This is a genomic window from Afipia sp. GW821-FHT04G03, from assembly GCF_059419985.1.
Genome location: NZ_JBWKSV010000002.1, coordinates 509,220 through 565,768, shown reverse-complemented (window position 1 = coordinate 565,768; position 56,549 = coordinate 509,220). Strand labels below are relative to the sequence as shown.

The following is a 56,549-nucleotide window of genomic DNA, read 5'->3' as shown; positions in this document are numbered from 1 at the left end:
CTGCGGGACCTCTAACATAGGGGGGCCAAGGGTCAAAGCGGCCGTAACACCCCGATTCGACGCCGTTTTTAACCTAAATCGCTTTGCGCCAGTTGCGAAAAACTTGCATGTAACTGCATCCTTTCCTATAGTGCCGCCTACAAGCCTTTGCGATGGCTGCGTGTGCGTCATATGTGTTTTATGGTGCTGTCACACGATCTGCCCCACGAGTATGAGTGATCTGATGACTGATGTTGTGACCAACGAGACCAAGCGCGATGAGCCGCACGGCCACCACAGCCATGCGCCCACGCTAACGGGATGTCCGTGGCACGACGTCAATGAAATGCTGCAATCCGTCGGCCTACGCCCGACCCGTCAGCGCATGGCGCTGGGCTGGCTGCTGTTCGGCAAGGGCGGCCGCCATCTGACCGCGGAAATGCTCTACGAGGAAGCGACCCACGCCAAGGTGCCGGTGTCGCTCGCCACCGTTTACAACACGCTCAACCAGCTCACCGAAGCGGGCCTGCTGCGTCAGGTCAGCGTCGACGGCACCAAGACCTATTTCGACACCAACACCAGCGCGCATCATCACTTCTACATGGAAGGCAACCACGAGCTGGTCGACATTCCAGATCCCAATCTCGTGCTGCAAAAGATGCCGGAGGTGCCGGAAGGCTACGAAATCAGCCGCATCGACATGGTCGTGCGCCTGCGCAAGAAGCGCTGAAGACCACAGGTTCTATGAGTTCTGGATTTTGACGGCCGGGCTTGTCCCGGCCGTTTGTATTTTGCACCGCAGGCCGCGCGAACGCAGCCACCGGTGTCAGTTCACCTTCTCGTCGGCATAAACGCCCCAGAGCCGCTGCTGCTCGATCCAGCCGTCGAAGCCGTTGCCGCTGACGCGGCACCAGCCCTCGTTGCAGCGCCTGACGGTGGCGACGACGCCGGCCTGAAGCTTGGCCGCGACCGCGCTCTTGGGATCGGCGCTGTCGTAGATCGGCGCCAGCTCATCCTTCTTTTTCATGGTCACGACGGCAGTACGCCGCCCCGACAGCAGCGAGTGATAAACCCAGCCTTCCGCGCCTTCCGAATCGCGGACGCGCCGCCAGTTCTCGAACTCGGCGGTGATTTCCACCGGCAGGCCCGAGCGGGTGTAGACCCAAGCCACATCGTGGTCCTTGGTGGGGCCGGCCCGGACATTGACGTGATCGGACTTCAAGCTGACATAACGCGGCACCGGCAGGCCGCTCGTGGTCACCACCGTATCCTTCGCCGCGAGCCCGCCGGCACACGATGCGATCCAGATGGCGCAACCGGCCGCAAGCGAAGCAAAAACTCGTACAAACCCCATCACACTGTCCTTCGTGCGGCCCCCAACGCCGCCTCTGCCGTCCCGAATGTCCGCGGCATTCCGGATACCGCCGACCAGGTTTTCGGGAACCGGAGCCTTCGCAGACCCAGACCTTCAGAACCTTGGGGTTCTTGTCTTGGCGCGGCCTTCTGCTAGAGAGGGACCAAGGGCCAAGCGCCTGAGAAACTGCGGAAAGCTCACCCGACCGGCAACGAATTTCTACCTTCGAACAGGCCGGTTAATGTGGGCTGAACGGCAGAACAAAAGCGTCCGGAAACGGTCACCTGCTGACGTATATTTTGATGCGGTTTCAGCGCGCGAAAACGCTCTAAGAGGGCCTCGGCAAGAATGATTTTGGGCAAGAAAAAGCCTCTGGTGGTGGTCACGCGCAAGCTGCCCGACAGCACCGAGACGCGTATGCGCGAGCTTTTCGACACCCGGCTCAATCTCGACGATACGCCGATGACGCCGGACCAGCTCGCCGAAGCGGTCCGCTCCGCCGATATTCTGGTGCCGACGGTCTCCGACGAAATCACCGCCGATATTCTCAACCAGCCGGACACAAGGCTGAAGCTGATCGCCAACTTCGGCAACGGCGTCGACAACATCGACGTCGCTGCGGCGATTGCGCGCGGCATCACCGTCACCAACACGCCGAAAGTCCTGACCGAAGACACCGCCGACATGACCATGGCGCTGCTGCTCGCGGTGCCGCGCCGGCTGATCGAGGGCGCCGCCATTCTGACCGAAGGCCGCGACTGGCCCGGCTGGTCGCCGACCTGGATGCTGGGTCATCGCATCGGCGGCAAGCGCCTCGGCATCATCGGCATGGGCCGCATCGGTCAGGCGCTGGCGCGCCGCGCCCACGCTTTCGGCTTGCAGATCCACTACCACAACCGCCGTCCGGTCGCGCCGCAGATCGAGGAAGAATTGCGCGCAACCTACTGGGACAGCCTCGACCAGATGCTGGCGCGCATGGACTTCATCTCGGTGAACTGTCCGCACACGCCGGCGACGTTCCATCTGCTGTCGGCGCGGCGGCTGAAGCTGATCCGCAAGGACGCCTACATCATCAACACCGCACGCGGCGAGATCATCGACGAAACGACGCTGACGAAATTGCTTGAGGACGGCGAGATCGCGGGCGCTGCCCTCGACGTGTTCGAGAACGAGCCCGCCGTGAATCCGAAACTCGTGCGGCTGGCCAAGGCCGGCAAGGTCGTGCTGCTGCCGCATATGGGATCGGCCACCATCGAGGGCCGCGTCGAGATGGGCGAAAAGGTGATGATCAACATCCGCACCTTCCTCGACGGCCACCGGCCGCCGGACCGCGTGCTGCCGGGCGTGGCGTAGAGTTCAGCCAAATTATCTGAGACAATTATTTATGCGCCGACAGATCCGTAATCGTCGGCGCGTCGCCGTTGAGCGGATTTGACGGGTCGCGCGCGTAACGCAACGTCTCGAAGCGCATCGCGCGCGCGTCGATCATCACCAGCCGTCCCACCAGACTCTCGCCAAAGCCGACGATGTCGCGGATCGCCTCCAGCGCCATCATCGAACCGAGCACGCCGGCCAGCGCGCCGAGCACGCCCGCTTCCTCACAGGTCGGCGTGGTGCCTGGCGGCGGCGCTTCCGGAAACAGGCAGCGATAGGTCGGATTCCTGTTTCCGTTCGCATCAATGCCGTGGGCGCGGATCGTGGTCAGGGAGGCATCGAACACGCCGAGCGCACCGGCGATCAGCGTTTTCCTCGCGAGAAAACATGCGTCCGAGACCAGATAGCGCGTCACGAAATTATCCGAGCCGTCGACGACCACGTCGTAGCCGCCGATGATCTCCAGCGCGTTCGCCGCATTCAATCGCACCGCATGGGTGCGCATCGTGACATGCGGGTTGAGCGCGAGAATTTTGTCGGCGGCGCTGTCCACTTTCGGACGCCCGACATCCGGGGTGGCGTGGATGATCTGGCGCTGCAAATTCGACAGCGACACCGTGTCGTCATCGACCACGCCCAGCGTGCCGATGCCGGCCGCCGCCAGATACATCAGCGCCGGCGCGCCGAGGCCGCCTGCGCCGATGGCCAGCACGGACGCTGCTTTCAGCGCGGCCTGGCCGGGGCCGCCGACCTCGCGCAGCACGATATGGCGCGCATAGCGCTCCAGTTCTTCGGAGGTCAGCATCAGGCTCTCATCACTCACCGTTCACACGCTGTTTCGCGACAGCGCTCTCGTCGATTTTTCGCTGATTTTGTCCCCGCATATCGAACCAATGCGTCGCTGTCTCGGACAAATCTATGCTCTAATGGCATCATTACCAGCTACGAGACCAATCATGAAATTGCCGTTCGCAACAGCGCTGATGATGGCCGCGACGCTCGGCTGCGCCGGCGCGCAGACCCCGCCGGCCAAGCAGGCGCCGCAAGCAAAGCAAGCGCCACAGGCCAAGCAAGCGCCGCAGATCAAGCCGAAGCCGGTTGCGACCGTGCCGGTCCGCCCGGCCACCCAGACCCCGGTCGATACGGCCAAGGCGATGGAGCAGGCCGAGCGCCTCGCGATCCAGTCGGACCTCGCATGGGTCAGCCTCTACAACGGCGCGATCAACGGCGAGGTCAGCGACCGGATGGTGTCCGCCATCAAGGCCTTCCAGAAAGACCACGGGGCCAAGGAAACCGGCGTGCTCAATCCGCAGGAGCGTGGCACGCTCAGCGCCGCAGCGAAAAAACTTCAGGACAATGTCGGCTGGAAAGTCATCAGCGAAACCTTCAGCGGCGCACGCATCGGCCTGCCGTCGAAGCTGGTGCCGCAGGTGATCACCGACGTGTCCGGCACCAAATGGTCGTCCGCCACCGGCACCATCCAGATTGAATTCGCGCGCCGCAAGGAAGCCGGGGCCACCACGGCCAGCATCGCCGCCAGCGAAAAGAAACTGAACGCCCGCAAGACCGACTACACCGTGGTGAAGCCGGATTTCTTCGTGCTGTCGGGCGTGCAAGGCCTGAAGAAATTCTACATCCGCGGCCAGACACGGAACGACGAAGTCCGCATCCTCACCATCCTGTACGATCAGGCCACCGAAGGCACCATGATCCCGGTCACGGTGGCGATGTCGAGCGCCTTTAATCCCTTCCCCGGCAACGGCGTGGCACAGGCCGGTCCGCCGCCGCGCAAGAAGGTGGAATACTCCACGGGCATCATTGCCAGCGCCGACGGCGCCATCGTCGCGGATCGTCAGGCCACCGACGGCTGCATGACGATTGCGGTGCCGGGCTATGGCAACGCCACCCGCATCGCCGACGATGAAGCGCGCGAACTCGCGCTGCTGCGCATCTACGGCGCGAGCGGGCTGAAGCCGCTGGCCATGACGGGCAACGGCGCAACAAAATCCAGTGTCAGCCTCACCGGCGTCGCCGATCCGCAGAATCAGGGCGGGCGCAACACCGTGACCACTGTGGCCGCCGTTGCGGCGCTCGCGGGCACCGACATGACCTTGACGCCGGAGCCGCCGGTCGGCTTCTCCGGCGCGGCGGCGATCGATGGCGATGGAAAGTTCGCAGGCCTCGCCCGCCTGAAGCCGGCAGTCGTCGCAGGTCCTGCCGGGACGCCGCTGCCGTCGCAGGCGTTGCTGGTCCCTGCGGATTCGGTGCGCGAATTCCTGAAGGCGAAGGGCGTCACGGTTGCGTCCGGCGCATCCGACCCGAAGACATCGGTGCTGCGGCTGGTGTGCGTGCGGAAGTAATCGCGACCCGCTGATCATTGTCGGCAGGACGGGCGGTGATTGCACTGCCATCAATCGCATTTTCAGCGAAGGAAAGAGCGCGCACAGGTTCGTCACCGTCTCGCCTTATGCGCCGAAGCCCGTCACCATTTTGCCGTTTCGTTTGCGCGGCGATTTTTGGCCGGCGCGAGGAAGTGATCTACCTTCACCTCTCCCCGCGAGCAGGGCGAGGGAGAAGATTACTTCTGACAGGTCGGGCACCAGAACGTCGAACGCCCGTTCTGCGTGAACCGCTTCACCGTGCCGCCGCACTTCGGCGTCTTGCAGGGCTGCCCTTCGCGGTCATAGACCAGAAACGAATGCTGGAAATATCCTAGCTCGCCGTCGGTCTGGCGATGATCGCGCAGCGACGATCCGCCGGCCTTGATCGCGGCATTCAGGACGGTGTGGATCGAACCGACCAGATGTTTGGCGCGATCCGTCGGTCCACCTTTGCGGTCGGCCAGCGTCGAAGCCTGCCGCTTCGGCGACAGGTGCGAGCGGAACAGCGCCTCGCAGACATAGATATTGCCCAGCCCCGCCACCACGCGCTGATCGAGCAGCGCGGCTTTTAACGACGTCTTCTTGCCCACACATGCGCGCGCCAGCATCGCGGCATCGAATTCATTGCCGAGCGGTTCGGGGCCAAGTCCGCTCAACAGCGGCTCGGCATCCATCTCGGACCGGCGCACGATTTTCATGTATCCGAAACGCCGCGGGTCGTTGAACGAGATCATCGCGCCCGACGCCATGTGAAACACCACATGATCGTGGGTGCGGTTTTCGCTGCGCGGATAATGAAATTCGCCTGGCGTGGTTTCGCCTTCGGGAAGTTCGACACGAAACGAGCCCGACATGCCGAGATGCATCAGCAGCACATCGCCGGTCTCGAGATCGGCCATCAGATATTTCGCTCGCCGCCCGAGGCCGGTCACCACCTTGCCTTCAAGCCGCGACACGAAATCCTTCTGAAAAGGGAAACGCAGATCGCCGCGCCGCGCCTCGAGGCGCGCGATGCGCTGGCCTTCCATCACCGGCTGCAGGCCACGGCGCACGGTTTCGACCTCGGGCAGTTCAGGCATCGGTCACGCTCATGCCGATGCCTCGTCGGCTTCGCTGAAGATGATGTGATTGGAGAACGGATCGTACACCGTCATCGTGGTGACGCCCCAGGGCTGCTTCTCGAGACCCGGGCGCATGTAGTTGTAACCCTTGGCCGCCAGTTCGGCGTGGTACTCCGCAAGTCCCACCGTATCGACGGTGATGTGCACGCCCGGTGAGCCGTCGCCATGATGCTCACTCAGGTAAAGTTGTATTCCGCCGCGCGATATTCCCATAAACAGCGGCAGCGCCGGCTCGAAACGATGCTCGAAATCGACCTTGAAGCCGAGATATCCGATATAGAACTCCCGCGCCTTGCGGGTATCGAACATCCGCAGGGTGGGAATAACTCGGCTGAATTCGATCGGCATCGGCGATCCCGCAGGCTATATGCGCATTAACCTTGACGCGTGTTGCGACAGGGTATGTAGCGCGATGCCGCGCGGCAGGCTATGGTCCCGCCGCAAAAAGCCGCTTGGATTGACAGAGTATGGAACGGCCTGACGGAACGACACATTTCGGCTTCCGCGACGTGGAGCTTGGCGAGAAGCAGACGCTGGTGAACGACGTGTTTCACAGCGTGGCGAAGCGCTACGACCTGATGAATGACCTGATGTCGGTCGGGATGCACCGGCTCTGGAAAGACGCGATGATTACCGCGCTTAATCCGCCGCGCGGCGACGCGCCGTTCGCACTGCTCGACGTGGCCGGCGGCACCGGCGACATTTCCTTCCGCGCGGCAAAGGCGGCAGGCCACGGGTTTCAAGCTACCGTCTGCGACATCAACACCGAAATGCTGGCCGTCGGCCGCGAGCGCGCGGTGGCGCGGCATCTCGATCATCAGGTGTCGTTCGTCGAAGGCAATGCCGAGGCACTCGCGTTCGCCGACAAGAGTTTCGACGCCTACACCATCGCATTTGGAATTCGCAATGTGCCGCGAATTCCGCTGGCGCTCAGCGAAGCCTACCGCGTGTTGAAGCCCGGCTCGCGCTTCCTGTGCCTGGAATTCTCATCCGTCGATGTGCCGGGACTCGACAAAATCTACGACCTGTTCTCGTTCAACGTGATTCCTCAGCTTGGGAAAGCGGTGACCGGCGACGCCGAATCCTATCGCTATCTGGTCGAATCGATCCGGCAGTTTCCGAAACCCAACGCATTCTCCGACATGATCCGCGCTGCGGGCTTCAGCCGGGTCAAACACGACGTCATGTCCGGCGGCATTGTCGCGCTGCATTCAGGCTGGCGTTTGTGATCGCAGCATTCACTCATACCGCCAGACTGATGCGCGCCGCTTACGTGTTCGCGCGCGAAGGCGTGTTCGGCTTCGCCGATCCGTCCGCCCTGCCGCCGCAGGCGCTGCTGCCGGTCCGGATCGCGCGGCTGATCGAGCGGCGTGGCGCGGCATCGAGCGGCCGGCTGTCCCGCGCGCTGACGCGGCTTGGTCCCACCTATGTGAAGCTCGGCCAGTTTCTCGCAACGCGGCCCGACGTGGTCGGCGTGGCGATGGCGCGCGATCTGGAAAATCTGCAGGACCGGCTGCCGCCGTTCCCGCAGGCAGAGGCCGAAGCCGTTGTCGCGGTGGCGTTCGACAAGCCTCTGCCGCAAGTCTTTGCGAGCTTCGGCGAATCGGTCGCCGCAGCCTCGATCGCGCAGGTGCACCGCGCGGAAATCGACAAGGACGGCGTCCGCACCACCGTCGCTGTGAAAGTGCTGCGGCCCCACGTCGGCGGACGATTTCGCCGCGATCTCAGCGATTTCATGTTCGTCGCGCGCAAGATGGAGGGCGTATCCGCCGAGGCGCGGCGGCTGCGGCCGGTCGAGATCGTCGACACGCTCGCGCGTTCGGTGGCGATGGAAATGGATCTGCGGCTGGAAGCAGCCGCACTCTCCGAGATGGCGGAGAACACCAAGGACGACCACGAGTTCCGCATTCCGGCGGTGGACTGGGATCGCACCAGCCATCACGTCCTCACAATGGAATGGATCGAGGGCATCGCGCTGAACGACCGCGCGAAGTTGGAGGCCGCGCAGATCGACCTGCCGGATCTCGGCCGCAAGGTGATCCAGAATTTCCTGCGTCACGCCTTGAGGGACGGCTTCTTCCACGCCGACATGCATCCCGGCAATCTGTTCGTCGATGACACGGGGCGGCTGGTCGCGGTCGACTTCGGCATCATGGGCCGGCTCGGCCTCAAGGAACGGCGCTTTCTCGCGGAAATTCTGCTGGGCTTCATCACCCGCGACTATCGCCGCGTCGCCGAGGTGCACTTCGAGGCGGGCTATGTGCCCGCGCATCACTCGGTCGAGAATTTTGCGCAGGCGATCCGCGCCATCGGCGAGCCGATCCATAATCGCGCCGCCGACGAAATCTCGATGGCGAAATTGCTGTCTCTGCTGCTTGAGGTGACCGGCCTGTTCGACATGCGCACGCGTCCCGAACTCATCCTGCTGCAAAAGACCATGGTGGTGGTCGAAGGCGTCGCGCGCGGATTCGATCCCAAGCTCGATATCTGGACCACTGCCGATCCGGTCGTGCGCGAATGGATCGAACGCAACCTCGGGCCGCGCGGCAAGATCGAGGGCGCGATGGCGGGTGCAGGCGAACTTGGCCGGGTGCTGTCGGGCCTGCCGGCCATCGCCGCGCGTTCCGTCGCCGTGCTGAACCAGTTCGAGGAAATAACTCGTAATGGACTGGTGCTGGCCCCTGAAACGGTGGTCGCCATCGGGAAGGCGGAAGCCCGGCGCAGCCACTGGCAGACTGCAGCGCTGTGGGTGATCGCCCTGACCTTTTTGGGAATCCTCTGGAAAATCTCCTGATTTGATTGCATTGCCATCATGATTTGATTGCAATGTAATCATTTGCTATGAAGCGCCCACAAGGAGCGCCTCATGGCCAGCCTAACCGTCCGGAAACTCGACGAAACGCTGAAGACCAGCCTGCGGCTGCGCGCGGCCAAAAACGGCCGCTCGGTCGAGGACGAGGTGCGGGTGATCCTGCGCGAGGCCGCCGAGGCGCAGGCAGCGGTCAAAATGTCATCCAGCCCGGCGCGTCAGCCCTCCACCCGGCCGCACCGGACCGACGGTCATGCCGCGACCGGCCAGCCCCGGGTGACGCTCATCATCGGCGGCGGCATCGCGGCCTACAAAGCGCTCGACCTGATCCGCCGCCTCAAGGACCGCGGCATACATGTCCGTTGCGTGATGACACGCGCCGCGCAGCAATTCGTCACCCCGCTCACCGCCGGAGCCCTCGCTGACGAGCGTTGCTACACCGACCTGTTCGACCCCCAGAGCGAATTCGACGCCGGACACATCCGCCTTGCGCGCGACACCGACCTCATTGTCGTTGCGCCCGCCACCGCCGACCTGATGGCGAAGATGGCGCAGGGCCACGCCGACGATCTTGCCACCGCGATCCTGCTTGCCACCAACCGTCCCGTGCTGCTCGCACCCGCCATGAACCCCCTGATGTGGACGAACGTCGCGACAAGACGCAATGTCGCGCAGCTTGCACGCGACGGCGTCGCCTTCATCGGTCCGAATTCTGGCGAGATGGCCGAGGCCAACGAGGCCGGAGTCGGCCGCATGTCCGAGCCTCTGGAAATCGCCGCCGCCGCCGACGCCATGTTGCGCCCCCCGCAGGCGGGGCCGCTCGCGGGCAAAAAAATTCTCATTACCGCAGGCCCCACCCACGAGCCGATCGATCCGGTGCGCTACATCGCCAACCGCTCATCCGGCAAACAGGGCTTTGCCATCGCCGCGTCCGCGGCGGAGGCCGGCGCCGAGGTGACGCTGATTTCAGGGCCGGTGGACCTCGACGATCCGCATGGCGTCCGCGTCACCCGCGTCGAGTCTGCACGCGAAATGCTGGCGCATGTCGAACAGGCGCTGCCGGTGGACATTGCGATCTTCGCCGCTGCCGTCGCCGACTGGCGCGTCGCCAATGCGGGCGAGCAGAAGATCAAGAAGACCGCCTCGGGCATTCCCTCTCTCGCACTGGTGGAGAATCCGGACATTCTCGCCACCGTCGCGAAACGCAAGCAGGACAGGCCTAAACTGGTCATCGGCTTCGCTGCGGAAACCGAAAACTTGATCGTCAATGCCACGCTGAAGCTCGCGCGCAAGGGCTGCGACTGGATCGTCGCCAACGATGTGTCACCCGCCACCGGCGTGATGGGCGGCGACCGCAACACCGTTCATCTGATCACGCGCATCGACAAGCAGACGCATGTCGATTCCTGGCCGGTGATGACCAAAGAGCAAGTCGCCGACGCTCTTGTCGCGAAAATCGCCAGCACGATAGGACAACAGCCTGCATGACCTTGAACATCACCGTCGAGATTCAGCGCCTGCCCCACGCCAACGGCCTCGCGCTGCCGGCTTATCAGAGCGCTCACGCCGCAGGTCTCGATCTGCAGGCGGCGGTTCCCGAGGACAAGCCGCTGACCATGCAGCCGGGACAACGCGCGCTGGTGCCCACCGGGTTGATGATCGCGGTGCCACCGGGCCATGAAGCGCAGGTGCGGCCACGTTCCGGGCTGGCGCTCAAGCACGGCGTCACAGTCCTCAACTCGCCGGGCACGGTGGATGCTGACTATCGCGGCGAAGTTTCGGTGCTTTTGATCAATCACGGCGAGGAACCGTTCACGATCCGGCGCGGCGAGCGCATCGCCCAACTTGTCATCGCCGCCGTGACACAGGCAAATCTGGTGGCTGTCGCATCGCTGTCGTCCACGGATCGCGGCAGCGGCGGGTTTGGTTCCACCGGGCGGTAGATCGATCCCGACTCTGGATCGAATCGCACCGCACAATCGCGAACGCTGTCATTATTTTGCAGCACGATTCACGTTCACGGTCTGGACTCTTACCCGGCGACTCCTGTTGAGGATATTGTCGTTCGATTCGTGAGCGGCGGTCGGGATAGATCATGTCAGGCGTGATCGAGGGGATGCGGCGGACGTTGCTGTCGTGCACTTCGATTGTGCGCGGAGGCGCGATCGGCCTTGTGGCGGCCCTGTTCGGCAGCGCGCCCGCTTTTGCGCGCGATGATGTCCTCAACGGCGCATTGTCGTTTTTCGCCAGCATCGACCGGCAGGAAATTGCGGCGCTGAGCGTCGCTGCGGCCGTGCTCGGCTTCTCAGTGGTCGCGGCCATTCTCCTGATGCGAACACGGCTGCGTGCGGCCCGCATCGAATCGCGCCTTCTGTCGGACAATCAGGCGCTTCAGCTCGAGGCCGACCGGTTTCGCGCGCTGCTGTTCGCGGAACCTCAGGTTCTGATTGCATGGGCAGCTGGCGACGACCGTCCTGATATCAGCGGCGACGTCTCGCTGCTGATGCCGCACGGCTCGGACCAGTACAGTCCGCAGCGCGTACTGGCCTTCGGAAGCTGGCTGCTGCCCGAACAGGCGCTCGCCATGGATCACGCCGTCGATAAATTGCGCGAGGCGGGCGAAGGCTTCCTGCTCACTCTCTCGACAGCGACCGGGCGCTCCATCGAGGCGATGGGACGCGCCATCGGCGGACAGGCCATCGTCCGGATTCGCGAACTCTCCGGAATCCGGATGGAGTTCGCCGAACTCAGCATCCGGCACAATCAAATGCTGGAAGAAACCGGCGCGCTGCGCGCGTTCGCCGCCGCAGTCCCGCTGCCGGTCTGGGTCCGGCGCGGCAACGGCACGCTCAGTTTCGCCAACGCCGCCTATGCACAGGCCGTCGATGCCGGCTCGGTGGCCGACACCGTCGAACGCAATCTCGAACTGCTCGACCATGACGATCGCGGCAACATGGCGCGCGCGCTCGCGGAGGGGAATGCCTTTCAGGCGCGCGTCCCCGTCGTCGCCGGCGGCCAGCGCCGCATCTTCGACATTCACGCCCTCACGGTGGCAGGCGGCAGCGCCGGCATCGCTGTCGATGCAACCGAAGCCGCGAACCTGCGCGCCGCACTGGAGCGAATGGCCGAGGCGCACCGGCGTATGCTCGATCAACTCTCGTCGGGCGTGGCAGTGTTCGATGCTTCGCGCCGGTTGACCTTCTACAACGATTCCTATCGCAGGCTCTGGGACTTCGATCGCGCGTTCCTCGACGACAATCCCGACGATTCCAGCGTACTCGACAAGCTGCGCGTCGCGCGCAAGATTCCCGAACAGCCGGATTTTCGCGCCTGGAAGAACAAGCTGTTCGAGGCCTACCGCGCCATCGAACCCGCGAAAGACACCTGGTATCTGCCGGACGGGCGCGCGCTCAGCGTCGTCACCACGCCCAATCCTGAAGGCGGCGTCACTTACTTGTTCGACGATGTGACCGAGAGCCTGAAACTCGCGCGGCAAAACGACGGCCTGATTCGCGTCCAGCGCGAGACGCTGGACAATCTGGCTGAAGCCGTCGCCGTGTTCGGCAGCAACGGCCGCGCGCAATTGTTCAATCCGCCGTTCGCGCGGATGTGGAAATTGTCACCCGATGCGCTGGCGCAGCGACCGCACATCGAAGCTATCGAACAGTGGTGCAGACCGTTGTTCGACGACGACGCCACGTGGCAGACGCTGCGCGCCGCAATCACCGGCATCGACGACCGCATTTCCGTCCCGCTCAAGCTTGAGCGCAAGGACGGCAGCGTGCTGGACTGCACCACCATGCCGCTGCCCGACGGCGCGACCATGCTGACCTTCCAGGACGTCACCGACACCGTCAACGTCGAACGCGCGCTGCGCGAGCGCAACGAGGCGCTGGAAGCCGCCGACCAGATGAAGGTCGATTTCGTTCATCACGTTTCCTACGAACTGCGCTCTCCGCTGACGACCATCATCGGCTTCGCGCATTTCCTCAGCGATCCCTCGACCGGACCGATGACGCTGAAACAGAGCGAATATCTCAGCTACATCACGACATCGACCAACGCGCTGCTCGCCATCATCAACAACATCCTCGATCTCGCCACCATCGACGCCGGCGCCATGACGCTTAACCTCGGGCCAGTGGATGTGCAGAAGACTGTCGATGACGCCACCGCCGGCATTCAGGACCGCTTGGCACGCGAACAGATCCGGCTCGACATCGACATCGACCCTGCCATCGGCGATTTCGTGGCCGACGAGCGGCGCATCGTTCAGGTGCTGTACAATCTGCTCGCCAACGCTGTCGGCTTCTCGCCGCAGAACAGCACGGTGATGTTGCGCGCACGGCGCAACGACAGCAACGTGGTGTTCTCTGTGTCCGACAGCGGCCCTGGCATCCCGGAAGAAGTCAAGGACAAGGTGTTCGACTGGTTCGAGAGCCACGCCAACGGCTCGCGCCATCGCGGCGCGGGGCTCGGCCTGTCGCTGGTCAGATCCTTCGTCGAACTGCATGGCGGCAAGGTCCATGTGGACTCGGTGGTCGGAAACGGCACCACTGTGACCTGCGAATTTCCCGTCGATCAGTCCTATCGCAATGCCGCTGAATGAGCGATCTCTCGACATTCCAGGTCGCCCTGGCGAATGAGACCGCGACCGCGCATCTGATGGCCGATCTCGCGCTGCTCTTGAGTGCTGGTGATGTCATCACATTGACCGGCGATCTCGGTGCGGGAAAGACCGCCGCCGCCCGCGCGCTGATCCGCTATCTCGCGCAGGATGACGACCTTGAAGTGCCGAGCCCCACTTTCACGCTGGCGCAAACCTATGACCTGCCGCCATTCCCGGTGCTCCACGCCGATCTTTATCGCGTCAACGATCCGGACGAACTGGAAGAAATCGGTCTTGTCCCGCTGCCTGACGGCACAGTCGCACTGATCGAATGGCCGGAGCGCGCGCCGGGTCTGCTGCCCTCCGACCGCATCGACATCGCGTTCAGCCATCGGCCGTCACTGGGCAGCGGCGCGCGCGCCGCTGAAATCACCGGATACGGCAAGGCGGCCGCGAAAGTCGAGCGGCTCGCGGCCTTGCGCCGGTTCCTCGAACTCGCGGGCAGCGTCGACGCGAAGCGCCAGCGCATGCCGGGCGACGCCTCGACGCGATCCTACGCCCGGCTGATCAAGGGCGACCAATCCACCATCCTGATGAATTCGCCGCGCCGTCCCGACGGCCCGTCGCTGTACGACGGCAAGTCCTACAGCGAGGCGGTTCATCTCGCCGAGGACGTGAGGCCGTTCGTCGCCATCGCCAACGGGCTGCGCGAACGCGGCTATTCCGCGCCCGCGATCCATCACGCGGATCTGGAGGACGGCTTCCTCATCACCGAGGATTTCGGCCGGGATCTTTTCATCGAGGGCGATCCGCCCCGGCCGATCGTGGACCGCTACCAGATCGCGGTCGACATGCTGGCGGCGCTTCACAATGAGGAATTGCCGGATGTGCTGCCGCTCGCGCCGCACCTCGACTACACCGTGCCGCTGTTCGACAACGACGCGATGATGGTCGAGGTCGTGTTGATGCCGGAATGGTATCTGGCCGACAAGGGCGTGACGCTGACCAGCAACATGCAGGCGGACTTCGTGCTGATCTGGCAGGATCTGTTCGCCAAACTCGCCGCCGCACCACGCACCTGGATGCTGCGCGACTTCCATTCGCCCAACCTGATCTGGCTCGATCACCGCCGGGACACCGGCCGCGTCGGCCTGCTGGACTTTCAGGACGCGGTGATGGGCCCGGCCGCCTACGACCTGGTGTCGCTGTTGCAGGACGCCCGGATCGATGTACCGGAGAGCGTCGAGATATCGATGCTCACGCGGTACGCTAAAGAACGGCGGACCGCAGATCCGGCGTTCGATCCGGCCGCCTTCGTGCAGCAATACGCCATCATGTCGGCGCAGCGGAATACCCGTCTGCTGGGCACCTTTGCCCGCCTGAACCGCCGGGACGGCAAACCGCACTATCTGCGGCATCAGCCACGGGTGTGGACGTACCTCAACCGCGCCCTTGCCCATCCGTCCCTCGAGACGTTCCGCGAATGGTGCATAGCCCACGTTCCGCCGCCCGGACCCTGACCAAATCCGCCAGTTTGAGGGAGCCGCTTTACCGCTTGTTAGCCAGCCAGCGCCTAATTTGCATTTTTAACGACCGTGCGGAGCACAGCCCGGCGCTGTGACGCACACCGGACGCATAACGAGCGGAGTGATTCATGGCTGCGGAACGGCAACGGGGCGACCGCGTAGTGTTCGAACGCGGTTTTGCAGCCCACCTGATGGGCATCGACGGGACATGGCGGCGCAACTGCCTGGTCGAGGATATTTCCGAGACCGGCGCGAAACTGACTGTCGAAGGATCGGTTGAAGGCCTGAACCTCAAGGAATTCTTTCTGCTGCTCTCCTCCACCGGCCTTGCCTATCGCCGCTGCGAACTCGCCTGGGTCAACGGCGAGCAGATCGGGGCAGGCTTCCTGAAGCCATCCGACGTCAAGAAGAAGCCTGCTCGCCGCAACCCGGGCAACGCGCAGATCGTCGAGGTCTGACACCCCGGGACCCACCGGTCTTGAGTCGCACCGCTGTCACAAAGTCCCACTACAGCCTGAGCCACCGGCGCATTTCAGCGATTCGGATGCTATGCTCGGCGGCCTTTCACGTTCGCCGGATATGTCCGCGAACCAAGTGAGAACCACCCGACGATGCCGACCAAGCCCGTCACAGCCATGATTCTCGCCGCAGGCCTCGGCACGCGGATGCGACCGCTGACCGACATGATGCCCAAGCCGCTGGTTCCGGTCGCCGGAAAGCCTCTGCTCGACCATGTGCTCGACCGCCTTGCGGAAACGGATGTCACCACGGCGGTGGTCAATGTGCATTACCTGCCCGACCAGATCGTGCAGCACGTCAAAGGCCGGACGAAACCGCGCGTCATCATTTCTGATGAGCGCGATGTCGTGCTCGGCACCGGTGGCGGCGTGGTCAAGGCGCTGCCTCTGCTCGGCGATGCGCCATTCTATCATCTCAACGCCGACACGATGTGGATCGACGGCGTGCAGCCCAACCTGCTCCGTCTGGCGGAAGCGTTCGATCCGGCGCGAATGGACATTCTGCTGCTGATGGCGCCTACGGCCCACAGCATCGGCTACGCCGGCTCCGGCGACTACACGATGCTGACCGACGGCGCGCTGCTCAGGCGCAAGGAACATCAGGTGGTGCCGTTCGTCTATGCCGGCGCCGCCATCATGTCGCCCTCGATCTTCAAGAACGCTCCCGCCGGCGAATTCTCGCTAACGAAGATGTTCGACGTGGCCAATGAGCAGGAACGGCTGTTCGGACTGCGGCTCGATGGTCTGTGGATGCATGTCGGCACACCGGATGCGGTCCACGCCGCGGAAGAAGCGCTGCTGGCCAGCGTCGCGTAACCCCGCACAAGACTCCCCTCCGCCACCCTCCACATGCCATGATGACGCCGGTCGCGAATCGGAATTTTCATGCGCGTTTTCAACGTCCCCTCATCGGCACCATTTCTTCATACGGTGATCGAGGCCCTTGTCGACGGCCGGCTGGTCAAAGGGTTTGACGCACGCGCCAATCCCGAGCTTCTGGCCGACGTCACGCTTTATCTGCCCACGCGCCGTGCCGGCCGCATGGCGCGCGAGGTGTTTCTCGATGTGCTGAAGTCCGATGCGGTGGTGCTGCCGCGTATCGTCGCGCTCGGCAGCGTCGACGAGGACGAACTGGAATTCTCGGACGCGCAAATCAGTGGCGCTGAAGCGGCCATGCTGCCGCCGAAACTTGACGACCTCGAGCGGCGATTGACGCTGGCGAAACTCGTCGCCGCATGGGCGAAGAGCCAGCCCGATTCACTCGTGGTTGGCGGTCCGGCATCGACACTGGCGCTGGCCGGCGATCTGGCGCGGCTGATGGACGACATGGTGACACGCGGTGTCGGCTGGAATGCGCTCGACGGCATCGTACCGGACGAACTCGACGATTACTGGCAGCGCACGCTGAAATTCCTGAAGATCGCGAAAGAGACATGGCCGGATCATCTCAAGGAGATTGACCGCATCGAGCCTGCCGCACGGCGCGACAGGCTGATCGATGCAGAAGTCTCACGCCTCAAAGCCCATCCCAAAGGCCCGGTGATCGCGGCAGGCTCGACAGGATCGATGCCGACGACAGCGAAACTGCTGCGCGCCATTGCCATGCTGCCGCAAGGCGCGGTGGTGCTGCCCGGCCTCGACACCATTCTCGATGACGCGGCCTGGAATTCCATCGGCGACGTCGAGAACGATGTTGATCCATCGACCCCGCCGCCGACCTGGAGCCATCCGCAATTCGCGCTGCATCACCTGCTGTCGCGCGTGTTCAAAATCGAACGCCGCGATGTGACCGCACTCACCGGGCCCGCAACCCATGGCCGCGAAGTGCTCGCATCGGAAGCGATGCGCCCCGCTAACGTCAGTGCCGACTGGCATACGCGGCTTGAGGTACCGGACATCGCCGCAAAAATCGCCGGCGGCATGGCGAACCTGTCCGTGGTCGAAGCCGCCAATCCGGAGATGGAAGCGCTGGCCATCGCGGTGGCCATGCGCGAGGCGCGCGAAAAAAACATGAGCGCAGCGCTGGTAACCCCCGACCGTGCGCTGGCGCGCCGTGTGATGGCGTCGCTCGATCGATGGAATCTCGTGTTCGACGATTCCGGCGGCGACTCCCTGATGGACACTCCGGCGGGGATTTTTGCGCGGCTAGCCGCGCAAACCGTCGCGGATGACTTGGCGCCGCCAGCGTTGCTGGCGCTCCTGAAGCATCCCCTGTTCCGGCTCGGACGGACGCAAGGCTTCTGGTCGATCGCAATCTCCGATCTCGAACTGGCGTTGCTGCGCGGAACACGACCAGCGGCAGGCAGCGCCGGGCTGGCGCGCGATTTTTCCCGTTTCCGCGACGAACTCGGCAAGCTCCGACGGCAGGAGATCTCCGCCATCCACCACTCCGAGCCACGCGCGCAACTGAGCGATGCAGCGCTCGACGGCGTGCAGACGCTGATCGGCGAACTGACGCTTGCACTCAAGCCGCTAGAAGACATCAAGCGCAGCAAGCCGCACGATTTTTCCGAACTGGCGGCCCTGCATCGCAATGCTCTCATCGCGCTCGCGGCCGACGACAGACAAAGGACGCTCGCGTTCGAAGCGCCGGACGGCAACGCGCTGTCGAAGGCCTTCGATGACCTGTTTCAGGTCGGCGGTGCGGCAACGGATCCCGGCAAGCCGCCACCGCCAAGCGGGCTTATGCTCGACCTCGGCGATTATCCCGATGTGTTCCAGACCGCATTCGGCGATCGCATCGTTCGGCGGCCGCAAGCCGCAGGCGCGCACCTTCGCATCTACGGTCCGCTCGAAGCACGCCTCACCGAAAGCGACCGCGTCATTCTCGGCGGCCTGGTCGAGGGCGTGTGGCCGCCCGCGGCGCGCGTCGATCCGTGGCTGAGCCGTCCGATGCGGCACCAACTCGGCCTCGATCTGCCCGAGCGGCGCATCGGACTGTCGGCGCATGATTTCGCGCAACTGTTAGGGGCGAAAGACGTCATCCTGTCGCGCGCCGCGAAAGTCGGCGGCGCGCCCGCCGTCGCCTCACGCTTCCTGCACCGGCTTGAAGCCGTCGCCGGCGAGAAACTCTGGACTGACGCGAAGCGCCAGGGCGAGCGCTACACGCACTGGGCCGACGCGCTCGATCGACCCGCGATTGTCACGCCTGCGCCGCAGCCGATGCCGAAGCCTGCTGTCGCCCTGCGGCCGGCGCGAATGTCGGTCACCGAGATCGAGGACTGGCTGCGCGACCCCTACACCATCTACGCAAAGCGTATTCTCAGGCTGCTTCCGCTCGATCCGGTGGATATGCCGCTGACTGCGGCGGATCGCGGCTCGGCGATCCACGAAGCGCTCGGCGAATTCACCACCAGATTTGCAACCGCGTTGCCGGACGATCCGGCGGGCGCGCTGCGCGTCATCGGCGAAAAACATTTCGCGCCATTGATGGAACGGCCTGAAGCGCGCGCGCTGTGGTGGCCGCGCTTCCTGCGCATCGCGTCATGGTTCGCCGGGTGGGAACGCGACCGGCGGCTCAATGTCGCGCGCATCGCTGCGGAAATTTCCGGCAGCATTCCGATCCTTCTCGACAACGGGCAAAAATTCACGCTGACCGCGCGCGCCGATCGCATCGAGCATCGCACCGACCAGACTTTCGCATTGCTCGACTACAAGACTGGCCAGCCGCCCAGCGCCAAGCAGGTCACTCTCGGCCTGTCGCCGCAGCTCACGCTGGAAGCGGCGATCCTGCGCGGCGGCGGCTTCGGAGACATTCCGGCAGGCGCGTCGGTCAGCGAACTGGTCTATGTCCGGCTCAGCGGCAACAATCCTCCGGGCAAGGCGACCGTTCTGGAGTTGAGGCTCAACAAGAGCGATCCACCGCAACTGCCGGACGACGCGGCGGACGAGGCGCTGCGCGAACTGACCGCGTTGATCCATCGTTACGCCAATCAGGACGAGGCCTATCGCTCGGTGGTGCTGCCGATGTGGGAGAACCGCTACGGCACCTACGACGATCTAGCGCGCATCAAGGAGTGGTCGGTCATCGGCGACGGACGCGAGGAGATCGAATGAGCGCACCTCGCAAAGACATCCCTATCGACGTGACCGCGTTGCAGGCCCGCGCGTCGGACCCGGATGCGTCGGCCTTCGTCGCAGCCAATGCCGGGTCCGGCAAAACTCACGTGCTGGTCAGCCGCGTGATCCGGCTGCTGCTCAGCGGCGTGCAGCCGGAAAAAATTCTTTGCATCACCTTCACCAAGGCCGCGGCAGCCAACATGGCGCAGCGCGTATTCGCGACGCTCGGCAAGTGGGTCCGGATGCCGGACGACGAACTCGACGCGGCGATCCGCCTGATCGGCGCGCCGGAGCCGAACGCCGAAACCCGGAGGCGCGCCCGGAAACTGTTCGCCGGCGCGCTGGAAACGCCGGGCGGGCTCAAGGTGCAGACCATTCACGCGCTCTGCACGCGGCTGCTGCAACAATTCCCGTTCGAGGCCAACGTGCCCGCGCACTTCGCGGTGCTGGACGATCGCGACCAGACCGACATGATGGAGCGCGCCAACCTCAAGGTGCTGCTGGAGGCATCAGCCAATCCCGCAAGCCGCATGGGACGCGGACTTGACGTCGCGATGGCGACGGCCGCCGATGTGACCTTCAAGGATGTGGTGCGCGATGCCTGCCTGAGCCGCGATCGTTTCATGGCGTGGTCCGACAGCGCAGGTAACATCGACCGTGCCATGGCGCAGGTCGCACTCACGCTCGGCATCGGCGTCAGCGAGCGCATCGAGGATGTCGAACGCGAGATCGTCGATGGCCCCAACGTGCCGCGCAGCGAGTGGCAGGCCGTCGCTGCTGCGCTCGAAGGCGGGAACAAAACAGATACCGCTCAGGCAGCGCGATTCCGTGATGCGCTGAGCACTACCGGTAGCGCGCAAATCGACAAGTATCTTCAGGTGTTCCTGACCAAGGAGCTTGAACCGCGCAAGACGCTTGTCACCAAGAAGATCAACGATCTGTACCCCGAATTGGCGCAGCGTCTGTTACGTGAAAACGAACGTGTCCTCGCCTTGATCGAAAAGCGTCGCGCCGTCATGCAGCGTGACCGCACCGAGGCTCTTCTGGTCATCGCGAGCGCGGTGACCGAAAACTACAAGCGCGAGAAACGCGAGCGCGGCCTGCTCGACTACGATGACCTGATCGCGAAGACCCATAACCTGCTCCATAGCGTCTCGGCGGGCTGGGTGCATTACAAGCTCGACCGCGGTATCGATCATGTCCTGATCGACGAGGCGCAGGATACCAGTCCCCGGCAATGGGACATCATCGAAAAGCTGACATCGGAATTCACGTCCGGCGCGGGCGCGCGCGACGGCGTCAAACGCACGATCTTCGCGGTCGGCGACGAAAAGCAATCGATCTTCTCGTTTCAGGGAGCCGCTCCGCGCGAGTTCGACAGTCGCCGCCGCGAGATGGAAACGCGGTTCAAAAATGCAAGACTCCATTTCGAGTCCGTCGAGTTCAAGCATTCGTTTCGTTCGGGCTGGACGATCCTCAATTCGGTCGACCATGTTTTTCGCGACACCGAGATTTTCAGCAGCATTCATGCCGTCGCGAACGGCTATCCGGTTCACAACGCGCTGGGCGACGCTGCCCCCGCGCTGGTCGACCTGTGGGACCTTGAAACCCCGACCGCACGCGACGATGTGACGGGATGGCGCGCGGCACTCGACGCTGTGCCGGAGAAGAGCCCGGAAGCGCGGCTGGCGCGGCGCGTGCGAGACGAGATCGCGGCGCTGATCGACGCCGGGATCATGACAGGCTCCGTTGGCCGCAGGCGTCCGTTGCGCTACGGCGATGTTCTCATTCTGGTGCGGCGGCGCGGCAGGGCGTTCGACACCATTATTCAGGCCCTGAAACATGCCGGCATTCCCGTCGCCGGAGCGGACCGGCTGAAACTGACAGAACACATCGCGGTCATCGACCTGATGAATCTCGCCGACGCGCTGCTGCTGCCGCGCGACGATCTGGCGCTGGCGGTGGCGCTCAAGAGCCCGCTGTTCGGACTCGACGACGACGATCTTTTGGCAATAGCACCGGAGCGCAAAGGCACGCTGCGCGCGGCGCTGGCGCAACACGCAGCTGGCAATAACAGGCTGGAATCCGCGCTGGCACGCCTTGAAGAGTGCGAGGAAAAATTCGCCAGCGTCACGCCTTTCACATTCTACGCCTGGCTGCTCGGCGGCCAAAGTGACGGCCCAACGGGCCGCGCGCGCATCCTGTCGCGGCTCGGCCTCGAGGCCAATGACGCGATCGACGAGTTTCTCGAACTCGCGCTGACCTATGAGCGGAAAGCACCGGCGTCGTTGCAAGGCTTCATGGCGTGGCTGCGTGCCGCCGACACCGAAGTCAAACGCGACATGGAAATCGAGCGCGACGAAGTCCGCGTCATGACCGTGCACGGCGCGAAAGGCCTCGAAGCCTCCGTCGTATTTCTCGTCGACACCACGACATCGCCTGCGGATTCGCAGCGCGTGAACCTGATCCACATGCCACAGGGCAACGCCGCACCCAACGTGCCCGGCGTGGTGCTTTGGGCCGGCAAGAAGGCGGACGATCTGCCGAATGTGGCGGCCGCCCGCGCCGCCATGAAAGATGAGACCGAGGACGAATATCGCCGCCTGCTCTACGTGGCGATGACGCGCGCAGCGGATCGCCTGATCGTCGGCGGCGTGCTGCCGGGCAACGTCAAGGCGGTGCGCGACAAGTCCTGGTACGATCTGATCGGAAAGGGGCTCGTCGCGTCGGGGCTGCAACTGGAAGAACTTGAGACCGCGCAGGGCCCGGTGAAGCGCTATTCACGCGCCGGGGATGTCGAGCTGCCCGTGCCGGTTATTGCCGCGCAAGCATCGCCGGATATTGAATTGCCTGCGTGGCTGCGCGATCTCGCGCCGCGCGACGAGCCCGTGGATGTGGTGTTGCGTCCCTCCGACGCAGCCGAGGATGACAACAACGATCATCGCGTTCTGAGCGACGAATCGCGACACGCCCGCGAGCGCGCCTTGAAGCGCGGAACACTGATCCATCGTCTTCTGCAGTCGCTGCCGGATGTGGCGACCGAACGCCGCGACAGCGCCGCGCGCGACTATCTTCAGCGCAATGCGCAAGGCTGGCCCGCCGAAGAGCGCGAGGCGTTGGCGCAACAAGTCGTGGCGCTGATCGCCACACCAACGCTCGCGCCGCTGTTCGCGGACGGCAGCCGCGCCGAGGTCTCGATTGCCGGACGGGTCGCGCGGCGCGGCAAACCGCCTGCACTGGTGTCTGGCCAGATCGACCGGCTGGTGGTGACGCCGCATGAGGTCCTGATCGTCGACTACAAGACCAACCACGCCCCGCCGCACGCAGCGGCCGACGCGCCGCGGGCTTACGTGCATCAGCTGGCGCTCTATCGCGACGTGTTGCGGCGGCTTTACCCCGGCCGGCCGGTGCGCTGCATCCTGCTGTGGACCGAGACCGCGGCCATGATGGAAATTCCGGCCTCCGCGCTGGACGCAGAGCTGCAATCGATCATCTCCTGAGGCGCCCTCAACCAACTGGATCGACCGCGCAACCCTAACCCGTTGAATCGAGGCCGATTCCCGAAGCTGGCGCCGCCTGGCCGACGGAACACGTCGCGGTGACCAGCCTTGACCCCGCAGGGGCGCGTTCATAGGTTGGGCCTACGTTTCTTGCGCGCGATTCTCTCAAAAATTCCCGCGCCTTTCATCCAACGAGGCAGATCACATGAGTGTGGGTAAGGTTTCGGACACCGATTTCGAAGCGGAAGTTCTCAAGGCGGACGGCCCCGTGGTCGTCGATTTCTGGGCGGAATGGTGCGGTCCGTGCCGCATGATCGCCCCCGCGCTCGACGAGATCGCCGGCGCCATGGGCGACAAGGTCAAGATCGTGAAGCTCAATGTCGACGAAAGTCCGAAGACCGCCTCGAAGTACGGCGTGATGTCGATCCCGACGCTGATGATCTTCAAGGGGGGCGAGATGGCCTCGCGGCAGGTCGGCGCTGCGCCGAAGGCCAAGCTGCAGCAGTGGATCACCGCCGCTGTCTGATCGTTTTTAGATTTGAGATTTTGCAAACGGCCGGCGCAAGCTGGCCGTTTTCGTTTGCGACGTTGGTTATTGCGGTAGCGTGCCGTTTTCAGCCAGCACATGCCCCGCGAGATAGAGCGAGCCGGTGATGAGAATGCGCGGCGGCACTTCGTAGGCCAATTTTGCGATCGCGCGCAGTGCCGCTTCGACGCTCACCGCAGTCTCGACCCGCATCCCCAGCTGTCGCGCGGCATCGGCCAGTACGTCCGGCGACATCGCGTTGTCTTGATCTAGAATTTTCACCGCGACGATGTGGCGTGTCTGTCCCGCGAAGTTCGCGAGGAAGCCGCCGGCATCCTTGTTGCCCATCATGCCGACGATCACCACCAACGGGCGCGAAACGCGCTCTTCCAGATCGCCCAGCGCATCGGCGACAACGCGACCGCCGTCGGGATTGTGGCCGCCGTCGAGCCATATCTCCGAATCGTGAGGCGCAGCCTCAACCAGCTTGCCCGACGTCAGCCGCTGCATCCGTGCCGGCCACTCCGCGCGCGCGATGCCTTGCTCGAATGCGGCCGGATCGATCTTCAAGGTCTCGATGGCGCGCAGGGTCGCGATCGCCAATCCTGCATTGTCGAACTGGTGCCGCCCGAACAACCGCGGCGCGGACAGGTCCAGCAGGCCGCGCTCGTCCGAATAAACCAGCCGTCCGTGCTCCACATTGACATGCCAGCCTTCCGTCGCCGCGTGAAGCGTCGCATGGGCGCGCCTGGCCGCCTGCCCGATCACAGCAATCGCCTCCGCCGATTGTTCGGCGCAAACCACCGGAACGCCCTTCTTGATAATCCCGGCCTTTTCAGTGGCGATCTTAATTAGCGTATCGCCGAGAAATTCGATGTGATCCATGCCGATGGGCGTGATGACGCTGGCCAGCGGCGCATCGATGACGTTGGTCGCATCGAGCCTGCCGCCGAGGCCTACTTCAAGCAACACGACATCCGCCGGGTGCTCGGCGAACAACTGAAATGCCGCGGCGGTCTCAATCTCGAATATCGTGATCGGCTCGCCGTCATTGACCTGCTCGCAATGATCCAGCGCCGCGCGCAGCTGATCGTCGGTGACGAGCACACCGCCGCCGACCTGCCCCAAACGAAAGCGTTCGTTGAAGCGCACCAGATGCGGCGATGTGTAGACGTGCACACGCAGCCCCGCAGCCTCTAGAATGGCGCGCAGGAACGCCACCGTCGATCCCTTGCCGTTGGTGCCGGCGATATGGATGACGGGCGGAATTTTCTTTTCGGGATGACCAAGGCGCTCCAGGATGCGCCACATGCGATCGAGCGTGAGGTCGATGCGCTTGGGGTGCAGCGAGGCGAGGCGCGCGAGGATGTCGTCGTAGGACGCCGACGAATTCCTGGATGGATCTTTGGCCGCAGGCGACGTCACGCCGGCGACGCGACCGCAGGCAGATCAACCGGCAACGGCGCGACCGACGCGAAACTTTCGGAAGCTGCCGGCGCCTTGGTCAGCAGCCGGCAAAGCCGCGCCAATGTCCCGCGCAACTCATGGCGATGCACCACCATGTCCACCATGCCGTGTTCCCTGAGATACTCGGCGCGCTGGAAACCTTCCGGCAATTTCTCGCGAATGGTCTGCTCGATGACGCGCGCGCCGGCAAACCCAATGAGTGCGCCCGGCTCGGCGATCTGCACGTCACCCAGCATTGCGTAGGATGCGGTCACGCCGCCGGTGGTCGGATTGGTCAGAACCACGATGTAGGGCTGATGCACTTCACGCAGCATCTGGATCGCTACCGTGGTGCGCGGCATCTGCATCAGCGACAGAATGCCTTCCTGCATCCGCGCGCCGCCGGACGCCGCGAAAATGATGAAAGGTGATTTTTTCTCGATCGCAAGTTCGAGGCCTTTGACTACGGCTTCACCCGCCGCCATGCCGAGCGAGCCGCCCATGAAGTCGAAGTCCTGCACGGCGACAACGACGGCGTTGCCTTCCAGCTTGCCGTAGCCGACCTTTACAGCGTCATGGAGGCCCGTCTTGGAGCGCGCGTCCTTGATGCGGTCGACATATTTGCGCTCATCACGAAACTTCAGCGGATCGGCGGTCACTTCGGGAAGCGCCACGTCATACCAGGTCTCGTTGTCGAAGATCGACTTCAGCCGCGCCACCGCGCCCATGCGCATGTGATAGTTTGAACCGGGAATGACGAACTGGTTCTGTTCGACATCCTTGTAGAACACGAGCTGCCCGGAATCCGGGCACTTGATCCACAAATTCTCCGGCGTCTCGCGCTTGAGGATGCTGCGAATCTTCGGCCGGACAACGTTGGTCAACCAGTTCATGTCGGGCTCCGTCTTTGGGAGATGGATATATGGACGCCGGGGCGAGCCCGGGCAACCCTCCGGAATTGCAATAAAAAGCTTGCGTAAAGCTATTCTGCGGCCTGTTTGGCGCCATGCACGCCCTGCGCCAGTGCTGCCGCCAGATCGGCCACAGCGGGAACCGTTTTCGCGGTCGCGCGGCCTTCAGAATCGAGCGACGCGCGCAACGCATCGATCAGCGCCGAACCCACCACGGCACCGTTAGCGGCCTGTGCGATACCGGCGGCGGCTTCCGGCGTACGGATGCCGAAGCCGACACAGACCGGCAACTGGGTGTGACGCTTGATGCGGGCGACGGCGGCGGACACCTGAGTGGTATCGGCGCTGGCCGACCCGGTGATGCCGGTGATCGACACATAATAGACGAAGCCCGAGGTATTCGCGAGCACAGCCGGCAGACGCTTGTCGTCCGTGGTCGGCGTTGCGAGCCGGATGAAGTTCAATCCGGCCTTCATCGCCGGAATGCACAGTTCGGTATCTTCTTCCGGCGGCAGATCGACAATGATCAAACCATCGACGCCGGCGGATTTCGCATCGACCAGAAACGTGTCCACGCCGTAGATGTAGATCGGATTGTAATACCCCATCAGAACGATCGGCGTCGTCGCGTCGTCCTTGCGGAAGTCGCGCACCACCTGAAGCGTCTTCTTCAGCGTCGTGCCAGATTTCAACGCGCGCAGGCCCGCCGCCTGGATCGCGGGGCCGTCGGCCATCGGATCGGTGAACGGCATGCCGATTTCGATGATGTCCGCGCCCGCCTTCGGCAGCGCCTTAATAATCTCGAGCGAGGTCGCAAGATCCGGGTCGCCCGCCATCACGAAGGTGACGAACGCCGCGCGGCCTTCTGCCTTGAGTTCGGCGAAACGTGTGTCGATGCGCGTGGTCACTTCTTTTTACCCTTCAGAATGTCGCCGACCTGCGGCACGTCCTTGTCGCCGCGACCGGACAGATTGACCACCATCAGGTGATCCTTCGGCCGCTTCGGCGCGAGGTCCATCACTTTCGCAATGGCATGCGCGGGCTCCAGCGCTGGAATGATACCTTCAAGGCGCGATAGCAATTGGAATGCCGCCAGCGCCTCATCGTCGGTGGCCGACAGATACGTCACGCGGCCGGTTTCGTGCAGCCAGGAATGCTCGGGACCGATGCCGGGATAATCGAGGCCTGCTGAAATCGAATGTGCGTCCTGAATCTGGCCGTCGTCGTCCATCAGCAGATAGGTGCGATTGCCGTGCAGCACGCCGGGGCGGCCGCCTGCGATCGACGCCGCGTGCAGGTTGGTCAAGCCATGCCCCGCCGCCTCGACCCCGAAGATCTCGATGCCGGAATCGTCGAGAAACGGATGAAACAGACCCATCGCATTGGAGCCGCCGCCGATGCAGGCGATCAGCGAATCCGGCAGGCGGCCTTCCGTCTCCTGCATCTGCGCGCGAGTTTCGGTGCCGATGATCGACTGGAAGTCGCGCACCATCGCGGGATACGGATGCGGGCCTGCCACGGTGCCGATGCAATAGAACGTGTCGGCGACGTTGGTGACCCAGTCGCGCAGCGCATCGTTCATCGCGTCCTTCAGCGTGCGCGATCCGGACTGCACCGGCACCACCTTGGCGCCCAGCATTTCCATGCGGATCACGTTGGGCTGCTGCCGCTCCACGTCCACCGCGCCCATGTAGACGATGCATTCGAGGCCGAAGCGCGCGCACAGCGTCGCCGTGGCGACACCGTGCTGGCCAGCGCCGGTTTCAGCGATGATGCGCTTCTTGCCCATGCGGCGCGCGACCATGATCTGGCCGAGCACGTTGTTGACCTTGTGCGAGCCGGTGTGGTTCAGCTCCTCGCGCTTGAAATAGATTTTCGCGCCGCCGAGATGATCGGTGAGACGCTCGGCGAAATACAGCGGCGACGGGCGGCCGACATAGTCCTTGAGGTAGCCGTTCATTTCCTTCTGAAACGACGGATCGGCCTTGGCGTCGGCATAGGCCTTTTCCAGATCCAGGATCAACGGCATCAGCGTTTCGGCGACATAGCGCCCGCCGAAAATGCCGAAATGCCCGCGTTCGTCAGGACCGGAGCGGAAGGAATTGGGACGTTGGACGCTCATACGCTGCTCGCAATCTTCGAAGATGTTGTTGCGCGGTCGGCTTCGCGCGCGACGCGGATAAAGGCACGGATCATGTCGGCGTCTTTCACGCCCGGCGCGCTTTCAACGCCCGACGACACATCGACGCCGCCCGCGCGGGTAACCGTGATGGCTTCGGCGACGTTGGCTGCGTTCAGCCCACCGCCAACCATGAAGGGAATCGACAGATGGATGTACTCCAGCAGATGCCAGTCGAACGGCACGCCAAGCCCGCCGGGACGGGTGGCGTCCTTCGGAGCGCGGGCATCGAACAGGATGCGGTCGGCCACCGCCGCATAACCCGGAAGGCTTGCGAGATCGGCCGCGGTTGCGACCGACAGCACCTTCATCACCGGCAGTCCGAATTTCTGCTTGATGTCGCGGACGCGCGCCACGCTCTCATCGCCGTGAAGCTGGAGCAGTCCGGGCTTCAAGGCCTCGATGCAGTTCTCAAGGGAGGCATCGTCGGCGTCAACGGTCAGCGCCACCTTGAGCGCACGGCCGTTGACCTGCCGCCCGAGTTCGCGCGCAACACCGAGACCGATGTGGCGCGGCGACGCCTCGAAGAACACGAAGCCCACCATGTCGGCACCCGCATCCAGCGCGACCTCAAGGGTCTCGCGCGTGGACAGGCCGCAAATTTTGACTGCAAGTGACATGGTCTCAAGGCGTGGTTGGGCCGGGGGCCGATAACCGAAAACAGGCTGTGGAACAGAAGGGCGGGTTCTACAACGCCGCGCCGTGCTTGTCTCGCCCGATGGCCAGATAGGACGGGGTCAGGCCGGGGCCCGATCCCGAGGCCAGAACCTGATTTTCGCCAGTGCGCGACGCGATCTGCGCCTTCTCCCGAAAATCCGCCAGTTCCGCGCGGGCGTGCCGCGCGTCAGCCTCATGCTGCCGGGCAGCCCGCCGCCAGCGGCGCTGGCCGAACCAGGTGGCCACGCCACCGGCGACCACGCCAAAGATCGCCACCGCGATGATGACAACGAACAGCGGCAGCGAGACGCCGAGTGCGGGATCGCTGGAATTGAAGGGATCGAACGATAGCGTGACGATGTGGCGATTGGCGACCGCGAACACGACAAACAGGATCGCAAGCGGCAGGATCACCAAGGCGTTGAAAATCTTGCGGAGCATCGTGCGTTCCTGGAGCTGGCAATTCTGAAGGCGGTTCGCAAAAATGCGCGCGGCCGCACTTTGGAATTATTTTAGCCGGCCGGATCAGGTCGCCGCCGCTGGATCCGCCGCCTCGTCGCGGTTCAGCCGCTCACGCATTTCCTTGCCGGTCTTGAAGAACGGCACGCTCTTCTGCTCGACGGGCACATGCGCGCCGGTGCGTGGATTACGCCCTGCGCGAGCGGGGCGATGCTTGACCGAGAAAGCCCCAAAACCACGCAGTTCTACGCGATCGCCCCGGGCGAGCGCGGCAACGATTTCGTCGAGAATTGCGTTCACGATGTTCTCGACATCCCGCTGATAGAGATGCGGGTTATGCTCGGCGATGCGTTGAACGAGTTCGGATTTGATCATTGAGTGTTGGGCCCGTAGCGTGCGATGGACATTTCTGTGAAAAAGCCGTGGACTGTCAAGTCGCTAATTCAAAACGAGACGCGGCTAAATCGCGTGACAAACGCCGGGATTCGTTGTTGCCCCCGCGACCGCAATGCGGCGAGGAACGGTTGAAACCCGATTCAGGGCGACCATTCCAATCAATTCGACGATGCCGGCTGCCACAGCGCAAGCATCCCATCGAGACCGAAGCGGTCAACGGCCTGCACCACGCCGGACTGCTCAAGTTGACGTGAGATCGCGCCCAAACCGACCGCATCGAGGGCGACAGCCGCCGTCGCGCGCAGGAAAGTCATGTCGCCAAAGCGCGGAGCAAGCTTGAAGTCTTTCACGGGCAGGTCCGAACCGATCTTTTTTTGTGCAACCAGCCATGCGACGGCGGTTTTCTCGTCGCCGAGCTGATCGATCAGCTTAAGACCGACCGCCTGACGGCCGGTGAACACGCGGCCATCAGCTACGGTTTGCAGCGTCGCGTCATCCATGCCGCGACGATCCTTCACCAGGCCGCGGAACCATGCGTAGGAATCCTTCACCAGCGAATCGAGCGCGGCGCGCGCCTCGGGACTGGTCGGCTCATAGCCGTTGGGCGCGGCCTTCAGCGGCGATGACTTCACTTCCTCGACCTTGACGCCGACGGTCTTGAGCAGATCCGACACATTCGGAATCTGGAACAACACGCCGATCGATCCGACCAGCGATGTTTGCTGGGCGATGATCTGGTCCGACGCGAGCGCAGCGATGTATCCGCCCGACGCGGCGAGACCTTCCACCACCACGACCAGCGGCTTCTTCGCCTTCAGGCGCACCAGAGCATCGTAAAGCTGCTCGGAACCGGCGGTGGTGCCGCCCGGCGAATTGATGTGCACGATGACGGCTGCCGCAGACGACTTCTCAAGCCGCTCCAGCGCCTCGACGCGCGTCTGGTCACTGCGGATCAGGCCATCGATCTTGACCCTCGCGATCGCGTTCGATCCGGAGATCGCGCTGCGGCCTGCCGGCGAAACCAGTACGGCGACAGCGACGACGGCGGCGATGACGCCCAGCGCCGCCACCACGCGCCAGAACGTCAGCTTGCGGCGGATCCGGCGGCGATCAACGAGCACATCGGAATCGAGTGACATGGATTTTCTCCTCGGGACTCAGACAATTTGCAAAGACCACGAAGGCCGCCGCTCTGAAAGTTATCCCGCGCTTTTGCGGGTGCAGCCTTGATACATGGTAACTTCATTACATCAATTGCGACGCAAATTGAAGGCAACAAGACAGGCACGGCACATACGTGTCTTTATGTGAGCAATCGCTCACCGTCGTGGCCGGCGATCACAATGCTGCGGACCGTGTTCTGTTCGCCACCCGCAATCGCAACCGGAACGAAATGCTCGGTGCGTCCCTGCGTCGCGCTTTCGATCAGTACATGGCGCGTGGCGCCCACCTCCGACGCCAACCGGCGACGCAACGCCGCTTCACCGATCGCGCGCAATCGCCTGGCGCGCTCCTTGATGATGCGGCCGTCGACCTGCGGCATGCGCGCCGCCGGCGTGCCGGGACGCGGCGAATACGGAAACACATGGAGGAAGGTGAGATCGCACTCGTCCACGAGATCCTGCGAGCGCGCGAACATCTCTTCGGTTTCGGTCGGGAAGCCCGCGATGATGTCCGCGCCGAACGCCATGTCCGGCCGCAGCCGCCGCACCTGCTTGCAGAAATCAATCGCATCGGCGCGGGTGTGCCGCCGCTTCATGCGCTTGAGAACGAGATCGTCGCCGGCCTGCAGCGACAGATGCAAATGCGGCATCAGCCGTTCGTCAGTGGCGATAACATCGAGCAGATCGCGATCCGCCTCGATGGAATCGATCGAGGAGATGCGCAATCGCTTCAGGTCCGGCACATGCTTCAATATCTGCTTCGTCAGCGCGCCCAGCTTTGGCGCGCCCGGCAGGTCCGCGCCGTAACTCGTGAGATCGACGCCGGTCAGAACGATCTCGGCGTGCCCGGCCTCAACGAGTGCCCGCACCTGATCGACCACCGCGCCCATCGCCACCGAGCGCGAATTGCCTCGACCGTAGGGAATGATGCAGAAGGTGCAGCGATGATCGCAGCCGTTCTGCACCTGCACGAACACACGCGGCATCCCGCTCTGGAATCCCGCTGCCAGATGCGGGGCCATCTCGGTCACCGCCATGATGTCGGAGACGGCGATCTTTTCGCGCGACACGCCCGGGTCTATCTCGAACGCTCTGTGCGTTTCACGCCACGCGCCGCCGTGCATCTTGTCGTCATTGCCGAGCACGCGATCGACTTCGCTCATCTGCGCGAACATCTGCGTCTGGGTCTGCGCCGCGCAGCCGGTGACCACGATGCGCGCATCGGGCTTGTCACGCTTCAGCTTGCGGATGGTTTGCCGCGCCTGCGCGACGGCTTCGTTGGTGACGGCGCAGGTGTTGACGACGATGGTGTTGCGAATGCCGGCGCTTTCCGCCTCGCGCCGGATCACCTCCGATTCGAAGGTGTTCAGCCGGCATCCGAAGGTGACGACATCGACGGTCATCTCAGGCGACGTTGGTGAAGAGCGCCGGATCGAAGCGGCCTTCGAATTCGAACGCTGCGGGTCCCGTCATCAAAACATGATCGTCCTGCGCGCGCCACTCGATGGTGAGGTCGCCGCCCGGCAGCGTCATGTGGACCGTGCGCTCGGTGCGCCGCAGCCGCGCCGATGCCACTGCCGTGGCGCATGCCGCCGAGCCGCACGCTCTCGTCAGCCCCGCGCCGCGCTCCCATGTCCGCATGACGATGTGCTCGCGGTCCACGATATGCGCGAGCGTGATGTTGGCGCGATCCGGAAAAATCGGATGATTTTCCAGCAGCGGCCCGAAGCGGCCGAGATCGTAGGCCTCGATGTCATCGACCCAGAAGATCGCGTGCGGGTTGCCCATGCTCACGACCGACGGCGTATGCAGAACCGGCGCGTCGATCGGCCCGATCTGCAATTCGATCGAGCGCGTATCGCGAAATTCCTCGGCAAGCGGAATGTCCTGCCAGCCGAACTTCGGCGCGCCCATGTCCACCGTATAGAGATCGGGCGACGGTCCTTGCCAGCAGTTCAGAAGTCCCGCACGAGTCTCGAAGGTCAGCGCCGACTTGCCGGTTTCTTCAAACACCTGACGCGCCACGCAGCGCATCCCGTTGCCGCAGGCGGCGGCTTCGGAACCATCATTGTTGAAAATGCGGATGAAGGCGGCCGTACCCTGAACGCGCGGCGGTTGCAGCACCATCAACTGGTCATAAGGCACCCCGGCAGGAGCCGCGATCGCACGTGCCTCATCGGGGGTGACGGTCGCCGCCGAATCGCGCAGATCAACAACGACGATCTCGTTGCCGATACCGTTCATCTTGGCGAAGCTGTGGTTGGCGAGCGTGCTCATGATCCGGTCTATATGGCGAATGCAGGCCGACTTGACCAGTGCGCCTGACAGGCCAGTGGGGTGCCTCGCGATCGCCCAGTTTGCACCGCATGTCAGTCGGAAGCGGTTCGTGGTAAACTGAATTCGCTTCGCTGCCGGACAAATGACCCTGCTGACGCCTTCGGAGACCATCGAATGAGTAATGCCCGTGTTGCCGTCCTGGTCGTTCTGGCGCTGGTCGTCGCCGCGGCGGTCTGGACCAAAATCCCGATGGGGCCGGTGCAGCCCCCGGCCGTTCCCACGGCCACCGCGCCGCCGCCTGCCCCGGCACCCGCAGCTTCGAAGGACGCGCCGCCGGCCACGCCTCCCCCGGCAGCTTCGACGACGACGCCTGCGACCCCGGCAGCGCCAACGGCGGATGCGCCCGCAACCCCACCTGCGGCACCTCAAAGCCCCGCCGCCGAAGCCCCGTCGGCGGCGCCAGCCGCGCCCAGCATCCAGACCGGCGACGCATTCGGCGCGGAGCAGACCCTGACCGCGAAAAAAGTCGTGATCCTGAAGGGCTCCGCGTCCTGGGATGCCGCGTTCGAGACACTGGTGGGATCGCTGAAAACGCTGTCGGAATTTCTCGACAAGCAGGGCATCAAGCCTGCCGGCTCGTCACTGATCGTCTACACCTCGACCGACGATGCGGGCTTTACCTATCAGGCCGAAATTCCGGTCGATCAGGATCCGAAAAATCTCGCCAAAGGCATGAGCGTCGGCAATTCACCCGAAGGACCGACGTTGAAATTCATCCATCGCGGCTCATACGACAACATGGACAACACGTATGAGGCGATCACCAACCATCTCGATGAAAAGAAACTCGAAGCCAAGGACACGTTCATCGAAGAGTACATCACCGATCCATTGACGACGACCGAGGACAAGCTCGTCATCAACGTGTTCGTGCCGCTGAAATAGAACTGCCGTTTAACCAGAATAGCCGCTCACATAGAACTTGGAGTTATCAATGCGCGTCCGCACCCTCATTACTGCGATGGCCCTTGCCGCCACGGCATCGTCGGCGTTTGGACAGACAACGCCGCCAACCATTACAGTGAACGGCGAGGCGACGATTTCGGTGCCGCCGGATCTCGCGCAGATCGACAGCGGCGTGACCACCGAGGCAAAGACGGCGCGCGAGGCTTCCGAGGCCAACAACAAGGCCATGGGCATCGTGTTGCTCGCGCTGAAAAATGGCGGCATCGCGGAAAAGGATTTCCAGACCTCGCGGTTGTCGCTGTCGCCGCAGAGCGCGCCGGGGCGCAATCCCAACGCGCCGTTCCAGATCACGGGCTATCGCGCGAGCAACCGCGTCACCGTCACCATTCGCGACATCACCAAGGTCGCCGACACCATCGACGTGCTGGTCGGCGCCGGCGCCAACGAGATCAGCGGCATCAGCTTCTCGGTCTCAAAGGCATCGAAGCTGCTGGATGACGCGCGTTCCGAGGCGATCGCCGATGCGCGGCGCAAGGCGGAAATCTACGCAAAGGCCGCGAGCATCTCGCTCGGCGCGCCGCTAAGCATTTCGGAAGAAACCACGCCGGGTCCGGTGCCCTATCGCAAGATGGTGGCAGGAATGGCGGCCTCCGCGCCTGTTGCACAAGGCGAGGAAACGCTGCGGGTGACGGTGAGCGTGTCCTACGAGATAAAACCGAAAGCGCAGTAAAATCGGCTAGATCTCGAACACCTGCCCCGGCTTCAGCGCGACGAACTTTTCCCGCGCGACGCCGGCGGCATCGAGCGCGGTCGCCAGATCGTTGACCGGCGCGTCAATGGCCTCGTCGGTCAGTTGAAACGTGCCGTGATGATGCGCCAGCGCCATCTCGGCTCCGCAGTCGGCCAGCGCCTTCACCGCATCCTCGGGGTTCATGTGCTGATCGCGCATGAACCAGCGCGGCTCATACGCACCAATCGGGAGGATCGCCGCGCGCAACGGACCATGCGCGTCCTTCACGCGGCGGAAATGCGTGCCGGTGCCGTAGCCCGAATCGCAGACGATGTAGATCTTGCCTGCGGGTGTTTCCAGCACGAAGCTCGCCCATAAAGCCTTGTTGCGATCGAACAGGCCGCGCGCGGTCCAGTGGCGCGTCGCCACCAGTGTGACCGCGACGCCGTTGCCGATCTCGACGCGATCGTTCCAGTCGAACGCTTCGGCGCGGATCGCGGCATCGTTGGCAGCCATGGTGACATCGTTGCCGAGCGGCGTGATGACGCGCGGTGAAAATTTTGCAGCGAGTCGCGAGAGAGTCCGGGCATCGAGATGGTCGTAATGTCCGTGCGAGACCAGAACCACATCGATCGGCGGCAGGGCACCCAAGGCGATGCCGGGATCGTTGGCGCGCTTCGGTCCGGCGAAGGACACCGGCGACGCGCGCTCCGACCACACCGGATCGACCAGGATGTTGAGGCCCGCAGTCTGGATCAGCCAACTCACGTGTCCCACGAACGACAGCCGCACCTTGTCGCCGGTGACTTGCGCCGGCGGCGTATCGGCATAAGGGCTCGGCGCACGGTCCGGCCATTTGGCCGCCGTCTTGGTGGCCTGCCAGCGCAGGACCTCCCAGAGTTTCTTGGGCGGCGAGCCGTCGGGATCAAAAAAAGTGGTTCCGTCGAAATGATCGGACGGCGGACCAGCATAGGTTTTCATACGGAAAATCCAGAAGGACGGCAGGCCCACGGCGACCGCAGCGCCGGCGAGCAGACCAAAAACACGGCGGCGGGTGAGGTTCATGAGGTCCAGGAGGCCGGAAATGGCCTGTCGGAGCAACAGTTAGGTTCCGCGAAGGCCCACCGCAACCCGCCCCAAAATCAGCATTTTTCGGTCTTTTCTTGACTTTTCGGGCTATGGGCGGTTTAACCCCCGCACTTCTCGAAAAGACGTTCTTTTCGACCCGCCGCCCGGTCCAAGAGACCGGAGGTCAACGCCCGACAGCGCTGTGCGCCCTCGGGCGTAAAGGTGTTTGGAATTTCCTGTCCCTGCCGGGACATGAGCAACGGGATACAACGCGGCGATGTTCGACAATCTGTCGGAAAAGCTTGGAGGCATTCTCGATCGGCTGACGCGGCGCGGTGCGCTGTCGGAAGCCGATGTCGATGCCGCCATGCGCGAGGTGCGCCGTGCGCTGCTCGAGGCCGACGTCGCGCTCGACGTGGTTCGCTCCTTCACGGAGAAGGTCCGCGAGCAGGCTATCGGCGCCACTGTCGTCAAGTCGGTGACGCCCGGCCAGATGGTGGTGAAGATCGTCCACGACGAGCTTGTCGCCATGCTCGGTGCCGACGGCCAGCAGATTGATCTCAACTCGCCCGCGCCGGTCGCGATCATGATGGTCGGCCTTCAGGGCTCCGGCAAAACCACCACCACTGCGAAGCTGGCGCGCCGCCTGACCCAGCGCGACAAGAAAAAAGTTCTGATGGCGTCGCTCGACGTCTATCGCCCGGCCGCGCAGGAGCAACTTGCTGTGCTCGGCCGCGATCTCTCCATTGAGACTCTGCCCATCGTTGCGGGACAGAAGCCGGTACAGATCGCGCAGCGCGCGCTGCAGGCGGGCAAGCTTGGCGGCTACGACATCGTGCTGCTCGATACCGCGGGCCGCACCACCCTCGACGAAGAGATGATGACGGAAGCGGCGGAGGTGAAAACCGCCGCGCACCCTCATGAAGTGCTGCTGGTGGCGGATTCGCTGACCGGTCAGGACGCGGTCAATCTCGCGCGTGCGTTCGACGAACGCGTCGGCCTCACAGGCATCGTGCTGACGCGCGTGGACGGCGATGGCCGCGGCGGCGCTGCGCTCTCGATGCGAGCCGTCACCGGCAAGCCTATCAAGCTGATCGGTACCGGCGAAAAAGCCGACGCGCTGGAAGATTTTCATCCGTCGCGCATCGCGGGCCGCATTCTCGGCATGGGCGACGTGGTGTCGCTGGTCGAAAAGGCTGCCGCGCATATCGACGCCGAAAAAGCCGCGCGCGTCGCCGAGAAGATGCGCAAGGGCAAGTTCGATCTTGCCGATCTGCGCGATCAGCTGACGCAGATGCAGACCATGGGCGGCCTCGGCGGCCTGATGGGCATGATGCCCGGCATTGCGAAAATGAAGAACCAGATCAACGCGGCGAATCTCGACGACAAGGTCGTGAAGCGCCAGATGGCGGTGATCGATTCGATGACGCGCGAGGAGCGCAAGAATCCCGACATCCTCAAGGCCAGCCGCAAAAAGCGCATCGCCGCAGGCGCTGGTTTGAAGGTCGAGGAGGTCAACAAACTGCTCAAGATGCACCGGAACATGGCCGACATGATGAAGGCTATGGGTCAGGGCAAGCGCGGCCCGCTGGCGGGCATGGCGCAGGCGATGGGCTTCGGCGGAGGCGGAATGCCGTCAGCCGACGCCATGAAGGAATTGGCGGCGAAGATGCCCGGCGGAATTCCGCAAGGCGCGCCCTCGCTGCCGAAAGACTTTCCAGGCCTTCCGGGGCTGGGAAAACCGACATTGCAGGGCCTCGGCGGATTTCCGGGGATCGGCAAGAAGAAATAACACGAACAGTTTTCACACCATTCGAACACACCAACGGAGAAATAAATGTCAGTCGTTATCCGCCTCGCACGCGCAGGCACCAAGAAGCGCCCGGTTTATCACGTCGTCGTCGCCGATTCGCGCTTCCCGCGCGACGGCCGCTTCATCGAGCGTCTCGGCCACTTCAACCCGCTGCTGCCGAAGGACAACGAGACTCGCCTCAAGCTCGACATGGAGAAGGTCAAGGCCTGGCTCGCCAAGGGCGCGCAGCCGTCGGACCGCGTGATGCGCTTCCTTGATGCAGCCGGCGTGAAGAAGCGCGAGCCGCGCAAGAACCCGGAAAAGGCCGTGCCGCGCAAGGAGCGCAAGGCCAACGCTGAAGCCGCCGCCAAGGCGTAAGGAATCTCGTGACAAAAGCAGCGCAAATCTGCGTTGCACGAATCGGCGCCGCGCATGGTGTGCGCGGCGAGGTGAAGTTGTGGCCCTTCACCGAAGACCCCATGGCGGTCATCGACTACGGCCCGTTGTCGACCAAAGACGGCGCGCGTCAGTTTGAAGTGGTGCGCGCCCGGATCGCGAAAGATCATCTGGTCGCGGTGCTGAAGGGCATCGCCACGCGCGAAGACGCCGAGCGCGTCAACGGTATCGAACTCTATATCGCGCGCGACAGGCTGCCGCCGACCGAGACGGGCGAATACTATCATGCCGACCTGATCGGACTGCGCGCCGTCGATGTGGCGGGCGCGGCCATTGGCAAGGTTCTCGCGGTGCATAATTTCGGCGCCGGCGACATCATCGAAATCGCTCCGCCGCAGGGGCCGACACTGCTGCTGCCGTTCACAGATGCGGTGGTGCCTACCGTCGATCTCGCGGACGGTCATGTGGTGATCGTCATGCCAGGCGAGATCGAAGGCGACACACCGGACACCGCGGACATCTGAAATCAGGACCACCGACATGTGGCGCGCCACCGTGCTCACGCTGTTTCCGGAGATGTTTCCCGGCCCGCTCGGCATCAGCCTCGCGGGCAAGGCGCTCGCATCGGGATTGTGGGCGCTGGAGGCGCGCGACATTCGCGATGCCGCCACTGACAAGCACCGCAGCGTCGATGACACCCCGGCCGGCGGCGGACCCGGCATGGTGCTGCGCGCGGACGTGCTGGCGGCGGCCATCGATAGCGCAAATACCGATCCCGCCCGCCCGCGCCTGCTGATGAGCCCGCGCGGCGCACCGCTGACCCAGAACAGGGTCGCGGAACTCGCCGCCGGCCCGGGCCCCATGATCGTCTGCGGCCGGTTCGAGGGGGTCGATCAGCGGGTCATCGAGGCCCGTGGGCTCGAGGAAATCTCCGTGGGGGACTATGTCCTGTCGGGGGGCGAAATCGCCGCCCTGGCCCTGATAGACGCCTGCGTGCGGCTTCTGCCGGGGGTCATGGGTAAGCTAAGTTCCGGAACCGACGAGAGTTTCTCGGATGGATTGCTGGAATACCCCCAATACACCCGGCCCCAGATGTTCGAGGACCGTCCGATTCCGGATATTCTGGTGTCCGGCGACCACGCCCGGATCGAGGCCTGGCGGCGGGCCGAGGCCGAGGCCCTGACAAAAGCCCGGCGGCCGGACCTCTGGGCGGCCAAAAAAGCCCAAAACACCTTCCCGAAGCCGCCAAAAAACACGACGAAAGGGTGACAACCCGCCGGTGATGGCGTATACGACCGGCCAATCCGTGCACGTGCTGGATACGAATTTCCGCGCAGCCCCTTCCGGGCGCGCCGCCGATGGAGTTTTGCGATGGACCTCATTCAAGAAATCGACAAGGAGCAGCTCGAAAAGCTCTCCGCCGGGAAGACCATTCCCGATTTCGGACCGGGCGATACCGTGATCGTCAACGTGAAGGTTGTCGAAGGCGAGCGTTCGCGCGTGCAGGCCTATGAAGGCGTCTGCATCGGCCGTCACGGCGGCGGCATCCATGAGAGCTTCACCGTTCGCAAGATTTCATACGGCGAAGGTGTCGAGCGCGTGTTTCCGGTTTATTCGCCGATGATCGACTCGATCAAGCTCGTGCGCCGCGGCAAGGTACGTCGCGCCAAGCTGTATTATCTGCGCGGTCTGCGCGGCAAGTCGGCGCGTATCGTCGAGAAGCAGGACAACCGCGAAGCGCCGAAGGCGGCTTCCGGCGCATAATCAAGCAACGCTTGATGATTTGAAATCAAAGCGCGGCTCATGGCCGCGCTTTTTTCTTTGGCCAGCTTAGCATAGCCCGTAGCGCTATTTCTGCTTGAGCGGCCCGTTCATGATCCAGCGATGGCCGAACGGGTCGCGCACAATGGCGGTTCGCGTACCCCAGAACGAATGGGTCGGCGTCACCTCGCCTTTAGCACCAAGCTTCGTGGCGCGCGCGAACACGTCGTCCACCTGTTCCGCACTCGAGAATTCCAGACTGACCGACATGGTCACCGGCTCTCCCGGCAATGGCGTCCGCGCCGTGCCGAATTCTGGAAACGCATCCGACAGGAACAACGCACCGCCGTTGATCTCGAGTTCGCAATGCAGGATGCGCAGGCCGTCGAGTGCCGGCATCAGCGCCTTCTGCTTGGCGTCGAAAGCGGCGGTGTAGAAGGCGATCGCGCCCGCAGCAGGGGTAACGGTCAAATAGGGCGCAACCGGCGGGCGTGCGGTCATTGTGCGATCCTGCGTAAGCTATTATGTCGTCAGGATACTTTCCCCCCTCCCGTTAAGCGAGTAAAAAGGGGCGGAACTGAAAACCCGCGGCCCGGAGGCCGCAACACCCATCCGGACAGGTTAATCGGACACCCAATGGCCAAAGCGACCACACTCTACGACAAGATCTGGAACGACCATCTGGTCCACGAGGCCGAGGACGGCACCTGCCTGCTCTATATCGACCGGCATCTTGTCCATGAGGTGACCTCGCCGCAGGCCTTCGAAGGACTGCGCACGACCGGCCGCAAGGTCCGTGCGCCGAAGAAGACGCTCGCCGTGGTTGATCACAACGTCCCGACCACCGATCGTTCGAAACCGAATCCCGATCCGGAAAGCGCCGAACAGATCGCAGCGCTCGCGGAGAATGCGCGCGAGTTCGGCGTCGAGTACTTCAACGAGTTCGACAAGCGTCAGGGCATCGTGCATGTCATCGGCCCCGAGCAGGGCTTCACGCTGCCGGGCACGACGATCGTCTGCGGCGACAGCCACACCTCGACGCATGGCGCGTTCGGCGCGCTTGCGCACGGCATCGGCACGTCGGAAGTCGAACACGTGCTCGCCACGCAAACGTTGATCCAGAAGAAAGCAAAGAACATGCGCGCGACCGTCGATGGCGCATTGCCCGACGGTGTCACCGCGAAGGACATCATTCTGGCGATCATCGGCGAGATCGGCACCGCAGGCGGCACTGGCTTCGTGCTCGAGTACGCCGGTGAGGCTATTCGCGCGCTGTCGGTCGAAGGCCGCATGACTGTCTGCAACATGTCGATCGAAGGCGGCGCGCGCGCAGGCCTGATTGCCCCCGACGAGAAGGCCTACGAATTCCTGAAGGGCCGCCCGATGTCGCCGAAAGGCGCCGACTGGGATGCCGCCATGCGCTACTGGGAAACGCTGCGCACCGACGACGGCGCGCATTTCGATGCGGAGATTCGTCTCGATGCCGCGAAGCTGCCGCCGATCGTGACATGGGGCACGTCGCCGGAAGACGTGGTGTCGATTTCAGGCATGGTGCCGGACCCGGCGAAAATCGAGGATGAAGCCAAGCGCCTCTCCAAGCAGCGCGCGCTTGAGTATATGGGCCTCGTCGCCGGGACGAAGATCACCGACATCAAGCTCGATCGCGTCTTCATCGGCTCCTGCACCAATGGCCGCATCGAAGACTTGCGCGCCGCCGCGAAGGTTGTCGCCGGCCACACCGTCAACGGCAATCTCAATGCGATGATCGTGCCGGGTTCAGGTCTCGTGAAGGAGCAGGCCGAGGCCGAAGGGCTCGACAAGATTTTCATCAAGGCCGGCTTCGAGTGGCGCGAGCCGGGTTGCTCGATGTGCCTCGCGATGAATCCCGACAAGCTGTCGCCAGAAGAGCGTTGCGCGTCGACCTCGAACCGCAACTTTGAAGGCCGTCAGGGCTTCAAAGGCCGCACCCACCTGGTGTCGCCTGCCATGGCCGCAGCCGCAGCGATCGCCGGACACTTCGTCGATATCCGCGAGTGGCATACAACCTGAGCAGGCCAACCCCCGTCTCATCGCCGATGACATAAAAACAGGCGCTCTTTCGAGCGCCTGTTTTTGTTTGGTGGTTCGGGGCGAATTTAGAAGCCAAAGCCGAAACCGATCGCCGGTCCGAAGCCATAACCGTAACCATAAGGCCGATAGCCGTAGCCATATGGACGATAGCCGTAGCCATAAGGGCGGTAGTAGCCGTACGGCCGATAATAGTAAGGCCGCGGACGATAGTAGTAAGGCCGGTAGTAGGGACGATAATAGGGCCGGTAATAACGCGGGCCATAATAATATCCGTAACGCCGATAGTGGCGGCGGCGCGCACTGACATCCGTCGGCTTGGCATCGGCCAGACGCGCATCATGCGACACCGCAGGCGTCGGCTGTGCGGCGCTCGCAGGCGCAAGTGACATCCAGCCGGCAATTGAAAGAGCGGCAGCGACAGCCGCGGCTCCCACGAACTTTCTCATTGCAGTTCTCCTCAGATCGTTGCTCCACACGTTTAAGATAACGCGCACCACCGATTTCCGTTCACCACTCCGCCAACTAGCCAGCGTTGAATCTTGGGCCCGGGCGGGACCGCCTTCCGCTTCAAGCGGAATAAACAATCTGCCCCGTCCGGCATTAGGATGACTTCGGATTTGCAGCAAGATCATGACGCGGGCATTTCACCGTTTTGGTAAAGGCGCCGTTGTCGGCCGACGCGACATCAGTACCAGTGATGGCGGCGATGCCAGTGATGACGGTGGTGCCAATGGCGGCGGTGGTGCCAGCCATGGTGCCGATGCCAGCCGCGATGCCGGTGCCAGCGGTGATGGCCGCGCCAATGGACCTGCGTCGTGACATCCTCGGTTGCCAGCTTCGTAGAAGTCGAAGCGGCCGGGTTGAGAAGCGACACCGCCTGCGCACGGTCAACTGGCGCTGCGACCGCCAGCAGGCCGGCAACGGCCGCAAGCCCGAAAATTGTTCTGACGTTCATCTTCATGAATTCTCTCCCTTGGTCTGCGAGTTGAAACGAACCCCGGCGCATCGCGTTCCATCGATGCCGATGCATGTCCACGCCGGACGACGTGGCAGCAGGCTAAAAAGAGCGAGGTGAATGCGTCCTGAATGTCCGCGCCGTATTCATGAACGCACTTTCAGCGTTGCCGTTCGTGAACCTGAAACAAGACCGGCGCGTATCTCTGAAAGGAACCAGAGGAGAGTTGTGATGGCGCACGTCTCACGATTGATGCTCGCAAGCAATGCATTGATGATGTTGCTCGCAGGTCATGCCCACGCGTCGCAAGGACCGGGCACTACGCCGGGAACAGCCGGCACGTTCACGCAGGTGGCGATGGCCATCGCTGTTTATGGATTATGCGCGGCGGCGATTGCCGCGGGCGCAATCGGCACGTTCAGGAAAAAATGAGACTATGAAAACAATCGCGCGGAGTGCGGGTTACCCGCGCCAATGGCAGTTCATGCGCGGCACGATCACCGTTCCGCTCGGACGGTATTCCTGCTCGTAATACGTGTTGCAGACCCGCACCGAATTCGGCCCCGGATAATTTGAACCGCGATAGACCGGGACGCGGCGCGGTGCGCGCCGAATGACCCTGCGGCTCTGCGCGGAAAAGTCCTGCACCATCGGCCCTGAAGTCCGCGCCTGTGGCGTCGCCGCGACCGCCGGCGTCTCTGCCCGTGCACTGCCTGGCATCGCCAGCGCAATCGCGCCCGCGCAAAGACCAAAAAGAATTGCCGAAGTCCGCATCATGGTGGCGTCCCGTGCTTTCAATTCGCGTTCCGTGAGCGGCAACGTCTCCGATTGAGACGGGCGCGTCAACATCAAGAAGCCGCCGGTCGAAGCCCTGCTGCGGCAATCCAGCGTCCGATGCACTCTTGGCCCCGCCCGCCAAGCCCTCTAAACAAGGCCGATGTGGCCGACAGCAAAATCCCCCACCCTTGAGGACATCGAATCCATCGCGCATGACGCCTACGCGCGCCTGCCCAAACATTTCCGGGACCTGTGCGAAGGACTGATCATCCAGACCGACGACTTCCCCTCGGATGAGGTTCTCGAGGAGATGAAAGCGCAGAGCGAGTTCGATCTGCTCGGGCTCTTCCAGGGCGTCGGCCTGCCGTTCCGCTCGAGCGGCGATATCGCGCCGATGCCGAACATGATCTGGCTCTATCGTCGCCCCATCCTCGATTACTGGGCCGAGCATGACGAGACGCTCGGCCATATCGTCACGCACGTTCTGGTGCACGAGATCGGCCACCATTTCGGCCTGTCGGACGACGACATGGAGGCCATCGAGGCGAGCGTGATCTAAGGCGTGATCCCGAAAAGCGGGATCCGGTTTTCGGACAAGATCTGCCCCTTCACGCAGCGCACGCCGCACGTCTGCGCATGGCGTTCATGATGTGTCCTCCCTCAGCGCATAGCCTTGACGGCCACGATGATGTATTTAGAACAGCTCAAATTGCATCCGGTTCACGGGAACATCATGGACAAGTTTACGACACTCGAAGGCGTGGCGGCACCCTTGAAGATCATCAATGTCGACACCGACATGATCATCCCGAAGCAGTACCTCAAGACCATCAAGCGCACTGGCCTCGGCAAGGGCCTGTTCTCCGAACAGCGCTACAAGGACGACGGCAGCGAGAACCCGGATTTCGTGCTCAACAAGCCTTCCTATCGCAAGGCCAAGATTCTTGTGGCCGGCGACAATTTCGGTTGCGGATCGAGCCGCGAACACGCGCCCTGGGCGCTGGCCGACTTCGGCATCCGCTGCGTCATCTCGACGTCGTTCGGCGATATTTTCTACAACAACTGCTTCAAGAACGGGATCCTGCCGATCCGGGTGTCGCAGGACGAACTCGACAAGCTGTTCGACGACGCCGACCGCGGTGCCAACGCCACGCTGACAGTCGATCTCGAAAAGCAGGAAATCCGCGGGCCCGACGGCGGCACGATCAAGTTCGAGATCGATCCGTTCCGCAAGCATTGCCTGTTCAACGGCCTCGACGACATCGGCCTCACGATGGAGAAGGGCCAGTCCATCGACGTGTTCGAGGCGAAGGAAAAAGCCTCGCGGCCGTGGTTGTAATTTAGTTCGTCTTCAAAGCCGTGATCGCGTCAGCAATCGCGATAGTGCGCTTCGCCATCTCGACATGCAGCCGTTCGACCATTTGTCCGTCGAGCTGAACCACACCCTTGCTGGCGTTTTCCGGCAGATCGAACACACCCATGATCTTGCGCGCTCGGGCGATCTCATCCGCCGGTGGCGTATAGGCCGCGTTCGCCGCGTCAATCTGGCCCGGATGGATCAGCGTCTTGCCGTCGAAGCCCATATCGCGGCCCTGCGCGCATTCTTTCGCGAAGCCGGCGACGTCGCTGATGTCGTTATAGGGGCCGTCGAGAATTTCGAGGCCGTAAGCCCGCGCGGCCAGGATGCAATGCGCGAACAGCGGCAGCATCGCCGTGCGCCCCGGCAGCATCCGCATCCGCGTCTCGCGCGCGATGTCGTTCGGCCCCATGATGAAGCCCACAAGCCGTTTGTCGCCTTCGCGCGCCGTGGCCGCAATCTGTTCCGCAGACAGAACGCCGATCGGCGTCTCGATCATCGCCCAGAGGCCGATCGCCGGATCGGCCTTGAGCACGCGCAGACGCTCCTCAAGCTTTTTCACGTCATCCGGACTTGAGATTTTCGGCACCAGAATTCCGTCCGGCCGCGCGGCCGCAGCCATGGCCAGATCGTCTTGCCACCACGGCGATTCCAGATTGTTGATGCGAATGATGATTTCGCGCCTGCCGAAACCCCTGGCCGCGACTGCTTCCGCGATCTGGTCCCGCGCCACAGGCTTGGCGTCGGGCGCGACGGAATCCTCAAGATCCAGGATCACGCCGTCGGCCGGAAGGTTGCGCGCCTTGTCGAGCGCCCGTGCATTGGAGCCCGGCATGAACAAGACACTGCGGCGCGGACGGTTCATCGTTTTGTTCCTGAATTCGGATTGCCTGCGTTAGCACTTCGGATCACGGCCCGAAAGACTTGTCCCGGGCTGCCAGCTAGGTTAGCCAACGGGGGAAAATTTGCGAGGCTTCCCATGTCGCCCTTTCCTGAACGCCTGCTTGCCGGCTATCAGGCCTTCGTCACCGAGCGCCTGCCCACCGAACAGTCCCGTTATCGCGAACTGTCCCAGGGCGGCCAGTCACCTGAATCCATGGTGATCGGGTGCTGCGACTCCCGCGTCTCTCCGGAAGTGATTTTCGATGCTGGTCCCGGCGAACTGTTCGTGGCGCGCAACGTCGCCAATCTGGTCCCGGTCTATCAGCCTGACGGCAATGCGCATGGCGTATCGGCGGCGCTGGAATATGCGGTTCAGGTCCTGCAGGTGAAGCATATCGTCGTACTTGGCCATGCGCAGTGCGGCGGCATCCGCGCGTTCGTCGACAAGAGCGCGCCGCTGACGCCCGGCGACTTTATCGGCAAATGGATGTCGATGTTCGTCAAGCCGGGTGAAATCGTCGAGCAGCGCGACCACGAAACGATGCAGCAATTCGTCACGCGAATCGAGAAGGCAGCGGTGCTGCGCAGCCTCGAAAACCTGATGACATTTCCGTTCGTGAAAAGTCCCGTCGAGAGCGGCAAACTGCGACTGCACGGCGCTTATTTCGGCGTCGCCGAAGGTTCATTGTCGATCGTCGATCAGACCACGAACGAGTTCAGCCGCGTCTATCACAGCGTGTTGAGCAACTAGTGGTTTAATGTCCGGCCTTGTCGGACGCGCCGTGGCCGCCGAGCCGGTCCGACCACACGATCAGCAGCGTCGAAACCACGAACACGAGATGGATGCCGGCCAGCCAGCCCATCTTCTGCGCATCGAACGCCACGTCGATATTCATGAAAGCCTTGAGCACCTGGATCGCCGAAATCGCGACGATCGACGCCAGCAATTTTTGCTTCAACCCCGCGAAGTCGACCTTGGTCATCCATTCCGGCCAGTCCGGATGGCCGCGCGGATCGATCCGTGACACGAAATTCTCGTAGCCCGAGAACACCACGATCAGGATCAGGTTGCCCGTCAGCGACACGTCGATCAGCGACAGCACGCCGAGAATGATGTCGGATTCCTTCGCCGCCGGCGCGTGAAGCACAAACTCGATCAGCAGCAGCACGAATTTGTAGAGCAGCACCACAAGGCTGACGACGAGGCCGAGATAGAACGGCGCCATCAGCCACCGGCTGTTGAACAAAACCGTTTCGAAACCGTATTCGGCCCGCTTCAGCGAAGGATTCGGCTGGTAGGCAGCGGGTGTGGGATGCTCCGAAGGTTTCTCTGACATCCCCCCACCCGTGCCGGTTTGCTTAAGCCGCTTTTTTCTTCGCGCTGATCAGCTTGCGGTTGACGAGACATTCTGCGATCTGGACCGCGTTCAGCGCGGCGCCCTTGCGCAGGTTGTCCGACACGCACCACAGCACGAGGCCGTTCTCCACCGTGGCATCCTCGCGGATACGGCTGATGTAGGTGGCGTCCTCGCCCGCAGCTTCATACGGCGTGACGTAGCCGCCCGGTTCGCGCTTGTCGATCACGAGACAGCCCGGCGCATTGCGCAGGATGTCGCGGGCTTCATCGGCCGAAATCGGATTCTCGAATTCGATGTTCACCGATTCCGAATGGCCGACAAACACCGGGACGCGCACGCAGGTCGCGGACATCTTGATTTTGGGATCAAGAATTTTCTTGGTCTCCATCATCATCTTCCACTCTTCCTTGGTGTAGCCGTCCTCCATGAACACGTCGATTTCCGGAATCACGTTGAACGCGATCCGCTTCGGGAATTTCTTATTGATGAGTTCGCTGTTGGTATAGACGGCCTTGGTCTGCGTGAACAACTCGTCCATCGCATCCTTGCCCGCGCCGGACACCGACTGATAGGTCGACACCACCACGCGCTTGATCACCGCCTTGTCGTGCAGCGGCTTCAGCGCGACCACGAGTTGCGCGGTCGAGCAATTCGGATTGGCGATGATGCCCTTCTTCGTGAAGCCCGCGACAGCATCGGCGTTCACTTCAGGCACGATCAGTGGAACATCCGGGTCCATGCGCCAGGTCGAGGAATTGTCGATCACGACAGCGCCGGCAGCAGCGATCTTCGGCGACCACTCCTTGGACACGGCTCCGCCCGCCGACATCAAGCAGATGTCGACATCGCTGAAATCGTAATGCTCGAGCGCTTTGCATTTCAGGGTGCGGTCGCCATAGGACACCTCGACGCCCATGCTGCGGCGCGAGGCGAGTGCCACCACCTCATCAGCAGGAAACTTGCGTTCGTCCAGAATGTTGAGCATTTCCCGGCCCACGTTGCCGGTCGCTCCAACTAGCGCAACCTTGTAACCCATCGTTGACTCTCCGAAGAAAAAAGCCTCGCCCTGACCGTCCGCGGAAAGGGAAGAGGCAGCGCTTCTATGCGAAAAACCGCCCAAATACAACGCAGAAGCAACTGCGGGGGCAGGTCTGGCGTCAAGCGGCGGAAGTTCGCGATCCGTGGCTACGGCGGTGGCTCGTTCCCGTTTTCAAAGACCGGAACAGAACGTCCGCCCAGAGTCGCCCATGAACCCGACCGCGCTCGACCAGCCTGTCCTGAACACCTCCGGTATCCATCCGGCGCTGCGCAGCTTCGCCGACGAATGCGGCGCGGTCGCGGTGCGCATCCTGGCCTATATCTGCGGCCTCACGGTCCTCGCGGTTCTCGCCGTTGATCTGTTCTCGGCAGCCCCGGTTGCCGCCAACACCCAGATGCCGGCTCTGCGCGGCTGGACACCGGCCAGCCGGCCGCATCCGGCATTCGCGATCAGCAAGCTGGATTTATCCGACAGAACAGATGCTTACGAAATCCTGCGGCACCCGGAAGGGGGCCGCAAGGACACCCTGCGCTGGGCGCTTACGGCGAGTGAGCCGCCGACCGCCGAGGTCGAAATCTACCGTCCCGGCGGCGAACTCGACGGCTTTGCCGCCGCCGACGCCGACGTCGCGGCCCGGATGGCCGGTCATCCGACCAGGGACCTGACCGGCGACATCGAGCCCGCGGGCGTCATCGACACCAAATTCGGACGGGTCACGCTGCTGCGTTTGAGCGGGGCTGCCCTTCCCGGCAAGCAGGCCTGCCTTGGGTTCGTCAAAACCTTCACCGCGCCCAACCTCAGGATCAGCGGGTGGGCCTGTCAGGCCGACACGCTGAGCGGCCAGAGGGCATTTCTCGGCTGCACGCTGAACCGGCTGACGCTGCTGTCGGCGGGCAACGATCCCAGGATGGCCGAACTGTTCGCGCGAGCCGAATTGAAACGCGACACTTGCAGCACCATGACCACGGCTTCCGCGAAATGGGCTTCGGCCAACTGGATCACCACCCGCGACGCGCCGCCGCTTCGCGGCGGACTCACACAAGATTGAAATTCTGCAAACTGAAATTCTGGAATTCAGGAATCGGACAATGTCTTTCGAGCGAGGCCATATCGAAACCGCCGGCAATTACGCCGGCAAGGCGGTACGCTATTCCTTCTACGCTGTAGGAACGATTGTACTCGCCCTCATCGGCACGACGATCATACGTGTCTCGAATTTCTTCGATCAGCCGACCCGCGTCAGCACCAAGGCCTCTTTCGAGATCACGTCGCCTGACATCGCGCGGCTGTCATCCACGCGCAACTCGGCGAAATTCAACGCGGGATGGCAGGAAACCGTGCAATACGGCCAGGTTTACGACCGCAACACCGACTTCACCCTCGTGGTCAACATGCCGTCCAATCCGGATACGCCGGTCGTCCGTGACTATTCGTCGGAGATGTCCAGCCTGCGTCCGCTGCTGCGCACGGCCTATATGGGAGGGGTGAGCAACTACTACGATCTTCAAACCCGCTTCGGGCCGGTCCGCGCCGCGAATTTCCAGATCAACTCCGACGGCCAGACCAAGCTCTGCGTCTCGTATCTCAGCCGCTTCGACACCACCGCCGTCTACATCAAGGGCTGGTATTGCGAAGCCAGCGGCGCGCGCCCGAACTTCCATACGCTGGCCTGCATGATCGACCGCATCACGCTGAAGGGCGTGCTGCCGACGGCGGCGGCGCAATCCTTCTTCGAGGAACGAATAAAGCGCTCCGCGCGTTGCAGCGCTGAGCCCGTGTCGCAGACCACGGACACACGGCCGCCGCGACCGCCTCGCCGCCTCTGAAGACTGGAATCGCACCTTCCCGCCCTATCTTGAGCACGGGCGGAACGATCCTCTGGCAAGTGTGGCCCATTGGTCCTTGTGGGAGGCTACCGGAAACGGGTATGGTGCGGCGCAATTGAGAATGTGACGAGGATTCAATGGCTTTGAAGTACCCGGGCGCGAAAACACTGGCGATATTGCTGGCAACGGCCGCGATTGCGACCGCCGGATTCGGGGTTACCGCCGCCGATGCCCAGACCCGGAAACGCGTCATTCAGGACGACCCGACCTATGACGGTCCGCCGCGCAAAGCAGTCAACTCGTCCTACCAGAGAGGCCGGACCCGCGTTTACGTGACGCGCCGCTCCTGGCTCGACGCCGGCACCGAAGTGCGTCCCGGCGAGCGCAAGTTCACCGATTACGCCTTCCCGCCCGGCTACTCCTACGGCCAGCAGATCGACCGGCTGTACACCAGCCGCCGTCCGCTCGGCGATCAGTGGGACACCGGCACGCCGTTCCCGTTCCCGCTGTACTGATCTCCGGTTTTGGGGTCATGCCCCAACAAAAATGCCCGGCGCGAGCCGGGCATTTTTCATAAGGCGATCCGGTGACGAACTTCGCCCCATAAGGCGAAATGGTGTCACGCGGTCAGAGCGTCCAGTTCGGCAACAATCGCCTCGCCCATCTGCGATGTGCTGACCACGGTCGAGCCCTCGGACTTGATATCGCCGGTGCGCAGCCCCTTCGCCAGCGTCGATGCGATGGCTTGATCGATCAGGTCCGCTTCCTTCGGCATGTCGAACGAATAACGCAGCGCCATGCCGAACGAGGTCAGCATCGCGACCGGATTGGCCAATCCCTTGCCCGCGATGTCCGGCGCCGAACCATGCACCGGCTCGTACAGCGCCTTGCGCTTTTTGGTTTTCGGATCGACCTCGCCCAATGATGCCGACGGCAGCATGCCGAGCGAACCGGTCAGCATCGCCGCGATATCCGAGAGAATGTCGCCGAACAGATTGTCGGTGACGATGACGTCGAACTGCTTGGGCTGACGCACGAGCTGCATCGCGCCGGAATCGGCGAGCTGATGCTCAAGCTGGACGTCCTTGTATTCGCGCGCATGCACTTGCGTCACGACTTCCTTCCACAACACGCCGCTCTTCATGACGTTGTGCTTTTCCATCGACGTCATCTTGTTGCGGCGCTTGCGCGCCAGTTCGAACGCGACGCGCGTGATGCGCTCGATCTCGTAGGTGTCGTAGACCTGCGTATCGACGGCGCGCTTCTGGCCGTTGCCAAGATCGGTGATGGTCTTCGGCTCGCCGAAGTAAACACCGCCGGTGAGTTCGCGCACGATCATGATGTCGAGCCCCTCGACAACTTCTTTCTTGAGGCTCGAGGATTCCGCCAGCGCCGGATAGCAGATCGCCGGACGCAGATTGGCGAACAGCGCCATGTCCTTGCGCAGGCGCAAGAGGCCCGCTTCGGGGCGCGCTTCATAAGGAACGTCCGCCCACTTCGGGCCGCCGACCGCGCCGAAGATCACCGCGTCCGCCGCCTGCGCGCGCGCCATGGTGGCGTCGGTGATCGCAACCTTGTCGGCATCGTAGCTCGATCCGCCGACCAGACCCTGCTCGGTCTCGAATTTCGCAATGCCGCGCTTGCCGAACCAGTCGATGACACGCGTCACCTCCGCCATCACTTCGGTGCCGATACCGTCGCCGGGAAGAAGCAGCAGCTTGTGCGTCGCCATGATCGATATGCCTTTGGAATCTTGGATTGTCTGCATTTTCAGGAATTGAGGATTGTCCGCAATTCGCGCGGACTTGCTAAAGCGCCCTTGCAGAATTGGCAAGACACCATTGCCCTCACAAGATTGGTCAACACCAGCCGAAGCTGCCAAAGTGGCGGTCCTGCCGGAGCATTTCCCGTGACACTCCCCGATTCCACCCCGTTCGCGCGCCCCCTGCGCATGATCCTGATCCTGTCGCTGGCGCCCGCCATCGGGCTCGGCATCGGCCGCTTCGCCTATTCGCTGGTGCTGCCGGACATGCGCGACGCGCTCGGCTGGTCCTATTCGACCGCGGGCTTCATGAACACGGTCAACGCCATCGGCTATCTCGCCGGCGCGCTGGGCGCGGCTTCCTTTATCCGCCGCGTCGGCCTGTTCCGCGCGACATGGATCGGCGCGCTGGCCTGCGTCATATCGCTAATGATCTGCGCGCTGTCCGGCAATGTCGTGATCTTCAGTTTCGGGCGTCTGCTCTCGGGTCTTGGTGCCGCGGCGGCTTTCGTCGGCGGCGGCGCGCTCGCGGCCACCATCGCGCAATCGCGTCCGGCGCAATCGGCCTTGCTGCTCAGCCTGTTCTATACCGGACCGGGCACAGGCCTGATCGCATCGGGACTGGCAGCACCCTTCCTGCTGCAATATTTCGGTCCCGGTTCGTGGTGGATCGTCTGGACGGCGCTAACGATCATTTCCGCAGCGATGATGATTCCGCTGCTGTTCAATCGCATCGACATCCCCGCGAACGAAGAGGCGTCAACGCCGGCGTCCATTCAGCTGCGGCCGATCGCCCTTTATCTCATCGGCTATTTCTTTTTCGGCGCGGGCTACATCGCCTACATGACCTTCATGATCGCCTATGTGCGCGACGGCGGCGGCGATGCCCTCGCGCAGAGCGGCTTCTGGTGCCTGATCGGCGTGATGTCGTTTGTCGGGCCATGGCTATGGCGCGGCTTGATGGGACGGAACAATGGCGGCCTCACCACCGCGATCATGATCGCCGTCACGTGCGTGGGCACCTTCATCGCATTGCTCGGAACATCGCCGTTGCTGCTGATCGCCTCGGCTTTCGTGTTCGGGCTGGCGTTCTTTCCGGTGGTTGCCGCCACCACGGCTTTTGCGCGCCTCAGTTACCCGCCGGCAGCCTGGCCCAAAATCATCAGCATTCTGACCATCGACTTCGGCCTCGGGCAGACGCTCGGCCCGTTCGTCACCGGCGCAATCACCGACGCCACGGGCAGTCTGTCCTCCGCACTCGCCGTCTCGACGGCAGCGCTGGTGCTGAGCGCGGCGCTGGTTGCGCTTCAGCGGCCGGTGCAGCCGTAAACTCGCGAACTCGTCACTACAAAAAAAAATGTCGCCCCGGCGTTCGCCGGGACGACATGTTGGGATATGCGAAAAGCGCGTGCGACGAAGAGGAAGACGGCCGAGGGCGTGTTAGCCCGCGACCAGCGCTTCCTTGGTCTTCTCGGCGCGCTTGCGGTCGTTGGCGTCGAGGTGACGCTTGCGCAGGCGGATCGACTTCGGGGTGATTTCCACCAGCTCGTCGTTCTCGATGTAGGCCAAAGCCTTTTCCAGCGTCATGCGGATCGGCGGCGTCAGACGCACCGCTTCGTCCTTCGACGTGGTGCGGATGTTGGTGAGCTGCTTGCCCTTGAGCACGTTGATCTCGAGATCGTTCTCGCGGGTGTGCTCGCCGACGATCATGCCCTTGTAGACCTTCCAGCCCGGCTCGATCATCATCGGGCCGCGGTCTTCCAGCTTGAACATGGCGTAAGCGACCGCTTCGCCCTGATCGTTGGAAATCAGCACGCCGTTGCGGCGGCCCTGGATGTCGCCCTTGTAGGGCAGGTAGTCGTGGAACAGGCGGTTCATGATCGCCGTGCCGCGGGTGTCGGTCATCAGTTCGCCCTGATAGCCGATCAGGCCGCGCGTCGGCGCGTAGAACACCAGACGCAGACGGTTGCCGCCGGAGGGGCGCATCTCGATCATCTCGGCCTTGCGCTCGCTCATCTTCTGCACGACCACGCCGGAGAATTCCTCGTCGACGTCGACCACGACTTCCTCGATCGGCTCGAGCAACTGGCCGTTGTCGTCCTTGGTCAGAACGACGCGCGGACGCGACACGGACAGTTCGAAGCCTTCGCGGCGCATGTTCTCGATCAGGATCGCGAGCTGCAATTCGCCGCGGCCCGACACTTCCATCGAGTCCTTGTCGGCGGCTTCAACCACGCGCAGCGCGACGTTGCCTTCGGCTTCGCGCAGCAGGCGGTCGCGGATCAGGCGGCTGGTGACCTTGTCGCCTTCGGTGCCGGCGAGCGGCGAGTTGTTGACGATGAACGACATCGACACGGTCGGCGGATCGATAGGCTGCGCCTGGATCGGCGTATCGACGGTGGGATCGCAGAACGTGTCAGCGACGGTGCCCTTGGTGAGGCCCGCGATGGCGACGATGTCGCCGGCTTCTGCGAGCTCGACCGGCTGGCGCTCAAGGCCGCGGAACGCGAGGATCTTGGTGATGCGGCCGGTTTCGACCGTCTTGCCGTCGCGCGACAGCACCTTCACCGCCTGGTTCGGCTTCACCGATCCGGACGCGATGCGGCCGGTGATGATGCGGCCGAGATAGGGGTTGGCTTCGAGAATGGTGCCGAGCAGACGGAACGGACCTTCTTCGACCACCGGCGGCGCGACATGCTTGATGACGAGATCGAACAGCGGCCGCATACCGTTGCCGTTGTCCTCGGCGGTGGTGCCCATCCAGCCGTTCTTGCCGGAGCCGTAGAGAATCGGGAAATCGAGCTGATCGTCGGTGGCGTCGAGCGCCGCGAACAGGTCGAACACTTCATTGACGACTTCGATGACGCGCGCGTCGGGACGATCCACCTTGTTGATGGCGACGATCGGCTTGAGGCCGAGCTTGAGCGCCTTGCCGACCACGAACTTGGTCTGCGGCATCGGGCCTTCCGCGGCGTCGACGAGAACGATCACGCCGTCGACCATCGACAGGATGCGCTCGACCTCGCCGCCGAAATCGGCGTGGCCCGGGGTGTCGACGATGTTGATGCGGGTGTCTTCCCACTCGACCGAGGTGCACTTGGCCAGAATGGTGATGCCGCGCTCGCGTTCGATGTCGTTGGAGTCCATCGCGCGCTCGACCTGCCGCTGGTTGTCGCGGTAGGTGCCGGATTGCTGGAGCAGCTTGTCGACGAGGGTCGTCTTGCCATGGTCGACGTGGGCGATGATGGCGATGTTTCGCAGATTCATGTTCGTTTCGTTCTGGCCGCTGTCAGCGCGGTCCGCAAAAGGTGGCGGTTGCACGGGAGAGAACTCTTCAAAAAGAGTCTGCCCAAAAAAGAGCTTGCCCGGTCCATGATGAACCGGGCACTCGATACCGTTGCGGCGCAATATAGTCAGAAATCGCTCAAAAACAATCGGCAAAGCGGCTGTTTTTGGCCTTTTCGCGGGTTTGCTTAAACCGCCAAAAAAGACCTCAAAACAGGCCTCAGGCCACCTGACTCCGGGCCACCCGGGGCGAATTGTCGGGCATATCGATCAAAAACGCCTTCCGGTCGGCCACCGCGTTGTGGAACTGCTCCAGCGCGATGCTGAAAGCGGTCAGCGAACCCTCCTCGATGGCGCCGTCCTCGAAGCAATGCAGCGTCTCGCGCATGATCTCGTCGGCCTCCGCCTGCATGGCGTCGAGTTCGTCGATCGAGGTGGTTTTTCGCGCGGCAGTCAGCATTTCCAGGAGGCGCTCGCGCAGGCCTGAATTGGTGACGCGCTCGTCCTTGCGCAGATAGCTCGCAAACCACGCGCCGGCCGAGCCGAGCGCGGACAGCGCCATCAGGCTGCCCCAGATGTAATCGCTGTACTTGTCGAGGAAGCTTTTTTCCTCGCCGTCGACATAGGCCGCAGCACCCGGATGCGCCGGAATCGCGGCGTCCTTGTCGGTGTCCGGCGTCTCGAGCTTCGCGGTCTGCGGGAATTCGTTCTGAACCGCCTGCCGGATCGAGAACAGTTCGCGGGTCAGCGCGCCGGCGGTGGTTTCCGACAGCGATTTCCGCGCGACGATGTGATGCGCGAACGCGATGGTGTCGATCTTGTCGTCGGGCCGGACCGGCTTCGCGCCGAACGTGCCGGCGGGAATTTCGCCGGACTCATAGACCGGAAATTTTTGCGCGATGGCGTCGGCGGTATCCAGCGTCAGGAACGTGGCTTCCTTCCCGTCGCGGGTGGTGGCCGCGATGGCGTCCGCGGTGATCTTGCTGTTGAGCGGCCCGACCGCGAGGAAGGCGTCGAGCTTTTCATTCTTGACCGCCTCGGCGAAGCCGGTGGTGGTGAACTGCACCACGTGAACGCTCTCGGGCTTCACGCCGGATTGCGTCAGGATGACCTTCAGCAGATTGACGTTGGCCTGGGTGCGGCCGATCACGCCGATGCGTTTTCCGGCGAGCTGCTCGATCTTGGTGATGCCGCCTTTTTTCTTTCCGGTGCCAATGGCCCACAGCACGGCGAAATTCTTCCGGATGCTGGCGATGGCCTGCGCATCCTTCGGCAGTTCGA

54 protein-coding genes and 1 pseudogene (1 of these 55 only partly in view) are annotated in these 56,549 nt (G+C 63.2%); 30 read left to right on the top strand and 25 right to left on the bottom strand.

What is annotated here, in order from left to right; all coding sequences use genetic code 11:
• Positions 1-223: 223 nt before the first annotated feature.
• Positions 224-709 carry an iron response transcriptional regulator IrrA gene (gene irrA, locus AC07UB_RS11985; protein ID WP_492791283.1) on the top strand — a complete coding sequence of 162 codons (486 nt, stop codon included), beginning with the start codon at positions 224-226 and terminating at the stop codon, positions 707-709.
• A gap of 96 nt (positions 710-805) precedes the next feature.
• Here the strand turns inward: irrA and AC07UB_RS11980 are convergent, their stop codons facing one another.
• A complete protein-coding gene (locus AC07UB_RS11980; RefSeq protein ID WP_492791284.1) occupies positions 806-1,333 on the bottom strand; it encodes an SH3 domain-containing protein in 528 nt (175 codons plus the stop codon).
• A 348-nt stretch (positions 1,334-1,681) separates the two neighbouring features.
• Here AC07UB_RS11980 and AC07UB_RS11975 point away from each other — a divergent pair, with 348 nt between their 5' ends.
• Positions 1,682-2,686 (top strand): 2-hydroxyacid dehydrogenase, encoded by a 1,005-nt coding sequence (locus AC07UB_RS11975; RefSeq protein WP_492791285.1) that lies wholly within the window; start codon positions 1,682-1,684, stop codon positions 2,684-2,686.
• Between the two features lie 25 nt (positions 2,687-2,711).
• On the opposite strand, the gene AC07UB_RS11970 is transcribed toward AC07UB_RS11975, so the two are convergent.
• Positions 2,712-3,512, bottom strand: coding sequence for a HesA/MoeB/ThiF family protein (locus tag AC07UB_RS11970; protein WP_492791287.1), 801 nt, complete (start codon positions 3,510-3,512; stop codon positions 2,712-2,714).
• Positions 3,513-3,663: 151 nt separating this feature from the next.
• Between AC07UB_RS11970 and AC07UB_RS11965 the strand changes: the two genes are divergently transcribed.
• Complete coding sequence (locus AC07UB_RS11965) at positions 3,664-5,067, top strand: peptidoglycan-binding domain-containing protein (RefSeq protein WP_494653147.1); 1,404 nt, start codon at positions 3,664-3,666, stop codon at positions 5,065-5,067.
• Positions 5,068-5,285: 218 nt separating this feature from the next.
• Here AC07UB_RS11965 and mutM read toward each other — a convergent pair whose 3' ends face one another.
• Together mutM and AC07UB_RS11955 are read right to left on the bottom strand one after the other, a co-directional pair.
• Positions 5,286-6,167 carry a bifunctional DNA-formamidopyrimidine glycosylase/DNA-(apurinic or apyrimidinic site) lyase gene (gene mutM, locus AC07UB_RS11960; protein WP_494653145.1) on the bottom strand — a complete coding sequence of 294 codons (882 nt, stop codon included), beginning with the start codon at positions 6,165-6,167 and terminating at the stop codon, positions 5,286-5,288.
• Between the two features lie 9 nt (positions 6,168-6,176).
• Complete coding sequence (locus AC07UB_RS11955) at positions 6,177-6,557, bottom strand: glyoxalase superfamily protein (protein WP_494653143.1); 381 nt, start codon at positions 6,555-6,557, stop codon at positions 6,177-6,179.
• Between the two features lie 119 nt (positions 6,558-6,676).
• Between AC07UB_RS11955 and ubiE the strand changes: the two genes are divergently transcribed.
• The 11 genes from ubiE to trxA all read left to right on the top strand — a co-directional run bounded on the left by ubiE (position 6,677) and on the right by trxA (position 23,756).
• Positions 6,677-7,438 carry a bifunctional demethylmenaquinone methyltransferase/2-methoxy-6-polyprenyl-1,4-benzoquinol methylase UbiE gene (ubiE, locus tag AC07UB_RS11950; protein ID WP_494653141.1) on the top strand — a complete coding sequence of 254 codons (762 nt, stop codon included), beginning with the start codon at positions 6,677-6,679 and terminating at the stop codon, positions 7,436-7,438.
• Entirely contained in the window at positions 7,435-9,003 is a 1,569-nt protein-coding gene (gene ubiB, locus AC07UB_RS11945) for a 2-polyprenylphenol 6-hydroxylase (RefSeq protein WP_494653139.1), read from the top strand. The genes ubiE and ubiB overlap by 4 nt, the downstream gene beginning before the upstream one ends.
• Positions 9,004-9,075: 72 nt before the next feature.
• Positions 9,076-10,506 (top strand): bifunctional phosphopantothenoylcysteine decarboxylase/phosphopantothenate--cysteine ligase CoaBC, encoded by a 1,431-nt coding sequence (gene coaBC / locus AC07UB_RS11940; protein ID WP_494653137.1) that lies wholly within the window; start codon positions 9,076-9,078, stop codon positions 10,504-10,506.
• Entirely contained in the window at positions 10,503-10,961 is a 459-nt protein-coding gene (gene dut, locus AC07UB_RS11935) for a dUTP diphosphatase (RefSeq protein ID WP_492791294.1), read from the top strand. The genes coaBC and dut overlap by 4 nt, the downstream gene beginning before the upstream one ends.
• A gap of 152 nt (positions 10,962-11,113) precedes the next feature.
• Positions 11,114-13,627 (top strand): PAS domain-containing sensor histidine kinase, encoded by a 2,514-nt coding sequence (locus AC07UB_RS11930; protein ID WP_494653136.1) that lies wholly within the window; start codon positions 11,114-11,116, stop codon positions 13,625-13,627.
• Positions 13,624-15,147: a tRNA (adenosine(37)-N6)-threonylcarbamoyltransferase complex ATPase subunit type 1 TsaE gene (gene tsaE / locus AC07UB_RS11925; protein ID WP_494653134.1), complete on the top strand. Its 1,524-nt coding sequence runs from the start codon at positions 13,624-13,626 to the stop codon at positions 15,145-15,147. Before AC07UB_RS11930 ends, tsaE begins: the two co-directional genes overlap by 4 nt.
• A gap of 134 nt (positions 15,148-15,281) precedes the next feature.
• Positions 15,282-15,611, top strand: coding sequence for a PilZ domain-containing protein (locus tag AC07UB_RS11920; RefSeq protein ID WP_492791297.1), 330 nt, complete (start codon positions 15,282-15,284; stop codon positions 15,609-15,611).
• A gap of 153 nt (positions 15,612-15,764) precedes the next feature.
• Entirely contained in the window at positions 15,765-16,487 is a 723-nt protein-coding gene (locus tag AC07UB_RS11915; RefSeq protein WP_492791298.1) for a nucleotidyltransferase family protein, read from the top strand.
• A 69-nt stretch (positions 16,488-16,556) separates the two neighbouring features.
• Positions 16,557-19,727, top strand: coding sequence for a double-strand break repair protein AddB (gene addB / locus AC07UB_RS11910; protein WP_494653132.1), 3,171 nt, complete (start codon positions 16,557-16,559; stop codon positions 19,725-19,727).
• Positions 19,724-23,230: a double-strand break repair helicase AddA gene (gene addA, locus AC07UB_RS11905; RefSeq protein ID WP_492791300.1), complete on the top strand. Its 3,507-nt coding sequence runs from the start codon at positions 19,724-19,726 to the stop codon at positions 23,228-23,230. The genes addB and addA overlap by 4 nt, the downstream gene beginning before the upstream one ends.
• A 205-nt stretch (positions 23,231-23,435) precedes the next feature.
• Positions 23,436-23,756, top strand: a complete 321-nt coding sequence (gene trxA / locus AC07UB_RS11900; protein WP_492791301.1) for a thioredoxin — start codon at positions 23,436-23,438, stop codon at positions 23,754-23,756.
• 66 nt (positions 23,757-23,822) lie between these two features.
• On the opposite strand, the gene AC07UB_RS11895 is transcribed toward trxA, so the two are convergent.
• The 10 genes and pseudogenes from AC07UB_RS11895 to dapF all read right to left on the bottom strand — a co-directional run bounded on the left by AC07UB_RS11895 (position 23,823) and on the right by dapF (position 33,244).
• Positions 23,823-25,067 carry a bifunctional folylpolyglutamate synthase/dihydrofolate synthase gene (locus AC07UB_RS11895; RefSeq protein WP_492792727.1) on the bottom strand — a complete coding sequence of 415 codons (1,245 nt, stop codon included), beginning with the start codon at positions 25,065-25,067 and terminating at the stop codon, positions 23,823-23,825.
• A 110-nt stretch (positions 25,068-25,177) separates the two neighbouring features.
• Positions 25,178-26,095, bottom strand: coding sequence for an acetyl-CoA carboxylase, carboxyltransferase subunit beta (accD, locus tag AC07UB_RS11890; protein WP_492791302.1), 918 nt, complete (start codon positions 26,093-26,095; stop codon positions 25,178-25,180).
• 89 nt (positions 26,096-26,184) lie between these two features.
• A complete protein-coding gene (gene trpA / locus AC07UB_RS11885) occupies positions 26,185-27,021 on the bottom strand; it encodes a tryptophan synthase subunit alpha (protein WP_492791303.1) in 837 nt (278 codons plus the stop codon).
• Complete coding sequence (gene trpB, locus AC07UB_RS11880; RefSeq protein WP_492791304.1) at positions 27,018-28,235, bottom strand: tryptophan synthase subunit beta; 1,218 nt, start codon at positions 28,233-28,235, stop codon at positions 27,018-27,020. The genes trpA and trpB overlap by 4 nt, the downstream gene beginning before the upstream one ends.
• Entirely contained in the window at positions 28,232-28,912 is a 681-nt protein-coding gene (locus AC07UB_RS11875; RefSeq protein ID WP_492791305.1) for a phosphoribosylanthranilate isomerase, read from the bottom strand. Before AC07UB_RS11875 ends, trpB begins: the two co-directional genes overlap by 4 nt.
• 67 nt (positions 28,913-28,979) lie before the next feature.
• Positions 28,980-29,390, bottom strand: a complete 411-nt coding sequence (locus tag AC07UB_RS11870) for a lipopolysaccharide assembly protein LapA domain-containing protein (RefSeq protein ID WP_492791306.1) — start codon at positions 29,388-29,390, stop codon at positions 28,980-28,982.
• A gap of 84 nt (positions 29,391-29,474) precedes the next feature.
• Positions 29,475-29,798 (bottom strand): annotated as a pseudogene (locus tag AC07UB_RS11865) (integration host factor subunit beta); the annotation flags it as partial.
• A 164-nt stretch (positions 29,799-29,962) separates the two neighbouring features.
• The gene (sppA, locus tag AC07UB_RS11860) at positions 29,963-30,943 is read right to left on the bottom strand and encodes a signal peptide peptidase SppA (RefSeq protein ID WP_492791307.1); all 981 of its coding nucleotides are present in this window, start codon (positions 30,941-30,943) and stop codon (positions 29,963-29,965) included.
• Positions 30,944-31,107: 164 nt separating this feature from the next.
• Entirely contained in the window at positions 31,108-32,370 is a 1,263-nt protein-coding gene (mtaB, locus tag AC07UB_RS11855; RefSeq protein WP_492791308.1) for a tRNA (N(6)-L-threonylcarbamoyladenosine(37)-C(2))-methylthiotransferase MtaB, read from the bottom strand.
• A 1-nt stretch (position 32,371) separates the two neighbouring features.
• Entirely contained in the window at positions 32,372-33,244 is an 873-nt protein-coding gene (gene dapF / locus AC07UB_RS11850) for a diaminopimelate epimerase (RefSeq protein ID WP_492791309.1), read from the bottom strand.
• A 174-nt stretch (positions 33,245-33,418) separates the two neighbouring features.
• On the opposite strand from dapF, the gene AC07UB_RS11845 reads away from it, so the two are divergent.
• Both AC07UB_RS11845 and AC07UB_RS11840 read left to right on the top strand, forming a co-directional pair.
• Positions 33,419-34,189 (top strand): GyrI-like domain-containing protein, encoded by a 771-nt coding sequence (locus AC07UB_RS11845; protein WP_492791310.1) that lies wholly within the window; start codon positions 33,419-33,421, stop codon positions 34,187-34,189.
• A 49-nt stretch (positions 34,190-34,238) separates the two neighbouring features.
• Positions 34,239-34,940 (top strand): SIMPL domain-containing protein, encoded by a 702-nt coding sequence (locus AC07UB_RS11840; RefSeq protein ID WP_492791311.1) that lies wholly within the window; start codon positions 34,239-34,241, stop codon positions 34,938-34,940.
• 6 nt (positions 34,941-34,946) lie between these two features.
• Here the strand turns inward: AC07UB_RS11840 and AC07UB_RS11835 are convergent, their stop codons facing one another.
• On the bottom strand, positions 34,947-36,005 hold the full coding sequence (locus AC07UB_RS11835) for an MBL fold metallo-hydrolase (protein WP_492791312.1): 1,059 nt from the start codon (positions 36,003-36,005) through the stop codon (positions 34,947-34,949).
• Between the two features lie 280 nt (positions 36,006-36,285).
• Here AC07UB_RS11835 and ffh point away from each other — a divergent pair, with 280 nt between their 5' ends.
• The 5 genes from ffh to rplS all read left to right on the top strand — a co-directional run bounded on the left by ffh (position 36,286) and on the right by rplS (position 39,960).
• Positions 36,286-37,800 (top strand): signal recognition particle protein, encoded by a 1,515-nt coding sequence (gene ffh / locus AC07UB_RS11830; RefSeq protein ID WP_494653125.1) that lies wholly within the window; start codon positions 36,286-36,288, stop codon positions 37,798-37,800.
• A gap of 45 nt (positions 37,801-37,845) precedes the next feature.
• Entirely contained in the window at positions 37,846-38,178 is a 333-nt protein-coding gene (gene rpsP / locus AC07UB_RS11825) for a 30S ribosomal protein S16 (RefSeq protein WP_492791314.1), read from the top strand.
• Positions 38,179-38,186: 8 nt separating this feature from the next.
• Positions 38,187-38,720 carry a ribosome maturation factor RimM gene (gene rimM / locus AC07UB_RS11820; RefSeq protein WP_492791315.1) on the top strand — a complete coding sequence of 178 codons (534 nt, stop codon included), beginning with the start codon at positions 38,187-38,189 and terminating at the stop codon, positions 38,718-38,720.
• Positions 38,721-38,736: 16 nt separating this feature from the next.
• A complete protein-coding gene (gene trmD / locus AC07UB_RS11815; RefSeq protein ID WP_492791316.1) occupies positions 38,737-39,465 on the top strand; it encodes a tRNA (guanosine(37)-N1)-methyltransferase TrmD in 729 nt (242 codons plus the stop codon).
• Between the two features lie 102 nt (positions 39,466-39,567).
• A complete protein-coding gene (gene rplS, locus AC07UB_RS11810) occupies positions 39,568-39,960 on the top strand; it encodes a 50S ribosomal protein L19 (RefSeq protein ID WP_492791317.1) in 393 nt (130 codons plus the stop codon).
• Positions 39,961-40,044: 84 nt separating this feature from the next.
• On the opposite strand, the gene AC07UB_RS11805 is transcribed toward rplS, so the two are convergent.
• Positions 40,045-40,458 (bottom strand): VOC family protein, encoded by a 414-nt coding sequence (locus tag AC07UB_RS11805; protein ID WP_492791318.1) that lies wholly within the window; start codon positions 40,456-40,458, stop codon positions 40,045-40,047.
• Positions 40,459-40,593: 135 nt separating this feature from the next.
• On the opposite strand from AC07UB_RS11805, the gene leuC reads away from it, so the two are divergent.
• Positions 40,594-42,006, top strand: coding sequence for a 3-isopropylmalate dehydratase large subunit (leuC, locus tag AC07UB_RS11800; protein WP_492791319.1), 1,413 nt, complete (start codon positions 40,594-40,596; stop codon positions 42,004-42,006).
• 86 nt (positions 42,007-42,092) lie between these two features.
• Here leuC and AC07UB_RS11795 read toward each other — a convergent pair whose 3' ends face one another.
• Positions 42,093-42,473: a hypothetical protein gene (locus AC07UB_RS11795; protein WP_492791320.1), complete on the bottom strand. Its 381-nt coding sequence runs from the start codon at positions 42,471-42,473 to the stop codon at positions 42,093-42,095.
• A gap of 154 nt (positions 42,474-42,627) precedes the next feature.
• Positions 42,628-42,849, bottom strand: a complete 222-nt coding sequence (locus tag AC07UB_RS11790) for a hypothetical protein (RefSeq protein WP_492791321.1) — start codon at positions 42,847-42,849, stop codon at positions 42,628-42,630.
• Positions 42,850-43,102: 253 nt separating this feature from the next.
• On the opposite strand from AC07UB_RS11790, the gene AC07UB_RS11785 reads away from it, so the two are divergent.
• Positions 43,103-43,414 carry a hypothetical protein gene (locus tag AC07UB_RS11785; RefSeq protein WP_492791322.1) on the top strand — a complete coding sequence of 104 codons (312 nt, stop codon included), beginning with the start codon at positions 43,103-43,105 and terminating at the stop codon, positions 43,412-43,414.
• 30 nt (positions 43,415-43,444) lie between these two features.
• Here AC07UB_RS11785 and AC07UB_RS11780 read toward each other — a convergent pair whose 3' ends face one another.
• Entirely contained in the window at positions 43,445-43,759 is a 315-nt protein-coding gene (locus tag AC07UB_RS11780; RefSeq protein ID WP_494653119.1) for a hypothetical protein, read from the bottom strand.
• A gap of 160 nt (positions 43,760-43,919) precedes the next feature.
• On the opposite strand from AC07UB_RS11780, the gene AC07UB_RS11775 reads away from it, so the two are divergent.
• Both AC07UB_RS11775 and leuD read left to right on the top strand, forming a co-directional pair.
• Positions 43,920-44,318, top strand: a complete 399-nt coding sequence (locus tag AC07UB_RS11775) for a metallopeptidase family protein (RefSeq protein ID WP_492791324.1) — start codon at positions 43,920-43,922, stop codon at positions 44,316-44,318.
• A gap of 174 nt (positions 44,319-44,492) precedes the next feature.
• The gene (gene leuD, locus AC07UB_RS11770) at positions 44,493-45,098 is read left to right on the top strand and encodes a 3-isopropylmalate dehydratase small subunit (RefSeq protein WP_492791325.1); all 606 of its coding nucleotides are present in this window, start codon (positions 44,493-44,495) and stop codon (positions 45,096-45,098) included.
• Position 45,099: 1 nt separating this feature from the next.
• Here the strand turns inward: leuD and AC07UB_RS11765 are convergent, their stop codons facing one another.
• Positions 45,100-45,981 carry an HpcH/HpaI aldolase/citrate lyase family protein gene (locus AC07UB_RS11765; protein WP_492791326.1) on the bottom strand — a complete coding sequence of 294 codons (882 nt, stop codon included), beginning with the start codon at positions 45,979-45,981 and terminating at the stop codon, positions 45,100-45,102.
• Positions 45,982-46,095: 114 nt separating this feature from the next.
• On the opposite strand from AC07UB_RS11765, the gene AC07UB_RS11760 reads away from it, so the two are divergent.
• A complete protein-coding gene (locus AC07UB_RS11760; RefSeq protein ID WP_492791327.1) occupies positions 46,096-46,749 on the top strand; it encodes a carbonic anhydrase in 654 nt (217 codons plus the stop codon).
• Between the two features lie 4 nt (positions 46,750-46,753).
• On the opposite strand, the gene AC07UB_RS11755 is transcribed toward AC07UB_RS11760, so the two are convergent.
• Both AC07UB_RS11755 and AC07UB_RS11750 read right to left on the bottom strand, forming a co-directional pair.
• Entirely contained in the window at positions 46,754-47,335 is a 582-nt protein-coding gene (locus tag AC07UB_RS11755) for a TIGR00645 family protein (protein ID WP_492791328.1), read from the bottom strand.
• Positions 47,336-47,357: 22 nt separating this feature from the next.
• Positions 47,358-48,392, bottom strand: a complete 1,035-nt coding sequence (locus AC07UB_RS11750) for an aspartate-semialdehyde dehydrogenase (protein WP_492791329.1) — start codon at positions 48,390-48,392, stop codon at positions 47,358-47,360.
• Between the two features lie 211 nt (positions 48,393-48,603).
• Between AC07UB_RS11750 and AC07UB_RS11745 the strand changes: the two genes are divergently transcribed.
• From AC07UB_RS11745 to AC07UB_RS11735, 3 genes are all read left to right on the top strand, one after another.
• Positions 48,604-49,443 carry a hypothetical protein gene (locus tag AC07UB_RS11745; RefSeq protein ID WP_492791330.1) on the top strand — a complete coding sequence of 280 codons (840 nt, stop codon included), beginning with the start codon at positions 48,604-48,606 and terminating at the stop codon, positions 49,441-49,443.
• A gap of 40 nt (positions 49,444-49,483) precedes the next feature.
• Positions 49,484-50,221, top strand: a complete 738-nt coding sequence (locus AC07UB_RS11740) for a hypothetical protein (RefSeq protein WP_492791331.1) — start codon at positions 49,484-49,486, stop codon at positions 50,219-50,221.
• Between the two features lie 137 nt (positions 50,222-50,358).
• On the top strand, positions 50,359-50,736 hold the full coding sequence (locus AC07UB_RS11735; RefSeq protein WP_492791332.1) for a hypothetical protein: 378 nt from the start codon (positions 50,359-50,361) through the stop codon (positions 50,734-50,736).
• A 104-nt stretch (positions 50,737-50,840) separates the two neighbouring features.
• Here the strand turns inward: AC07UB_RS11735 and leuB are convergent, their stop codons facing one another.
• Entirely contained in the window at positions 50,841-51,953 is a 1,113-nt protein-coding gene (leuB, locus tag AC07UB_RS11730) for a 3-isopropylmalate dehydrogenase (protein WP_492791333.1), read from the bottom strand.
• Between the two features lie 177 nt (positions 51,954-52,130).
• On the opposite strand from leuB, the gene AC07UB_RS11725 reads away from it, so the two are divergent.
• Positions 52,131-53,312 (top strand): YbfB/YjiJ family MFS transporter, encoded by a 1,182-nt coding sequence (locus tag AC07UB_RS11725; RefSeq protein ID WP_492791334.1) that lies wholly within the window; start codon positions 52,131-52,133, stop codon positions 53,310-53,312.
• Positions 53,313-53,423: 111 nt separating this feature from the next.
• On the opposite strand, the gene typA is transcribed toward AC07UB_RS11725, so the two are convergent.
• Positions 53,424-55,250 carry a translational GTPase TypA gene (typA, locus tag AC07UB_RS11720; RefSeq protein WP_492791335.1) on the bottom strand — a complete coding sequence of 609 codons (1,827 nt, stop codon included), beginning with the start codon at positions 55,248-55,250 and terminating at the stop codon, positions 53,424-53,426.
• 238 nt (positions 55,251-55,488) lie between these two features.
• Positions 55,489-56,549, bottom strand: the 3' portion of a protein-coding gene (locus tag AC07UB_RS11715; RefSeq protein WP_492791336.1) for a TAXI family TRAP transporter solute-binding subunit. The gene runs 349 nt beyond the window's last position; the window shows 1,061 of its 1,410 coding nt (coding positions 350-1,410); the start codon falls outside the window, past its right edge; it ends in the stop codon at positions 55,489-55,491.

Coding starts and splice junctions, on each gene's coding strand:
- irrA (WP_492791283.1), top strand. CDS start 224: ATGACTGATGTTGTGACCAACGAGACCAAGCGCGATGAGCCGCACGGC.
- AC07UB_RS11980 (WP_492791284.1), bottom strand. CDS start 1,333: ATGGGGTTTGTACGAGTTTTTGCTTCGCTTGCGGCCGGTTGCGCCATC.
- AC07UB_RS11975 (WP_492791285.1), top strand. CDS start 1,682: ATGATTTTGGGCAAGAAAAAGCCTCTGGTGGTGGTCACGCGCAAGCTG.
- AC07UB_RS11970 (WP_492791287.1), bottom strand. CDS start 3,512: ATGCTGACCTCCGAAGAACTGGAGCGCTATGCGCGCCATATCGTGCTG.
- AC07UB_RS11965 (WP_494653147.1), top strand. CDS start 3,664: ATGAAATTGCCGTTCGCAACAGCGCTGATGATGGCCGCGACGCTCGGC.
- mutM (WP_494653145.1), bottom strand. CDS start 6,167: ATGCCTGAACTGCCCGAGGTCGAAACCGTGCGCCGTGGCCTGCAGCCG.
- AC07UB_RS11955 (WP_494653143.1), bottom strand. CDS start 6,557: ATGCCGATCGAATTCAGCCGAGTTATTCCCACCCTGCGGATGTTCGAT.
- ubiE (WP_494653141.1), top strand. CDS start 6,677: ATGGAACGGCCTGACGGAACGACACATTTCGGCTTCCGCGACGTGGAG.
- coaBC (WP_494653137.1), top strand. CDS start 9,076: ATGGCCAGCCTAACCGTCCGGAAACTCGACGAAACGCTGAAGACCAGC.
- dut (WP_492791294.1), top strand. CDS start 10,503: ATGACCTTGAACATCACCGTCGAGATTCAGCGCCTGCCCCACGCCAAC.
- AC07UB_RS11930 (WP_494653136.1), top strand. CDS start 11,114: ATGTCAGGCGTGATCGAGGGGATGCGGCGGACGTTGCTGTCGTGCACT.
- tsaE (WP_494653134.1), top strand. CDS start 13,624: ATGAGCGATCTCTCGACATTCCAGGTCGCCCTGGCGAATGAGACCGCG.
- AC07UB_RS11920 (WP_492791297.1), top strand. CDS start 15,282: ATGGCTGCGGAACGGCAACGGGGCGACCGCGTAGTGTTCGAACGCGGT.
- AC07UB_RS11915 (WP_492791298.1), top strand. CDS start 15,765: ATGCCGACCAAGCCCGTCACAGCCATGATTCTCGCCGCAGGCCTCGGC.
- addB (WP_494653132.1), top strand. CDS start 16,557: ATGCGCGTTTTCAACGTCCCCTCATCGGCACCATTTCTTCATACGGTG.
- addA (WP_492791300.1), top strand. CDS start 19,724: ATGAGCGCACCTCGCAAAGACATCCCTATCGACGTGACCGCGTTGCAG.
- trxA (WP_492791301.1), top strand. CDS start 23,436: ATGAGTGTGGGTAAGGTTTCGGACACCGATTTCGAAGCGGAAGTTCTC.
- AC07UB_RS11895 (WP_492792727.1), bottom strand. CDS start 25,067: ATGTGGCGCATCCTGGAGCGCCTTGGTCATCCCGAAAAGAAAATTCCG.
- accD (WP_492791302.1), bottom strand. CDS start 26,095: ATGAACTGGTTGACCAACGTTGTCCGGCCGAAGATTCGCAGCATCCTC.
- trpB (WP_492791304.1), bottom strand. CDS start 28,235: ATGAGCGTCCAACGTCCCAATTCCTTCCGCTCCGGTCCTGACGAACGC.
- AC07UB_RS11875 (WP_492791305.1), bottom strand. CDS start 28,912: ATGTCACTTGCAGTCAAAATTTGCGGCCTGTCCACGCGCGAGACCCTT.
- AC07UB_RS11870 (WP_492791306.1), bottom strand. CDS start 29,390: ATGCTCCGCAAGATTTTCAACGCCTTGGTGATCCTGCCGCTTGCGATC.
- sppA (WP_492791307.1), bottom strand. CDS start 30,943: ATGTCACTCGATTCCGATGTGCTCGTTGATCGCCGCCGGATCCGCCGC.
- mtaB (WP_492791308.1), bottom strand. CDS start 32,370: ATGACCGTCGATGTCGTCACCTTCGGATGCCGGCTGAACACCTTCGAA.
- dapF (WP_492791309.1), bottom strand. CDS start 33,244: ATGAGCACGCTCGCCAACCACAGCTTCGCCAAGATGAACGGTATCGGC.
- AC07UB_RS11845 (WP_492791310.1), top strand. CDS start 33,419: ATGAGTAATGCCCGTGTTGCCGTCCTGGTCGTTCTGGCGCTGGTCGTC.
- AC07UB_RS11840 (WP_492791311.1), top strand. CDS start 34,239: ATGCGCGTCCGCACCCTCATTACTGCGATGGCCCTTGCCGCCACGGCA.
- AC07UB_RS11835 (WP_492791312.1), bottom strand. CDS start 36,005: ATGAACCTCACCCGCCGCCGTGTTTTTGGTCTGCTCGCCGGCGCTGCG.
- ffh (WP_494653125.1), top strand. CDS start 36,286: ATGTTCGACAATCTGTCGGAAAAGCTTGGAGGCATTCTCGATCGGCTG.
- rpsP (WP_492791314.1), top strand. CDS start 37,846: ATGTCAGTCGTTATCCGCCTCGCACGCGCAGGCACCAAGAAGCGCCCG.
- trmD (WP_492791316.1), top strand. CDS start 38,737: ATGTGGCGCGCCACCGTGCTCACGCTGTTTCCGGAGATGTTTCCCGGC.
- rplS (WP_492791317.1), top strand. CDS start 39,568: ATGGACCTCATTCAAGAAATCGACAAGGAGCAGCTCGAAAAGCTCTCC.
- AC07UB_RS11805 (WP_492791318.1), bottom strand. CDS start 40,458: ATGACCGCACGCCCGCCGGTTGCGCCCTATTTGACCGTTACCCCTGCT.
- leuC (WP_492791319.1), top strand. CDS start 40,594: ATGGCCAAAGCGACCACACTCTACGACAAGATCTGGAACGACCATCTG.
- AC07UB_RS11795 (WP_492791320.1), bottom strand. CDS start 42,473: ATGAGAAAGTTCGTGGGAGCCGCGGCTGTCGCTGCCGCTCTTTCAATT.
- AC07UB_RS11790 (WP_492791321.1), bottom strand. CDS start 42,849: ATGTCACGACGCAGGTCCATTGGCGCGGCCATCACCGCTGGCACCGGC.
- AC07UB_RS11785 (WP_492791322.1), top strand. CDS start 43,103: ATGCGTCCTGAATGTCCGCGCCGTATTCATGAACGCACTTTCAGCGTT.
- AC07UB_RS11780 (WP_494653119.1), bottom strand. CDS start 43,759: ATGATGCGGACTTCGGCAATTCTTTTTGGTCTTTGCGCGGGCGCGATT.
- AC07UB_RS11775 (WP_492791324.1), top strand. CDS start 43,920: ATGTGGCCGACAGCAAAATCCCCCACCCTTGAGGACATCGAATCCATC.
- leuD (WP_492791325.1), top strand. CDS start 44,493: ATGGACAAGTTTACGACACTCGAAGGCGTGGCGGCACCCTTGAAGATC.
- AC07UB_RS11765 (WP_492791326.1), bottom strand. CDS start 45,981: ATGAACCGTCCGCGCCGCAGTGTCTTGTTCATGCCGGGCTCCAATGCA.
- AC07UB_RS11760 (WP_492791327.1), top strand. CDS start 46,096: ATGTCGCCCTTTCCTGAACGCCTGCTTGCCGGCTATCAGGCCTTCGTC.
- AC07UB_RS11755 (WP_492791328.1), bottom strand. CDS start 47,335: ATGTCAGAGAAACCTTCGGAGCATCCCACACCCGCTGCCTACCAGCCG.
- AC07UB_RS11750 (WP_492791329.1), bottom strand. CDS start 48,392: ATGGGTTACAAGGTTGCGCTAGTTGGAGCGACCGGCAACGTGGGCCGG.
- AC07UB_RS11745 (WP_492791330.1), top strand. CDS start 48,604: ATGAACCCGACCGCGCTCGACCAGCCTGTCCTGAACACCTCCGGTATC.
- AC07UB_RS11740 (WP_492791331.1), top strand. CDS start 49,484: ATGTCTTTCGAGCGAGGCCATATCGAAACCGCCGGCAATTACGCCGGC.
- AC07UB_RS11735 (WP_492791332.1), top strand. CDS start 50,359: ATGGCTTTGAAGTACCCGGGCGCGAAAACACTGGCGATATTGCTGGCA.
- leuB (WP_492791333.1), bottom strand. CDS start 51,953: ATGGCGACGCACAAGCTGCTGCTTCTTCCCGGCGACGGTATCGGCACC.
- typA (WP_492791335.1), bottom strand. CDS start 55,250: ATGAATCTGCGAAACATCGCCATCATCGCCCACGTCGACCATGGCAAG.